We start from the raw sequence: 55,276 nt of genomic DNA, 5'->3' as shown, positions 1-55,276 counted from the left end.
GACGGCAGGTCGTACGCGGTGATCTCCGCCGTCCCGCCGCTCACAGTGATGTGACCGACGCGGCCCGCGCCCCACTCGGTGAACCAGCAGTCCCCGGCCGCGACGGCGGTGATGGCGTGCGGGCGGGCGGTGCGGTCGGGCAGCGGGAACTCCGTGATCTCGCCGTCCACCGAGATCCTGCCGACCTGGCCCGCTCCGATCTCGACGAACCACAGGGCCGTACCGTCACTGGTGATCCCCACGGGCGCGGCGTCCGCGGTGGGCAGCGGGTGGACGGTGACGTCCCCGTCGGTGGTGACGCGCCCGATGGCGTCGGCCTGGTTGAGCGCGAACCACAGGGCGCCGTCCGGGCCCGCCGTGATCGCCGCGGGGAAGGCGCCGGTGACCGGCAGCCCGAACTCGGTCACCTCTCCCCCGGGGGTGGTACGGCCGACCCGGCTGGTGTTCATCTGCGTGAACCACAGGGCGCCGTCCGGACCCGCCGCGATCCCGAAAGGCCCGCTGTCGGGGGTCGGCAAGGGGAACGACTCCTGCTCCCCGTCCGGGGTGAGGCGGCCGATCCGGTGATCCTGGGACCGGGTGAACCACAGCGCCCCGTCCGGCCCGGTGGTGATCACGGTGGGCCGGCACGAGGGCGAGTCCAGCGGGTACTCCGTGACGTCCCCGTCGGGCGTGAGCCGCGCGAGACGGCCGGCGTGCGCGAAGGTGAGCCACAGGGCGCCGTCGGGCCCGGCCGCGATCCCGTAGGGCCCGGCCTCCTTGTCGGCCACGGAGAACTCTTCGACGAGCGGTGCGTCAGTGCGGTGCACGGCAACTCCCTGCGAGTGAGGTGAGGACGGCGGGCGGGACTCGACGCGGCGTCACCGCACCTCGTGGTGTGCGCTCCGGCCGCTCATGAGGTGCTCCCTGCCCCAGGCGCCCAGCGGGCCCAGTGCCTCGTTGAGGGAGACACCGAGCGAGGTGAGGGCGTACGTGACGCGGCGTACCGCCCCCTCGGACGACTCCTCCCGGCAGACGATGCCGTCGGCCTCCAGTTCTCGCAGGTGGGAGGTGAGGACCTTCTCGGTCACGCCGGGAACGCCGCGTCTCAGCTCACCGAACCGGCAGGGCTTCTCCGCCAGCGCCCACAGGATGAGCACCTTCCACTTGCCACCGACCACGTCGATGGCCGCGTCGATGCCGCACACGTACGTGTCCCGCCTGGTCATCCACCCACCTTAAGGTAACTGCCCACAAAAGAGTGCGTACTTGATCATCATCCGGGCGTGGACGAGCCTGATCGGCATGGACCTCCACACCACTTCCAAGACCCCCGTCACGCTTCTCGGCCTCGGCGACATGGGCACCGCGCTGGCCCGCTCCTGGCTGGCCGCGGGACACCCGCTGACCGTCTGGAACCGCACCCCGCGGAAGGCCGCACCGCTGGCGGCCGAGGGCGCCCGGACGGTGGCCACCCCCGCCGAGGCGGTGGCCTCGGCACAGGGCCCCGTCGTCCTGTGCCTGCTGGACGACGCCTCCGTGGGCGAGACCCTGGACGGCGCCGGCCTCAGCGGCAAGGACCTGGTCAACCTGACCACCAGCACCCCCGCCGAGGCCCAGCGGCGTGCCCACTGGGCCGAGGAGCGCGGGGCCCGTTTCCTGGACGGCGGGATCATGGCCGTCCCCCCGATGATCGGCCGGCCGGAGACCGGCGGCTACGTCTTCTACAGCGGTGACCCCGACCTGTTCGCACGCCACCGTGCGGCACTGGAGGTACCCGCCGGGGCGACGTTCGTCGGCGAGGACCCGGGCCATGCGGCGCTGCACGACATCGCCTTGCTCAGCGCGATGACCGGCATGTTCGCGGGCATCACCCATGCCTTCGCCCTGATGAGCCCCGAGAAGGACGTGGACCGGGCCCGGTTCGCCGCCCTGCTGGCGGGATGGCTCGGCGCCATGTCCACAGCCACCCACGGCGTCGCCGCCCAGCTGGAGAGCGGCGACTACACCGAGGGCGTCACCTCCAACCTCGCCATGATGGCGGCGGCCAACGACTCCTTCCTGGCCACGGCCGGGGACCAGGGCGTCGATCCGCGGCTCCTGACGCCCTTCATGGAGCTGATGCGCCGCAGGGTGGCCCAGGGCCACGGCGACGAAGGTCTGGCGGGCCTCGTCGACCTGCTCAGGAGCGCGTGACGGCTCCCGCCCCGGTCAGTCGCCGACGAACCCGATGAAGTCACCCCACGCGGCGGAGGTGACGGCGAACGACGGTCCGTCCGCCGCCTTGGAGTCACGGACCCGCACACCATCGGAGGCGTGCGCTATCTCCACGCAGTCATCCCCCTCGGACCCGCTGTAGCTGCTCTTGAACCAGTTCCGCTCGCTCATGGCGTTCCTCGCATCCGTCGCAGCGACTCGGCCGAGTCCGCCGGGGACAGGGCCTGTGAACGCATCTTCGCATAGCGCATCTGCATGACACTGACCGCTTCTCGGTCGGTGACGAGCTGCCCGGTCTTCTGCCCCTCCGAGTACCCCACCCACAGCCGCTCGGGAGTCTCCAGCAGCCGCATGGGCCCGTCCGTGCCCGCGTGATGGGGCTGCCGCAACGGCATGATCTGCAACTCGACGTTCCACAGCTCCGTACAGTCCAGGAGGTGGTCGATCAGCTCACGGGTGACCTCCTCCCCTCCGATGTGCCGCAGCAGCACCGCCTCCTCGATGATGAAGCTGAACGCGATCGGCGGTGTGCGCCGCAGCAGTTCCTGACGGGCCCGCCGCGCGGCGATCCGCTCCTCCAACTGCTCCTCGCCGGGCGGTGGCGGCACATTGAGCATGACCGCGCGGGTGTACGCCTCCGTCTGCAACAGCCCCGGTACGACCCGGCATTCGTAGGTGCACAGCGTGACCGCGGTCTCCTCCAGCTGGGCCCACTCCCGGAACCAGACCGCCAGCCCCCGCACCCGCCCGATGTGCCGGGCCATGGCCCGCAGCACACCGAACGCGTCCAGCACCTCCTCCACCCGGTCGATGAACACGGGCGACGGCAGCCGCCGCCCCTGCTCGACCGAGGCGACGGTGGCGAGCGAGTACTCGATGATTTCCGCGAGTTGCTCCTGTGTCAGCCGGGCCCGTTCCCGGAACGCCTTCAACGCCGCTCCGAACGCCTTGAGACTGTCGGACGTCTCGACCGCCCCACTGTTCGCCATGACCGCCGACCCCCTTCTCCGCCGTGTGGCACACGTTGTGGCGGGTACAACGGCCGGGCGCCCGAGCGGGATACGCGTGACATGCCGTCGGCGCCCGTACAGCGCGAGGTGTACGGGTTCCCGCCCGTCGCGCGTTCGACCGGGCTCCGGAACATGCCAAGATGCGTACCGGCAGCCGACGCCGCTCACCCCCGGCGACACGCGGCTGCGGCACGCGAGTTCAGGACGGAGCCTGGCATCATGACCTCCCTCGGCAGCGACGGCCCGAGCGACACCCCCGCCCACCGGATCGACACCAGCAGGCCGCACCCGGCGCGGATGTACGACTACTTCCTGGGCGGGAAGAACAACTACGAGGTCGACCAGGAAGCCGCCGAGGAGTTCATGAAGGCAGCGCCGGAGGTGCGGGTGGGCGCCCTCGCCAACCGGCGTTTCATGCTGCGTGCCGTCCGGCACCTGGTCGCCGAGTGCGGCATCCGGCAGATCCTGGACATCGGCACGGGCCTGCCCACCGAGCCCAACGTGCACCAGGTCGCACGGGCCGTCGCGCCGGACACCCGCGTCGTCTACGTCGACAACGACCCCATCGTCAGCACCCACTCCATGGCGCTGCTCGACGAGCCCGACACCTCCGTCGTCCTGGCCGACCTGCGCGACCCCCGGGGCATCCTCGACCACCCTGACGTACGCGGGCTCATCGACTTCGGCCGGCCGGTCGCGCTGCTGCTGGTGGCCGTCGTGCACTTCATCCCCGACACGGAGGACCCGGACGGCGTCCTCGCCACCCTCCGCGACGCCCTCCCGGCCGGCTCCTACCTGGTCCTGTCGCACGCGACCGGTGACGTCCACGAGGACCGGCGCGAGAACGCGGCGGCCGTCTACCGCAAGGCCACCGCGTCCATGAACCTCCGCCCGCACGCCCGCGTCCTGGAGTTCTTCGGCGACTTCGGTCTGCTCGACCCCGGCCTGGTCCGGGTCACCGACTGGCGCCCCGAGGAGCCGCCGGCGGCCGGCGCGCCGCCCATCGGCATCTACGGCGGGGTGGCCCGGAAGGACGGCTGAGCGGTCAGGCCGCCCAGGCCGCCGCCCCCGCGGCGAGCAGCAGAACGGCGTTGAGAGCCACCTGCCGGTCCCCCATCCGCAAGTGGACCGCTGTCGCGCCGGCTTGCAGGAGCACGAACCCGACCGCCGCGGCGGGCGACAGCCAGGGGGCGACGCCGGTCAGCCTGGGGAGGATCAGCCCGGCCGCGCCCAGTACTTCGACGAGTCCGATGACCCGGACGGCCGCCATCGGCATGCTGTCCACCCAGGCCATCATCGGCCGCAGTCGGTCCCGGCTCCGTACCGCCTTCAGCACTCCGCTGTAGAGGTAGAAGGCCGCCAGCAGGCCGGCGACGATCCAGTAGGCGATGTTCACGCGGCCACCGCCCGGGGGAGGTCGCAGGCGGGGTCGGCGAGCCGTGCGCTCGCGCGCTGTGTGTCGGTCATGCCCCGATCCCACCGCCGACGCCCCGCGCCTGTCCAAGACCCGTTCCGCCGGGCCGATACCGCGCGGGTATCGTCGCGGCATGGAGCTACGCACGCTGCGCTACTTCGTGGCGGTCGCCGAGGAACTCCACTTCGGGCGGGCCGCCGCCCGGCTGCACATGAGCCAGCCGCCGCTGAGCCGGGCGATCAAACGGCTGGAGCACGAGACCGGCGCCCCGCTCTTCGACCGGTCGCCCTCCGGCGTCGCGCTCACCCCGGTCGGCACGGTCCTCCTCGACGAGGCGCGCGCTCTGCTGGACCGCGCCGACCAGGCCCGCGTCCGGGTCGCCGCGGCGGCCGGCCACGCCACCCTCACCGTCGGCATCCTGGGCGACGGCGGCGGCCCGGACGCGGCTCGGCTGGCCCGCGCCCACCGCCGGCGCCATCCGCACGTCGAGGTCCGCGTCCGTGACACCGACCTGACCGACCCGACCTGCGGACTGCGCGCCGGGACGGTCGATGTCGCCCTGACCCGGGGGCCGTTCGACGAGACCGGTCTGGCGGTGCGGGAGCTGCGGGCCGATCCGGTGGGGGCGCTGCTGCGCGCCGACGATCCGCTGGCCCGCCGCACCGGGCTGGCCTTGGGCGAACTGGCCGGGCGCGACTGGTTCCGGTTCCCGGAGGGCACCGATCCGCTCTGGCGGTCGTACTGGAGCGGCGGGGTGGAGCGCCGGGGGCCGGTGGTGCGCGCGGTCCAGGAGTGCCGGCAGGCCGTGCTGTGGAACGGCACGGTCGGCGTGACGCTGCTGGGCCACGACCCCGGCGAGGGGCTCGCCGTGGTGCCGCTGACCGACATGCCACCGAGCCGGCTGGTGGTGGCGTGGCGGGCGGGCGACACCGGTCCGCTGGTCCGGTCGTTCGCGCGGGTCGCGGTCGAGGTCCACCGCGAGTGAGGCGGACCCGCTCAACTGCCCACACCGCGTGGTGACTCACGGGTACGGTTTGACCATGGAATCCGGAACGAGTCCCGCCGCCGACGCGACCGTCGGGCCCGAGGCGGCCATCAAGACCACCGCACGCCGGCTCCTGGAGACGCTGGGGGCCGGGCAGTTGTCCCTGGACGCCGTGGCCGAGGCCGGCGGTCTGTCCCGCGCCGACGTGGAAGCCGTCTTCCCGCACCGGGACGACCTGTTGACCGCCCTGATCATCGACGCCTACGACGCGTCCGGCGCCGCGATGGAGCGCGCCGACCAGGAGGCCCGGGAGGCGGGGGCGCCGGCGGGCGCGCGGCTGCTCGCGGCCGCGCGGGCGCTGCGGCGGTGGTCCTTCGCCCACACCGCCGAGTTCACCCTCGTCTACGGTTCGCCCGTGCCGGGCTACCACGCCCCGCAGGAGACCGTCCCGCCCGCCTCGCGCACACCCGCGGTGCTGGCCGGGATCGTCCGGTCCGCGCTGGAGGCCGGCGAACTGACCCCGCCCCGGCGGACGGTACCGGGGCCGCCGCTGCTGCGCCCTGAGGCCGTGGCGCTGTTCGGCGGGACGCCCGAGGGTCCCTACGCGGACCTCGTCGAGCGCGGCATCGTGCTGTGGAGCGGTCTGATCGGGCTGCTGGTGTTCCAGGTCTTCAGCCGCACCCACGACAGCGTCAGCGACGAGACCGCGTTCTTCGACTTCGCCGTCGCCGTGGCGGCCGAGGGCATCGGGCTCGACGTCCCGGCGGCGGAGATCACGGGTGGGGACACCGACGGACCGTGAACACCATCAGAACGCTCTGCTTCGCCGTCGCGGCGCTGTCCTCGTACGCCGCGCTCGTCTACCGGCTGGGCCAGGTGCGCCGCAACTGGCAGGACAGCGCCTACCGCACCCTGGTGGCCACGCTGCTGTTGCAGTGCCTCACCTTCACCATGGGAGCCGTGGCCATGGGCGACGGCTCCTTCCTGGGCGTGGGCAACCTCGCCATCCTGGTGATGCACCTGTCGGCGGTCGCCTTCTGTGTCAGCGCGCAGATCATCCTGCTGCACTGGGCGGCCTCCGAGGCCGAGGCCGCCCGCAGGAGCCGCTACTGGCTGATCACCGGCGTCGCCCTGGACGTGCTGCTGACGGTGCTGTTCCTCGTCGCCGACGGCACCGGCCGGCCGTCCTCCGACTTCGACACCGGCAGCGGCCAGCCCCTGGTCCTGACCTACCTGTTGCTCTTCATCGTCTCCCAGGCGGTCCCCTGCGTCACCATTTTCCGCCAGTGCGGCCCCTACGCCCGGATGACCGACAAGCCGTCGCTGCGGCAGGCCCTGCGGCTGCTGTCCGTCGCGGCGGTGGTCCTGTTCCTGTACTGCACGGCCAGGACGGTCAACATCCTCACCGCCGCGGCGGGCCTGGACATCGGGGCCTGGACGCTCGCCTCCAACCTCTTCAGCGCGGCGGGCATCGCCATCCTCTCGATCAGCCTGACCGTGCCGTCCTGGGGCGCGCAGGCCGTCAGGCTGGTGGAGTGGGCGGACAGTTACCGGTCGTACCGGGCGCTGTACCCGCTCTGGCGGGACCTGTACGAGTCCTCCCCGGACATCGTCCTGGAGCCGCCCGGGACCGGGGCCTCGGTCGCCGACCTGGACTACCGCCTGCACCGGCGGGTGGTGGAGATACGGGACGGCTGGCGGGACCTGCGTCCCTACATCGACCGCAGCGCGGGCGGCCCGGACGGGCCCGGTCCTCAGGCCAGTGAGGAGTCGCGGCAGGCGTTCGCCGAGGCCGCCCAGATCCGGCAGGCCCTGCGGGCCAAGCGGGCGGGCACCATCCCGGCCGACAACAAGGACGCCGCGGACTTCGAAGATCGTGATTCGGACAACTTCGCCGCGGAGACCGCTTGGCTCACCCAAGTCGCCACCGCCTACCGTAAGCTCGGCAAGGCGGGTTGAGAGCTCCCGCCCGGTCCGCTCCCCCGTCGGACCGGGCGGGTCTTTTACTGCTCGGGCCCCGCGACTCGCCCGTCGATGAGGCCGGGCCGAGCGTCTCGCCCGGCCCGGCCGAACCGGCCCGTCCCCCTGAGGACCGGTAGGGCCGACACAACCGGAAACCAACTCGGCCACCCCCGTGGACCGAGTTAGCTGCCAGCTATCGGCGCGCTCCAACGTTGGCGGAGACATGCCTGATTGTCAACTGCCAGCTAATCTGGAAAACTGGCGGATAGCCAAGGGCATAGCCGAGGGGCGCCGGAGGGAGGAACCCGTGTCCGAGCCTGACGACCGACCCCTGCTCGCCAAGCGTCTGGACGACCTCTTCAGGACGGTCCGCCCCAAGGGCAAGCACTGGACCAACGCCGAAGTGGCGGAGGAGCTGAAGCGCGGCAACCCCGATCTCAAGGTCGGGGGCGTGTACCTGTCCCAGCTGCGCACGGGGAAGCGCTCCAACCCCTCGCCGGACCTGCTGGCCGCCCTGGCGCGGTTCTTCGGTGTGTCGGTCGCCTACTTCTTCGACGACGAGGTCGCCGAGTCGGTCCTGGGCGAACTGGCCGCCGTCGAGGCGTTGCGGCAGGCGGGTGTGCGCGCCGTGGCGATGCGGGCGGCCGGCATGAAGCGGGAGAACCTCCAGGCGATCACCGCCATCATGGACCAGTACCGGCAGTTGCAGGGGCTCCCCCCGGTCACCGACGTACCCGAGGCGGAGGGCGGGGGGCCGGCGCGGTGAGAGGGTTCCGCAAGAGCCGGCCGGCCGAGCAGGACCGCCGCAGTCAGCTCAAGAAGCTGCGCAAGGACGGCGCCGAGCTGCTCTCCGGCCTCGGCCTGCCGGACGTGGCCGACGTCGCCGAACTCTGCCGCCACCTGGGGACCGTACGCGACCGGCCGATCACCCTGGTCCCGATGCAGATGCCGGCGACGCACCCGTGCGGCATGTGGGTGGCCGCCCGCGACGAGGACCTGATCTTCTACGACGCCAACACCACCAGCGCGCATCAGGAGCACATCATCTTGCACGAGCTGGGACACATCATCTGCTGCCACCGCGGCGCCGGCTGGCTGGACGAGGCGACCGCCCGCCTCCTCTTCCCCAACCTCGACCCCGACCTCGTGCGTGACATGCTCCTGCGCGCCACCTACGACGACGTCCAGGAACAGGAAGCGGAGATCATCGCCTACCTGCTCTCCCAGCGGGTGGGCACCACCCGGGAGCACAAGGGGTTCAGGGGCGCACCGACGGCGGAGGCATCCGGCCAAGGTGGGGACACGGACGAGAACGCCGTGCTCAGCCGGATCGAACGCACCCTGATCTGAGAGCCCTGATCCCGGATGCGCCACTCACTCCCCGGCGGACGCCACCTCCTCGGCCAGCACCGACACCACGCGCCGGATGTCCTCCGCGCGGTGTTCACTGGTGACGAAGAAGCGCAGCCTCGCCAGCCCCTCCTCCACCGCGGGGTGGAAGATCGGGTCGGCTATGACTCCGCGCGCGTAGAGCCGGTCGGCGACCCTGAGGGTGCGCGCGGAATCCCCGAGCACACAGGGCACGATCGGGGTGTGGGCGCTGACGCCGGTCGCCAGACCCGCCTCGGTGGCCAGCCGGCGGAAGAGGTCCGCGTTGCGGCGCAGGGCCCGTACGCGCTCCGGTTCCGCGACGATCAGCTCGGTGGCGGCCAGCGCCGCCGCCGCGTTGGCGGGGGTCAGACCGACGCTGTACACGAAGCCCGGCAGGGTGTGCCGCAACCACCGCACCATCCTGGCCGAGCCGCCGAGGTAACCGCCGCAGCTGGCGAAGGCCTTGGAGAGGGTGCCCATCCACAGGTCCACGTCGGACCGGTCGACGCCGAAGAACTCCCCGACGCCGCGCCCCTGTTCGCCGACCGTGCCGATGCTGTGCGCCTCGTCGACCATCAGCAGGGCGCCGTACCGCTTCTTCAGCTCGATCACGGCCGGCAGCGCGACGAGGTCGCCGTGCATGCTGTACGCGCCCTCGACGGCGATCAGCACGCGCCGGAACCGGGACCGGTTGACCCGCAGCAGGTGTTCCAGCTGGTCCGTGTCGTTGTGGGCGAAGGGGCGCCGGGTCGCGCCGGACAGCGCGCAGCCCTGGAGGATGCTGTCGTGCGCGAGCGCGTCGTGCAGCACGAGGTCTCCCCGGCCGACGAGGTGCCCGATCGCGGTGACGTTGGTGGCGTGGCCGCTCACCAGGGCGACGCAGTCCTCCGCCCCGAGGAAACCGGCGAGCGCGCGTTCCAGCCGTACGGTCAGTTCGCGTTCGCCGGAGAGCACCCGGCTGGCGGAGACCGAGGTCCCGTACCGGTCCACCGCGCGGTGCGCGGCCTCGTCGACCGCCGGGTGGCCGGAGAGCCCGAGGTAGTTGTAGCTCCCGAAGGACAGGTAGGGCCGGTCGTCGATCACGGTGGTGTCGCGGATGTTGCCCTGGTGGACGCGGAAGTAGGGGTAGGCCGCGCCGCTGTCCCCGATCGCGTGGAAGCGTTCCTCGAACTGCCGCACCTCGGGGAAGTCGTCGACGCGGGAGGTCTCGGCGTCCCACTCGGGCGGCTCGGGGGCGGCGGACCGCCGCGGTCCGGGCGGCCCGCCGGGCAGCGGCGTGCCGCCGCAGTGCGCGGCGGCCAGGGCGATCAGCCGTTCCACGGTCAGTCCGGGCGTGTACATCTCCTCGGTGCGGAAGCCCGGTATCCGCTGGCCTATGCCGACCTCCAGTTCCTCCAGCATCAGCGAGTCGAAGCCCAGGTCGGCGACGAGGGCCATCGGTTCCCGGACGTCGGAGGGCGGGAAGACCCCGACCCGCGCCACCTCGTCGAGTACGACGGCGGAGGCGACGGACGCCGCCCCGCCCGCCGGTTCGGGCACGACGGGCCCGGCCTCGCGCCCCCAGTGGCCGGGCGCGGCCGACGGGCTCGGCGGCGGCACGCGCTCCCCGCTCAGGACCGGCCCGGCGGCCCGCGTCTCACCGGCCGGCGGCACGGGCCGCGGTGTCCGCGCGGACTCCGCGCCCGCCCCGCCCACCGGCCCGGACCCGGCCTGCCCGGAACCGGCCTGCCCGGCCTGCCCGGCCTCGCGGACCGACTCGTCCACCACCCAGTGCCGGCGCGGGGCCAGCGGGCTCGGCGGCAGGGTCAGCGGGGGTACGCGCTCCCCGGCCGGGCGCAGCTCCGCGGCCGTCACCGCGTGCTCCGCGAGCCGGGCCAGCGCGGCGGTACGGGTCTCTCCGGGCAGCGGCTCGGGCCGGGGCACCGGCGCGGCGGTGCCGGACGGTTCCCCGGGCGGCACGGTGCCCGCCCGCTGTCCGGGCGCCAGTTCCCCCGTGCGGCCCGCCGCCACGGCGTCGGCCGCCTCGGTCAGCTTGGCGACGGCGTCGGCGGTGTCCTCCACCACCAGGGCCAGCCGTTCCGTGAGCGGGGTGCGGCGGGCCAGGGTGTCGGCCACCTCGGCCGGCGGCGGCTGGTCGGCGGCGATGACCTGGGCCACCTCCCGGGCGTGCCGGGCCAGTCCGGACCGGTCGCGGGCGCTGAGCAGCAGCAGGTGCGGGGCCTCGTCCGGGTACGGGCGGGCCGGTGGTGCCGGGCACTCCTCCAGCACGAGGTGGACGCCGGTGCCGCCGAACCCGAAGGCGCTCACGCCCGCCCGGCGCGGCTGCGCGGCCTGCGGCCACGGGGTGGTCTCCGTCGGCACGGTCAGGCGCGCGGCGTCGAGCCCGGCGGAACGGGCCAGGCCGAACGCGGGCTGCGGCGGCACCACGCCGCGGTGCACGGCCAGGGCGGCCTTCATCAGCCCGGCCAGGCCGGCGGCGGCGAGCGAGTGCCCGACCACCGCCTTGACCGCGCCCAGGTAGGCGGGCGCCCCGTCCGTCCCGCGCAGCTCGCGCAGGGCCTCGATCTCCACCGGGTCGCCGACCGCGGTGGCGGTGCCGTGCGCCTCCAGGTAGCCCACCGCGTCCGGGGCGAGTCCGGCGTCGCGGTAGGCGCGGCGCAGGGCGCGCAGCTGACCGGCGGCCTGGGGCTGCATCCCGCCCTGCACGGTCCCGTCGTTGGCCGTGCCCACCCCGCGGATCACCGCGTAGACCCGGTCGCCGGCCGCCAGCGCGTCGGTGAGGGGCCGCAGCACCAGGATGCCGGCGCCCTCCCCGAGTACGAAGCCGTCGGCCTCCGCGCCGAACGGCAGGCAGCGCCCGCTGCGCGAGATGGCGCCGATCCGGCACAGCCCCACCAGCAGGTCGGGAGTCAGGACCAGTTGGGCGCCGCCCGCGAGGGCGATACGGCTGCGGCCGGCGCGCAGCGCGTGCACGGCGTTGGCCACGGCGATGAGTCCGCCGGAGCACGCGGCGTCCAGCGCGTAGCTCTCGCCATGCAGGTCGAAAACCGAACTGACCGTGTTCGGGCCCATGTTGAGCAGGAGCCCGGCCACGGAGGTGCCGTTCAGCCGGTCGACCGCGCGGACCATCTCCAGCGCCCCGGCACCGTCCGCCCCCTGCCCGAACTCGCCGCCGGCCAGCTGGCGCATCCGTATCTGGAGCGTGCTGATCTCGCGGTACCCGCTCTCGGTGAGCGAGGTGATCACCGAGGTCTCCTCGCGGTCGAAGCCCTCGGCCTCCCAGCCCGCGTCCTGGATCGCCTCGCGGGCGAGGTCGATCAGCAGCCGGTGCTGGGGGTCCATCGCCCGGGCCCGGCGCGGTGGGATGCCGTAGTGGGCGGCGTCGAAGTGCCCCACGTCCGGGAGGAGCGCCATGGTGTCGGTGTAGGCGGCGGAGGCGTCGCGGAAGGACTCGCCGAGGAAGGCGGCGGTCCGCCACCGCTCGTCGGGGACGCGGGCGAACTGCGGCGTGGGGTCGGTGAGCAGCCGCCAGTACTGGTTCAGGTTCGCCGCGCCCGGCAAGCGGCAGGCCATGCCCACGATCGCGATGTCGTCGTGCCGGGCCCGCGCCCCGGCTGCCGGAGGGTGGGTGGGCTCGGTGCTCACTGGGCCTCCCCCTGTCTCGCGCGCCACCAGTCCACGGTCGTCTTCACCTGTTCGTCGACGGGGGTGGCCCGCACCGTGAACTCGGCCTCGTACGCGCCGGAGTCGACGACGAAGGGCCGGTCGAACTGGTAGCGGACCTCGCGCAGTTCGCGCAGGAGCGGGGAGAAGAGCGAGGCGACGGAGAGGACGGCCGGCGGCAGGGGGCGGACCGCGACCGGTCCGGTGCCGGCCTGGGCGGCGAGGCGGTCCACCATCTGCCGGGTGGACAGCGCGGGCTGGTTCGGCAGGTGCCAGGCCCGGCCCCAGGCCCGTTCCTCGCCCGCGACCTCGACCAGGGCCCGGGCCACGTCCGGGAGGTAGCTCCAGCTGTGCGGGGCGTCCGGGTCGCCGAGCGTGGAGACCGGCTTGCCGCGCAGCAGCCGGGGCATGACGCGGGCGGCCAGGTGTCCACCGTCGGTGACGCCGGGGCCGAAGAAGTCCGAGGCCCGCACCTCGACCGCCTTGATCCGGCCCCGCTCGGCCAGTTCGCGGGTGCGTTCCCAGACGGCGGCGCGCACCCGGCCCTTGGGGCCCGTCGCCGCGAGCGGCAGGTCCTCGGTCAGGGGGCCGTCCACCGGCCCGTATCCGTACAGGTTGCCCAGCATGACCAGGACGGCGCCGGACGCCTCGGCCGCCGCGTGCAGCGACGCGGCCAGCGGCGGCCAGTCCCGCGCCCAGCGGTGGTAGGGCGGTGCGGCACAGCCGTAGACGGCACTCGCGCCGCGGACGGCCTCGGTGAGCGCCGCGGAATCGCAGGCGTCGAGCGCCATGTGCTCGATGCCGGGCTCGGGGTCGCGGCCCGAGCGGGTGATGACACGTACGGGGTGGCCCTGTTCGGCCAGCAGCCGGGCGGTGGCGGCACCGGCGGGCCCTGATCCAATGACGACTTGAAGGTTCACGCGCGCACCCTAGCGTGCGGGCCCCGCATGTCACGAACATGCCACGCTCGCGCCACGGAACGGCTCGTACCGCCCTGACGGCGGCGCCCGGCGCACCGGTCCGTACTCCCCGGGGAGTAGTGCCGGCCGTCCGCCTCCCTGGGGAGTATCCGGCAACTCCCCCTGTCGTGCGACGAATTCACCGACCCGCCCCCGGAGACTGGGAGCCGTCCATTAACATCGATAGCTAACGAATAAATGAGAGCTGAGGAGGCCCCCGCATGGGAGGCGTTGAGCACAGAGGCGGCAAGCGCCGCAAGGCCCTGCCCTGGGCGGTGCTCGGTCTGTGGATCGTCCTGCTGGCCTTCGTCGCGCCCTTCGCGACGAAACTCGGCGACGTACAGGTGAACCGGGCGGTCGACTACCTGCCGACCAGTGCCGACTCCACCCAGGTCGCCAAGATCCAGGACGCGATGCCGGGCGGCGAGGCGACGTCGATCGTCGTGGTCTACCACCGCGACGGCGCCCTCACCGAGGCCGACAGGGCCACGGCCGCCGAGCAGATCACCCGTATCGACGGGCAGTTCGAACTCACCGGCACCCCGCGGGCGGTGACGTCCGAGGACGGCACCACCGTGATGTACCCGGTCAGCACCACCACGCCCGGCCAGGACGACGAGAAACGGGACGCCTTCGTCGCCGACGTGCGGGAGGTGACCCGCGGCGGCGACGGCCTGGACGTCCAGGTCGGCGGCCCCGACGCCATCTCCTCCGACGCGCGCGGGCTCTACGGCTCCGTGGGCGGCCCCGTCCTCTACACCACCGTCGCCGTCGTGGCGATCCTGCTGATCCTCATCTACCGCAGCCCGTTCCTGTGGCTGGTGCCGCTGGTGGTGGCCGGCATCGCCGACTTCATGTCGATGGGCGCCGCCTACGGCCTCAACCAGCTCTTCGACACGACGATCAGCAGCCAGAGCTCCAGCGTCATGACGATCCTCGTGTTCGGCGCGGGCACCGACTACGCCCTGCTCATCGTCGCCCGCTACCGCGAGGAACTACGGCGCGCCGCACAGCCCTACGACGCCATGTGGGCCACCCTGCGCGGCTGCGGCCCGGCCGTGCTCGCCTCCTCCGGCACCGTCGCGGTCGGCCTGCTCTGCCTGCTCTTCGCCGACCTCGGCAGCAGCCGCGGCATGGGCCCGCTCGGCGCGCTGGGCGTGCTGTGCGCGCTGGCCGCCATGATGACGCTGCTGCCGGCCGTCCTGGTCCTGCTCGGCCGCCGGGTGTTCTGGCCGTCGGTGCCCGTCTACGGCTCCCGCCCCAAGACCCGCCGCTCGCTGTTCTCCGCGATGGGCACCTCCGCGGGCCGCCGGCCGCTGACCGTGCTGGCCTCCGGCGCCGTGCTCCTCGGCGCGCTCGCCCTCGGCACGTTCAACCTGCCCGACAGCCTCAAGCAGGAGGACTCCTACACCGAGACGCCCGAGTCGATCGTCGCCACCCAGACCCTCGCCGGGGCGTTCCCCGACCGGGGCACCGAGCCCCTCGTCATCGCCGCGGCCACCGACCGGGCCGACGAGGTCCTGCGGACCGTGGAGGCCACCTCCGGGGTGGAGAGCGCGGAACGCGGGCGCAGCAGCGGCGGCTGGACCGAGATCTCCGTCATCACCGACTCGGTGCCGCAGACCCCGGGCGAGACGGCCACGATCGAGGCGCTGCGCTCCGAACTCGACGGCCAGGAAGCCTATGTGGGCGGACTGAGCGCCGAGCAGCTCGACCTGAAGGAGACCAACGACCGCGACCGCGTCATCGTCGTGCCGATCGTCCTGGCCGCCGTCCTGCTCATCCTGATCGCCCTGCTGCGCAGCCTGGTCGCGCCGCTGATCCTGCTCACCGCGGTCGTCGCCGTGTGGGGGGCCTCGCTGGGCATCGCGGGGCTGGTCTTCGGGCCGCTCTTCGGCTTCGAGGGCACCGACCCGGCGCTGGCCCTGCTGTCCTTCGTGTTCCTCGTCGCCCTCGGCGTCGACTACGGCATCTTCCTGATGCACCGGATGCGCGAGGAGTGCCTGAACGGCGACGAACCCGGCACGGCCGCGCTCACCGCGCTGCGCACCACCGGCGGGGTGATCGCCTCGGCGGGCCTCGTGCTGGCCGGCACCTTCGCGGTGCTGACCGCGATGCCGGTGGTCACCCTGGTCGAGCTGGGCTTCGTGATCGCGGTCGGGGTGCTGCTCGACACCTTCCTGGTGCGGACGTACCTGGTGACCAGCGCGAGCGTGGCGCTGGGCCGCAAGGTGTGGTGGCCGGGGCCGCTGTCCCGGAAACCGGCGCCGGTCCCCGCCGAAGCGGAGCGGAAGCTGTCCCCGACTCCGTGACCCGCCCACGGGCGCCCCTCACCGCGAGGGGCGCCCGTCCACGCAGCCGTAGCACCCAGGGGGAGACGATACGGACGTGAACATGACCCGAGCAGCGCGACGACCGGCCGGGGACGCCTTGGGCAGTCGCCGGGTCCTGCGCGACGACGCCCTGTCGGCGGCGCTGATGACCGTCAGCGCCCTCGTCCTCGTCCGGCTCGGCCAGGACGGCGGGCGGGCGCCCGACACCCTGGGCTGGGCCCTGCTGCTGGGCGCCCATCTGCCGATGGTGTGGCGGCGCCGGGCGCCGCTGCTGTCGTTCCTGGCCCTGGTCGGCTTCCTGGTGCCCTACCACGCCCTCGACTACCACCACGGCGCGCTGATGGTGGTCTCCATGGCGTCCCTGTACACCGTCGCCTCCACCGGTCCGGTGCTGCGCTCCGTGGTGGCCGGCGCGGGCGTGGTGGGGGTGATGCTCGCCGTGAAGTTCTCCCAGGGACTGCCCCAGGGGGCGGACGCGCTGCGGGTGTCGGGGTGGATCGTGGCGTTCCTGACCTTCGGGATCTGCCTGCGCTACCACCGGCAGAACGTCGCCGCCGCCGTCGAACGCGCCGAACGCGCCGAGCGGTCCCGGGAGGAGGAGGTGCGCCGCCGCGTGGTGGAGGAACGGCTGCGCATCGCCCGGGACCTGCACGACCTGCTGGCCCACAGCATCACCCTGGTCGGGGTCCGCACCTCGGTGGCCGCGCACGTGCTCAACGCCGACCCCGACCGGCTCGACCGGGCGGCGGTGGCCCAGGCGCTGGAGGACATCGCGGAGACCTGCCGGGCGACCCGCACCGAGATCCGGGCCACGCTCCAGGTCCTGCGGTCCGGTCCCGACCACGGCCGCGGGCCGCTGCCCGGCCTCAACGCCCTGCCCGACCTGGCCGCCGCCGCCCGTACCGCGGGCGCCACGGTGACCCTGCGGGTCGCGCGGGCGCCGGACACGCCGCCCGCCGTCGGCGCCGCGGCCTACCGCATCGCGCAGGAGGCGCTGACCAACGCGGTTCGGCACGGCGGCGCCCGCCCCGCCGTCGAGGTGGTGGTGCGCGAGGCGGACGGCGCCCTGCACGTCAGGGTCACCAACCGGGCCACCGAGCCGGTGCCGCCCTCGCCGCACCCTCCGGGGTTCGGTCTGGTCGGCATCCGGGAGCAGGCCCGCAGCGTGGGCGGCACACTGGAGGCCGGGCCGCTCCCCGGCGGCCGGTTCGAGGTGCGCGCGGTGCTGCCGCTGACGACGGCCACCGGCCTGTCAGGGCGGCCCGCCACCGCCCCCGGGAGAGCCGGCGGCGGCAGCAAGCTCATCAGCGCCGGGACCGCGGCGGCGCCGGCCTACGCCGGTGCGGCGGCCCGGACCACCGATCCGGACACAGACAGGGCGATCCCATGACCACCCCCATCCGCGTACTGCTCGCCGACGACCAGACCCTGGTCCGGGCCGCCTTCGCCATGCTCGTCGAGTCGGCCCCCGACATGGTGGTGGTGGGTGAGGCGGGCACCGGCAAGGAAGCCGTCGAACTGGCCCGGACCACCCGGGCCGACCTGGTCGTCATGGACGTCCGGATGCCCGAGCTGGACGGGATCGAGGCGACCCGGCTGCTCGCCGCCGAGGAGGACCTGGCCGGCGTGAAGGTCCTGATCCTGACGACGTACGACACCGACGAGCACGTCGTCGAGGCGCTGCGGGCCGGCGCCTCCGGGTTCCTGGTGAAGGACACCCGGCCCGCCGACCTGCTCGACGCCATCCGCACGGTGGCCACCGGCGAGGCCCTGCTCTCCCCCGGCCCCACCGCCCGCCTCATCGCCCAGGTGCTGCGCGCCCCCGCCGTCGGCGGTCCCGCCCGGCCCATGCCCGCCCGGCTCGCCGCGCTCACGCCCCGGGAGCGCGAGGTCCTGGTCCTGGTGGCGCGCGGTCTCAACAACGCCGACGTCGCCGAGGCGCTCGGCCTCAGCCCGCTGACCGCCAAGACCCACGTCAGCCGGATCATGGGCAAGCTGGACGCCCGCGACCGGGCCCAACTGGTCATCGCCGCCTACGAGTCGGGGATCGTGCAGCCCGGCGCCGACTGAGCCGCCGAGGCGGCGGCAGAAGGGGCCGGCCGGCAGCCCCACGGCTGCCGGCCGGCCCCCTGTCGTCCCGGAGACGGCGCTGCTCGGGCCCCGCGGACCCGGCGGGGCTACTGGGGCCCCGCGGCCCCCGGCGAGCCGACCAGCTCGTCCCGGCCCGTCTCGGACGGCCGGCGCGCGGCCGGGCGGCGGCGTCCCGACCGGGCGTCCAGGAACCCCCTGATACGGCGCTCGACCGGGTCCTCGTAGAAGCGGTGGACGAGCCAGCCCACCAGCAGCGAGACGGCGAGGCTCACTCCGGCCCACAGCCAGTGCGCGCCGACCGGCGTCACCGGGTCGAGGAAGAAGTCCACCATCTCCTTGTCCGGGTACACCATCGCGGCCACGGTGAAGATCACCGTGAAGTGGAACAGGTAGACACCCATGGAGATCCTGCCGAGCGAGACCAGCGCGGGCCGGGCCCACAGCGAGGAACGGCCGTCGATCTCGCGCTGGGTGTAGGCGGCGAGCAGACAGGCGTAGAGCGGGGCCATCACGAGGTCCAGCGGGTCGTGCGGCACCTCGCTGCGGACCGAGGAGCCGGCCAGCAGCCACATCAGGCCGAGGGCGACGGCGATGACGGCGGTGACCTGGCCGACCGAGAAGCGGAACCTGAGGCCCCGGCGCATGGCCGCGGCCATCAGCACGCCCACCAGGAACTCGTGGACACGGCCCGGCGGGGAGTAGATGCCGAAGGTCAGTCCGCTCGCGTCGTCCAGGGAGAGCGGCTCGCTGGGCGGATAGGCGATCCACAGCACGATCCGCAGCGCCCAGCCGTAGGCGAGGACCGCGACGGCGATCCAGGCCAGCTGCCTCGGGCTGCGCCGCAGCGCGAACCGGCCGGCCCACAGGAAGACCGCGTAGAAGAAGACGACGCACGACAGCATCCAGGTCACGGGGTTGGTGGTCTCCAGCACCACGCCCGGTATCCACGCCTGCACGAAGAACAGGCTGGCCAGCGCGGCGCCGGTCATGTGCCCCACGTCGGTCCCCGGAGCGGCGAGGGCGAAGCCGAGGGGCAGCGCGACGGCGATCACCAGGGTGGGCCAGATCCGCGCCATGCGGCGGCCCATGAACCAGCCCCACGTGTCGTTGCCGCGGAAGCTCCACGTCAGCGCGAAGCCGGACAGGACGAGGAAGAACGTGCCGCCGGAACCGGCGAGTCCCAGTACGTCGTTCACGTGCGGGACCGGCATCATCACCGCGACGTGCGAGACGAACACGGTGAGGGACATCAGGAACCGCAGCCCCGTGAGGGAACGGATGTTCCGCAGCGGCGGTGGTTCCAGTTCTTCGTTGACGGACTTGGCCATTTTCGCCTCACTGAAGATTCGGGTTCGACCCCCCGACCGTCCCAGCGCGGCGCAAAGCCCCCATCAATCCGCGGCAAACCACCGCGCGCGCCGGTCACCGGCAGCACGGACAGCGCAGCCGCGGCCGGGGCCGCGCGCTGCGCTGCGTGGGGTGCGGTGCCGGTTCAGTCGATACCGCGCACGATGTGCCGCTCGCCCGGGTCGTCCTCCGCACCGGCGAGGACGAGCGGGGGCGCCTGCGTCCGGTCCCGTTCGCGCTGCTGGTCCTCCGGTTCCTCGTACATGTGGCTCCTCCTGAAGGCTGGGTCCGGCGACACCTGCGGGCTACCGCTCGGCCGCTGCGCGCAGGGCGGCGGCGCGGTCCGTCCGCTCCCAGGTGAAGTCCGGCAGCTCCCGGCCGAAGTGCCCGTAGGCGGCGGTCTGCGCGTAGATCGGCCGCAGCAGGTCCAGATCGCGGATGATCGCGGCCGGGCGCAGGTCGAAGACCTCGTTCACCGCCCGCTGGACGGTCTCGACCGGGACGGTGCCGGTGCCGAAGGTCTCCACGAACAGGCCGACCGGCTCGGCCTTGCCGATGGCGTAGGCGACCTGGACCTCGCAGCGCCGCGCGAGTCCGGCCGCGACCACGTTCTTGGCCACCCAGCGCATCGCGTACGCCGCGCTGCGGTCCACCTTGGAGGGGTCCTTGCCGGAGAACGCGCCGCCGCCGTGCCGGGCCATGCCGCCGTAGGTGTCGATGATGATCTTGCGGCCGGTCAGGCCGGCGTCGCCCATCGGGCCGCCGGTCTCGAACCGGCCCGTCGGGTTGACCAGGAGGCGGTAGCCGTCGGTCTCCACCTTGATGCCGTCGCCGGCCAGCCCGTCCAGGACGTGCTCGACGACGTGCTCGCGGACGTCCGGCGTCAGCAGCCCGTCCAGGTCGATGTCGGCGGCGTGCTGGGTGGAGACGACGACCGTGTCCAGGCGCACCGCCCGGTCGCCGTCGTACTCGACGGTGACCTGTGTCTTGCCGTCGGGGCGCAGGTAGGGGATCGTGCCGTCCTTGCGCACCCCGGCCAGACGGCGGGAGAGGCGGTGGGCCAGTTCGATCGGCAGGGGCATCAGGTTCGGCGTCTCGTCGGAGGCGTAGCCGAACATCAGGCCCTGGTCGCCGGCGCCCTGCCGGTCCAGTCCGTCCCCGTTTCCGTGGACCCGGCTCTCGTACGCCGTGTCCACGCCCTGGGCGATGTCCGCCGACTGCGCGCCGATCGACACCGACACTCCGCAGGACGCCCCGTCGAAGCCCTTGGCGGAGGAGTCGTAGCCGATGCCGAGGACGGTCTCGCGCACCAGGGCCGCGATGTCGGCGTACGCCGTGGTGGTGACCTCACCCGCCACGTGCACCTGCCCGGTGGTGATCAGCGTCTCGACCGCGACGCGGGCCGCCGGGTCCTGGCGCAGCAGGGCGTCGAGGATCGTGTCGCTGATCCGGTCGGCGATCTTGTCGGGGTGGCCCTCGGTCACCGACTCCGAGGTGAACAGTCGCTTGTGCATCATCAACTCCGTTGTGAGAGGGGCGGAAGGGCGAGCGGGAGAGCGGGGAGCGGTCAGTCGTCGGCGTAGAAGCGCGCCCACAGCTCGATCTCCTCGGGGGACAGCGAGGCCGCGGCCGGCATCCGCTCCGGGTGCCCGGCCGGCGGGGCGTCGAGGGCCGGGCGGGGCGGCCGCGTGCCGTCGGCGGGGCCGTCGGCGTCGGGCGGGATGTACACCCATACGGCGCCCGCCGCCCGCAGCCCGTCGTAGACGACCCGGCCGAGGTGGCCCGCGCACGTCCAGAGCCCCTTCACCAGGACCACGAGGAGCCCCGGCCGCCGGCCGTCCCCCGCTCCCCGCTGCGCGTCCGACACGGTGTGCCCGCCTTCCGTACTACTCGGGAATGATCACTTCGCGGACGGCGCCGCCGGTGCCCGCCGGGACCGCGGGCCCGGTCGGCGCGAGGTAGCGCATCTCCTCGGGCGCCTCGTCCAGGAGCCAGGCGGACATCGCCTTCAGCTCGGGGATGCCGGGGAACATGAACCGCCGGTTCTTGTCCTCCACGCCGATGCCGCGCAGGATGCCCGGCGACGCCTCGATGGCCTTCATGAGCTTGCGCCCGGCCACGGCGGCGGGCAGCTCGCCCCGGTCCACGGCGTCGCACAGGACCACCATCTCGTCGAACACGGCCTTGTACGCGGGCTGGTCGGGCAGCAGCAGGCCCGGGAACTCGACGTTCTCCATGTCCCGGAAGACCTGGTCGTCGCCGCTCTCGCGGAACCGCTCGATGTACCGGTCGAAGCGGAGGTTGATGGGCACCTCGGCGGCGGCCCACACCCGGTAGACGGCGTTCCACAGCTCGTAGTCGGAGAACGAGATGAACGAGGCGTTGACGAGGGCGTCGTTGTACTTGATGAGCCCCTTCTGGAGCGTGTCGACGTAGCGGAACCGCTCCACGTCGAAGTCGTCCTCGCGCAGCGCGTCCAGCAGGCGCCAGGCGAAGGCGTTGATGAGTTCGGTGGTGTTGGTCAGGCCGCGGGAGTACAGCGGGTCGAGGAAGCCCGCCGCGTGCGACATCAGGCACCAGCGGTGGCCGACGGTCTCCTTGGAGGTGTACTGGAGCCGGCCGGTGGAGACCCACGGCCGGACGGTCACCGCGTCGGCGAACATCCGCTCCACCGCCGGGAACCGCTTCACGAACGCGCGGAACTCCTCCTCCGGGGTGACGCCCTCGGGCTTGGGGTAGAGCCGCTCGTCGAAGGTCAGGCCGACGCTGACCAGGGGGTTCTTGGAGCGCGGTTCGTTGTTGAACGGGATGGACCAGATCCAGCCCCGCTCGAACATGTGGTGCATGGTGCCCTCGACCCACGGGATGGGCGGCAGGTCCTCCGGCTCCATGCGCAGCACCTCGTCGGTCGGCTTCACCCCGATCATGTGCGTGAACATGGACCGCGAGTGGTGCTTGAGGGCGTCGGGGCCCTCGCGCAGCCCGAGCTTGTCGGCGACCGGGGAGCGGAAGCCGCTGCCGTCCACCAGGTAACGGGCGGTGAACCGCTCGCCGTTCGCGTCCTGTACGGCGACCTCGTCCTCGCCGAGGTCGATGTCGGCCACCCGGAAGCCCTGGCGCACGGCGCAGCCGTACTTGATGGCGGTGTGGAAGAGGAAGGCGTCGGTGTCCTGCCGGAAGAGGTGGCCCGTCTGCAACGCCTTGGACGGCGGGCTGAACTGGTTGACCTCCAGCGGGTCGGGCTCCTCGCCCTCCTTGTGCAGCATGAAGCCGAAGTGCTTCTTGACGCCGGAGGTCGGTCCGATGTTCTCCAGCCCCGACTCGTACGAGGTGAGGTACTCCAGCTCCGGGATGCCGTACCGCTCGGCGAGCTGCCGGTAGCCCTTGAGGGTGTACAGGGTGGTGGACTCCCCCACCGCGAACTTCGGGTGCACCGCCGCGTCGATGAGCAGCACCCGTACGTCGTGCCGGGCGAGGATGGCGCCGAGGACCGTGCCGGCGCTGCCCGCGCCCAGGATGATGACGTCGTAGTCCTGCGGGGCCGTACCGGATTCACTCATGTCACATGCTCCTTGTCGCAGTCACTTGGCGTGGGCGGTGGTGGCGGCCGGTGGGGAGATCTGCGCGACGACCTCGCCGGTGTCGAAGACGTTGCGGTCCCGCACGACCTTGCCGTCCCGGATCTCCCAGATGACGATCCCGGAGACCTTGATCCAGCGGCCGGACGCCGGGACGCCGCAGTAGGTGCCGGTGTGCCGGGCGGTGGTGGTGTAGTGGGTCACGACGTGCGTGCCGTCCGTGACGATCACGTCGAGGCCGACGCCGATGTCGGAGAACGCGCTGTGCACGGCGCGTACGCTGCGCCGCGGGCCGTCCGGGCCGACCGTCCGGCCGTTGAGTTCGAAGTCCGGCGCGAACACCTCGTCGGCGATGCTCACGTCACCGCCGGCCCAGGCTTTGGCGAACCAGTGCTCGGCGAGCCGCGCGTGTTCCTCGACGAAGGTCCGGGCCGTCACTTCTTGGTCCCGGTGACGACGACGAAGGTGCCGAACATCAGGAAGGTGCCCTCGGCGTCCCGGCGCAGCAGTTCCTCGCCCCAGGTACGGGCGGCGGCCTCGTCGACGACGCCCTGGGCGCCGGCCACGGCGGCGGCCTTGCCGATCCAGGTCAGGGAGTCGGCGGCGGCCAGGCTGGTGAGCACGACCGGCTGCAGCTTGACGGTGACGTCCACGGCGCCGGCCCGGGTGAACAGTCCGCGCAGCCGGCGGGCGACCCACGGGTTGGGGACGTGGTCGCTCCACCAGTTCATGATGGTGCGGGTGACGTCCAGGTCGCTCAGGTCGGGCGCCCACAGACCGTGGTCGGGGTCGGTGACCAGCACCTGTCCGCCGGGCTTGACGACCCGCAGCATCTCCGCGACGGCCGCCGCGGGGTCGGGCACGTGCTCGATGACCCGCTCGGCGCGGGCGGCGTCGAAGGTGGCGTCGGCGAAGGGCAGCGCGCCGGCCTGTCCGTGCAGGAACTCGACCTCGGCGGCGCCGGGGGCGGCGGGCCGGGCCCGGGCGATCAGCTCCTCGCTGGAGTCCAGGCCGACGACACGGCCGGCCGGGCCCACCCGTTCGGCGAGGGCCCGTACGTCGTCGCCGGTGCCGCAGCCGACGTCCAGCACGTGGCTGCCGGTGGTCACCCGCAGCAGCTCGTCGAGTTCCCGCTTGACCGAGGCCAGTTCGATGGCCGCCTGGTCGAGGAACTTCTTCGCGTCGTCCGCCTTCCGCCACACGTCGGCGGGCTTGACCTGGCCAGTGACACTCGTCATCGATCGGCTCTCCAAGGGATGAGTCAGGGGTCCACCCGCCCGAGCGGCGGTGCTCCTCGACGGTAGGGAGGGCCGATTAAGCGGGGCCAAAGCACGGTGGCGGCCGGACGTGAACCGGCGGACGCGAACCGGCCCGCGGACGGTCGGCGGAGGGCCGGCGGAGGGTCACGGGGAGATCTGGGCGAGCGGTGCGGCGAGCGTTTCGAGGACGGTGCCGGCCACGCCGTGGACCTGGTGGTCGAGGTAGAAGTGGCCGCCGTCGAAGACCCGTACGGCACCGGCCGCGGTGGTGTGGCGGGCCCAGGCGGCGGCGTCGTCCGGGGAGACGATCGGGTCCTCGGTGCCGACCAGCGCGGTCACCGGGACCCCGATACGGGCGGCGGGGTCCGCCCGGTACCGTGCCACGGCCCGGTAGTCGGCGCGGATCGCGGGCAGCGGCAGGGCGCGGATCTCGGCCGCCGACAGCGCGCCCCGGTCGGCGGCGCCGAGCGCGGAGAGTTCGGCGCGCAGGGTCGCGTCGTCCGCCAGGTGGGCGGTGGGCCGCCGCAGCACCGACGGCGCGCAGCCGGCCGAGGCGAACAGCCACCGGGGACGCTCCCCGCCGGCCGCCTCGAACCGCCGGGCCACCTCGAAGGCGACCAGGGCGCCGAGGCTGTGCCCGAAGAAGGCGAACGGGCCGGACAGCGTGGCGCGCAGGGCGCCGAACGCCTCGTCCGCCAACTGCTCGACGCTTTCCAGCGGGGCCTCGGCGCGCCGCTCCTGCCGCCCCGGGTACTGCACGGCGACGGCCTCCACGCGGGGCGAGAGCGCGATCGCGAGCGGCCGGAAGTAGCTGGCGGAGCCGCCGGCGTGCGGGAAGCACACCAGCCGGGGGGCGCCGTCGGGCGTGGCGACGAGCCGTCGTGTCCAGGGGGTTCGGGAGTGGGTGTGCGTCGGCATGGGCCGGCCTCCGGTCCGTGGGACAGGTCGTGGGAAGGGGGCTGCGCCGGGAAAGCGTAGGCAGCGCGCCGCTTCCGGGAAACACGGAAATGCCCCGCTTGAGGCGGACTCCACGGCCCGCTTTATCGGCGCTTAATCGCCGCGGGTCAAGATCGGCTGGACTCCGGTTCCGCGCCCGCGCGCGGGAGCCGGGGTTGCGCATGGGTACGACAAGACGATTTGATAGCTCACGAACTGTTGGGCACATGCGCCTTTGTCCCACGACGCCGTTGAGGTAGACCCATGTCGTTACGCAAGTCCCTGATCTCCCTGCGGGTTTCCGCGATCCTCCAGTCCCTGCTGATGCTCGCCCAGGCCGCTCTGGCGGGCGGCTTCCTCGGCGGCCATTTCGACATGTTGCGGATGCACGGCCTGCTCGGCCGCGCCATCGTGGTCGTCGCCGTGCTGATGGCCGTGGCCGCGTTCCTCGTCCGCCGCGCCGGCGGTCCCAGGTCGGTGCTCCCGGCCTCCGTCGTGGTCCTGCTCGCGCTCATCGGCCAGATGATGCTCGGCCTGAACCGCAGCGTGGCCGCGCACGTCCTGCTCGGCGTCATCCTGGTCTCGGCCGTCGCCGTGCTCTCGCAGCGGGCGATGACCACGCCCCTGCCGCCGGCCGGCGCCGCCCGGCCCGTGCGCGAGAGCGCCGTCGAGACGGAGCTGGTCCCGTGAAGCGGCGTGCCTTCCTGGGCGCGGGCGGCGCGGTCCTGGGCGTCGGCGCCCTCACGGCGGCGGGCTGGCCACTGCTGAGCGACTACGTCACCGAGGGCCGCCCCGGCAGACTGCTGACCAGCGACGCCGAACTGCCGAAGCCCTATCAGGTGCCGCTCCCGGTACCCGCGGTGCTGAAGCCGGTGTCGACGAGCGGCTCCACCGACACCTACGAGATCACCCAGCGCACCGCCGAGCTGGAGATCCTGCCCGGCCTGCGGACCAAGGCGTGGACCTACGACGGGACTTTCCCGGGGCCCACCCTCGTCTCGCGCTCCGGACGGCGCACCGTCGTGCGGCACCGCAACGAACTGGACCGGCCCGCCGTGGTCCATCTGCACGGCGGTCACACCCCGGCGGCCAGCGACGGCTATCCGACGTCACTGATCCTGCCGGCGGACGGCTCCTACGACGCCCACACCGCCGCGATGGACATGTCGGGCGGCGAGCACGGCATGGCCATGGACCACGGGGCGATGGACCTGGCCGAGGGCTCCCGCAGCTACACGTACCCGTTCGACCAGCGGGCGGCCACGCTCTGGTACCACGACCACCGCATGGGATACACGGGCGCCGCCGTGTGGATGGGCCTCGCCGGGTTCCACCTGGTCCACGACGACGAGGAGGAGCGGCTGCCGCTGCCCCGGGGCGAGCGGGACATCCCGCTGATGATCGCCGACCGGTCCTTCGGCGCGGACGGGCAGTTCGCGTACCCGTGGATCGACCCGGAACTGCATGTGCCGGGTGTCACCGACGCCTACATGAACGGTGTGCTCGGTGACGTGATCCTGGTCAACGGGGCGCCCTGGCCGGTGCTGGAGACGGAGCGCCTGCGCTACCGGCTGCGGCTGCTGAACGCCTCCAACGCCCGCCTGTACAAGCTGGAGCTGGACCCGCAGCCCGCGGGCGGCGGCGCGTTCGTGCAGATCGGCAGCGACGGCGGCCTCCTGGACCGGCCGCGCCGCCACGACTCGCTGGAGCTGGCACCGGCGGAACGCTTCGACGTCGTCGTGGACTTCGCCCGCTACCGGCCCGGCACCAAGGTGCGGCTGCTGAACCGGTTCGGGGACGGCTCCACCGCCGAGGTCATGCGTTTCGACGTCGGCTCCGGCTCGCCCGCCGACGACACGAGGGTGCCGGAGAAGCTGAGCGAGGTGGCCCGGCTCGACGCGGACCGCGCCGTGGTGACCCGCGACTTCCACTTCCGGGGGTCCAGCGCGGGCTGGACGATCAACGGCAAGGAGTACCAGCCGGGCCGCGCCCTGGCCCGGCCGAAGCTGGGACAGACCGAGGTGTGGCGCTTCACCACCAACTTCCACCACCCGGTCCACCTCCACCTGGACCACTTCCAGGTGGTCTCCCGCAACAACCGGGCCCCGGGCGCCTACGACCACGGCTGGAAGGACACGGTGGACCTGCGGCCGGCCGAGGCCGTCGAGGTGGTCACGCGGTTCACGGACTACACCGGCGCGTTCATGATCCACTGCCACAACCTGGAGCACGAGGACATGGCGATGATGGGCGACTTCATCACCGAGTGACCCCGGTGGCGGCGGTGCGGAGGTCCCCGCCGCCACCGGGAACCAGGCGTCAGGGCGTGTCGCGCGTCCTGGCGGGGGACGGCCGTCGGCGTTCTCGCACACTCCGATGGGGACCGAAGGGGCGTCCGCCGGCGAGCCGGTGGACGCCCCCCCTTTTTCGGCCGCCTTATGGCCGCTTCACCACCGTCGGCTGAGATGCGGGAAGCACGCGCGCAAGCGCGACCGGACGCGTCGCCGAGGCGAGGAACCCCCCATGCCGACACCGCCGCCCAGGGCCACCGCTCAGTCGGGCCTGACGTTGGAGCGGATCTTCTCCAGCAGTTCGCTGAGCTGCGCCACGTCGGAGTCGCTGAGCCCGCGCAGCATCCGCTCCTGGCTGCGCAGCGCGACGGACTCGATCTCCTCGTACCGGGACCGGCCCTCGTCGGTCAGGGCGACCACGGCCGTCCTGCGGTCGGCGCCGTCCCGGGTGCGGACCACCAGCCCGCGGCGCTCCATCGTCTCCAGATGCCGGGAGAGCGTGGGCCCCTCGATGCTGAGGTACTGGGCGAGCGTGCGCTGGATCATGGACCCTTCCAGCTTCAGGGTCGCGAGGATCGTCCACGTCGCGAAGGTCACCCCGGACTTGCCGAGTTCGTCCTCGAAGAACCCGCGCGACTCCTTGGCGGCCAGCCGCAGTTTGGGAGCGATGCTCTTCCGTAGCCAGGTCGGCCCTACGTCGTCCGTGGCCCGTGCCTGGTGAGCCTCTTGCCTGGGCACCCGCACCTCCGCTCGCTGCCTGGTCACCACAGTATCTCCTGCCGCCGAACCGGTGAGCAAAAGCCGGTTGACCATGATGGAAATCGTTCGTTAGGGTACTAACTATTTGCTCGTCCGGCAACCTGCGGGAGCCCCTCGTGAGTGAACTCAGTACCGGCACCGCGGCCCCGACGGCCCCCACCGACCCTCCGCCGCCGTCGCGACGCGCCTGGCTCGGACTGGCCGTCATCCTCCTGGCCGCCTTCATGGAACTGCTCGACGTCACCGTCGTGACCGTCGCCTCCCCCGAGATCCAGACCTCGTTCCACACGAGCTACGCCCAGGTGCAGTGGATCCTGGCCGGGTATCAGCTGACCTTCGCCGCGGGGCTGGTGGCCGGCGGCCGGCTCGGTGACATCTTCGGCTGCCGCCGGGTCTTCGTCTGGGGCGTGCTCGCCTTCACCGCCGCCTCCCTGCTGTGCGGCACCGCGACCAGCGGCACCCAGATCGTGCTGTTCCGGCTCCTCCAGGGCCTCGCGGCGGCCCTGATGTTCCCGCAGGTCCAGGCGCTCATCCACGTCACCTTCACCGGCCGGCACCGCGCCGCGGCGTTCGGCGCGCTCGGCGGCGTCACCGGGCTGGCCGGCATCGCGGGGCCGCTGGTCGGCGGCGCGCTGGTGGACCTGGACCTGTTCGGCTCCGGCTGGCGGATGATCTTCCTGATCAACGTGCCGATCGGGCTGATCGCCGCGGTCGGGGCGACCCTGCTGGTGACGGAGCGGCGCTCCGCGCGACGTCCCGGCCTCGACCTGGTGGGCACGGTGCTCGGCACCGCCGTGGTGGCCCTGGTGACCTTCCCGCTGATCCAGGGCAGGGACGCGGGCTGGCCCTGGTGGATCTGGACCATGCTGGCCCTCGCGCCGCCGGCCCTGGGCCTGTTCCTCTGGCACCAGCGCGCGCTGGAGAAGCGGGGCGGCCAGCCGGTCGTCGACCTCGCCCTGTTCCGCGGCGGCTCCTTCGGCACCGGCCTGGTCGTCCAGTTCGTGAGCTTCGCGGGCATCTCCGCGTTCTTCCTGGTCCTGGCGGTCGAGTTGCAGGCCGGCTACGAGTGGTCCGCGCTCCGCACCGGCCTGGCCTTCCTGCCCATCGCGTTCGGCACCGGGCTGGCCTCCGGCATCGCCATCCCGCTGATGCCGCGGCTCGGCAAGCGCCTCGTCCAGGCCGGCGCCGCCGTGATGGCGCTCGGCATGGTCGCGCTGATGGTGACACTGGACGCCTACCCGACCGGCCTGTCCTTCTGGAAGCTGGCGCCCGCCGGTCTCGTCGTCGGCCTGGGTCTCGGCCTGATCGTCACCACGGTCAACGACGTCGTGCTCGCCGAGGCGGTCGGCCCGAGCGCCGGTTCGGCCGCCGGCGTCAAGGCCACGGTGGGCCAGTCCGGCAACGCGGTCGGCGTCGCGGTACTCGGGGCGATCTTCTTCGGCCTGCTGAGCGGCAACGCGAGCGCCGCCGCACAGCATGAAGTACCCCGCTTGCACTCCGAGTTGAGGCGCCTGCCGGTCTCCGCCGGCCAGGCACGGGCCCTGGAGCGCTCCCTGGTCGACTGCTTCACCGCCCAGGCGCGGACCGACGACCGGGCCGGCTCCGTACCCGAGTGCGCCACGCTCCAGGAGCGGGCCCGCCGGGCCGGTGACCCCGCCGTGCCGCGCCTGGTGCACACCTCCCTGGAGCGGGCGCGCCAGCAGCACTTCTCGGACTCGTTGAAGACCGGCCTGCGCTACGAGGTGGTCGTCTACTGCCTGGTCTTCCTGCTCGTCTTCCTGCTCCCGCTCCGCCGTCTGAAGGCCGGATCGGGACGCTGACCCAGCCCACACCCACAGAACAGAGAGGCACTCGCGATGGACGACACCGCTCAGTACCAGCCCTTCGCCGGAAAGTCCGCCCTGGTCACCGGAGGCAGCAGCGGCATCGGTGCCGCCACCGCGCGCCTGCTCGCCCGGCAGGGCGCGGCCGTCGTGGTCAACTACCGGTCCGGCGAAGCCGCCGCCCGCCAGGTGGTCGAGGAGATCGAGGCCGCCGGCGGCACCGCGGTGGCCCTGCGGGCCGACGTCACCCGCGCCGACGAGGTCGACCGACTGGCCGCCCTGGCCCAGGAGAAGGTCGGGCCGGTCGACATCCTGATCGCCAACGCGGCGGGCGTGGACGGACGGACCGCCCGGCCGGGTCCGCTCCTCAAGGCACCCCGGTCCCAGGCCCTCCAGGTGGTGCAGGCCCAGCTGGCCGCCTTCCTCAACCCCGTGCACGCCCTGGTGCCGGGGATGATCGACCGCGGTGACGGCGGCGCGGTGGTGGCCGTCGGCGCCACCCTGGCCCGGCGCTCCCCCGAGGGTTTCGGCGCGCTGTCCATGTCGAAGTCGGCGCTGGAGGCGGCGGCCAGGACGCTCGCCCGCGAGGTGGGCCCGGCCGGCGTGCGGGTCAACCTGGTGGCGCCGGGGCTCATCCTCAGCTCGCTCGCGTCGGACGTGCCGGAGCACGTCCGCAAGGCCAACGCCGACCGGACGGCCGTCAAGCGCAACGGGACCCCCGAGGACGTGGCGGAGGCCATCGTGTTCCTCGCCTCGGACCGGTCGTCGTACCTGACCGGCAGCCACCTCCTGGTGGACGGCGGTACGGCGATGCTCTGAGCTCGCGCGGAATACGGATGCGGCCCGGGGCGCGAACGCGTCCCGGGCCGCATCCGTATTCCCCGGAACCCGCTCCAAAGAGGCGGACGCGGTTCGTCCGAGGGGTTGATGCGACCCCTGTCGGGCTCTGGTAGCTTCAAGCCATCGAAGAGAAAATACCGAGTTCCTGTGGTCAGCGCGCACATCGAGGGGCCCATTCCCTTTCCGTCCCCTCGGACAATCACACGCCTCTCGACATGAAACAGGAAGAGAAGCACCGATGGCACAGCAAGCCACCGCGGCGGAAGCAGCAGCACTCATCGATCAGCGACAGCTACGCGCGATATTCGGGCGTTTCGCGACCGGCGTGACGGTCATCACGGCAAATTACTCCGGAGAGCTTTTCGGAGTGACCGTGAACTCCTTCACCTCCCTCTCGCTCGATCCCCCTCTGGTCCTGTTCTGCCTGCACGACAGATCCTCGTTCCGCGCCGCTCTCGACGTCGGTTCGTCGTTCACCGTGAACATCCTGTCCGAGGAGCAGCGCGGCATCGCCGGCCTCTTCGCCTCCGGGGTCGACCGGTTCCTCAAGGTCAACTCCCTGCCGGGCCTGGGCGGCAGCCCTGTCCTCACCAACTCCCTGGCCTACGTCACCTGCGAGGTGGATCAGCAGATCCCGGGCGGCGATCACGTGATCATCGTGGGCCGGGTCATCGACACCGGCCTCCTGAGGCGCCAAGGGCGGCCCCTCGGATTCTTCGCCGGAGCCATGCACAAGCTGACACCGTATCAGTAGCAGCTCATTCGCAACGGGGGAATCACAAACGTGCGTTTCAAGCTTCTGGGACAATTGCAGGTGCACGACGGGGATCGCATTCTCACCCCGCAGGCGCACAAGCTCCGTGCGCTCCTCGCCGCCCTTCTGGTCAATCACCACCGGGTACTCTCCATCGAGTCCCTCATCGACGAACTGTGGCCGCAGGGACCGCCCCGTACGGCACTCCAGGCGCTGCGCGTATACATTTCGCAGCTCCGGAAAATGCTGCACAGCAGCAGCGCCGGCAGCGATCTTTTCCTCATCGGGGAACCGCCGGGGTACTATCTTTCCATCGGCGACGGAATGCTCGACATCGTCGAATTCGACCGGCATCGCGAACTCGCCATGGCGGCCCTGGAGAACCACGACGCGGAAACCGCGCTCCAGCATTTCTCGAAAGCGTCGAAACTCTGGCGCGGGGCGCCCCTGGTGGGACTGCGCGAGGGCATGCTGGTGCAGAGCGCCGCCTCCCGGCTGGAGGAGTCGTGGATCGGGGTCGAGGAGGGCCGTATCTCCCTGGAGGTGCGCCTGGGCCGGCGGCGCGGTGAGGCCATCGCCCGGCTGCGGGAGCTGGTCGCCGCCAACCCCTACAACGAGCGGCTGCACGCGCTGCTGATGATCGCCCTCTTCCTGTCGGGCCGCAGTGGCGAAGCCCTGCAGGTGTACCGCACCACGAGGAAGTGCCTCGTGGACGAACTCGGCATCGAGCCGGGTGACGATCTCCGCCTGATTCACCGGATCGTTCTGGACTCCGATCGGGCGGCTCTGGAAAACGTCGGCATGTGGACGGCCTGACCGTGAATCGAAAGGAAACTTCCATGACCACCTCGGAAAAGACCATGTCGGCGGCTCCCGGCGCCCCTCTGGACGACGCGTTCGACATCATGCTGATCGGCTGGTCGTTCATGCGCAGCAAGCTGCTCATGACGGCGATGGAGATGGGCCTGTTCGAGGCGCTCAGCAAGGAGTCCGGCACGGCGGGGCAGATAGCGGACCGCATGGGTCTGCACGAACGCGGGGTGCCCGACTTCCTCGACTCGCTGACCGCGCTGGGCCTGCTGACCCGCGACGCGGACGGCGTCTACGCCAACGGCCCGGCCGCCGCCCGCAACCTGATCCCCGGTCAGCAGGGTTACGTCGGCGGCTTCCTGCGGATGACGACGGAGTTCATGGGCGCCGGCTGGGAGACGCTGGCGGACATGCTGCGCACCGGCGACGCCCACGGACAGGACAAGAGCAAGGTCCCGTTCGCGCAGATCTTCCGCGACCCGCAGCGGCTGCGCCAGTTCCTCAGCGCCATGGACAGCCTCAACAGCGCCATCGGCCCCGAGCTGGCGCGGCAGTACGACTGGTCGCGGCACACCTCCTTCGTGGACATCGGCGGCGCCCGCGGCAACCTGGCCGGCACCCTGCTCCAGGCCCACCCGCACCTGCGCGGCGGGGTCTTCGACCGCCCGGTCATGAAGCCGTTCCTGGAGGAACTGGCCGGCCAGCGCGGCGTGCTGGACCGCACCACGTTCCACGGCGGCGACTTCTACGTCGACGAGATCCCCGGCGCGGACGTGGTGATCTTCGGCAACGTGCTGCACGACACCCCGGTGGCCACCCGCAAGGGACTGATCGCGCAGGCCGCCGCGCGGGTCCCGGCCGGCGGCGCCGTCATCGTCTACGACCCGATGATCGACGACGACCGCCGGGACGCCGACACCCTCCTGATGAGCCTCACCATGATGATGCAGTCCCCGGCCGGCAACGAGTACACCGCGTCGGAGTGCCGCGCCTGGATGGAGGAGGCCGGCCTGGAGGTCGAGCAGGTGCTGCGGCTGCCCGCGCACGCGACGGCCGTGGTGGGACGCAAGCGCGCCTGACCCCGTTCGCGTTCCGCAGATCCCCGATGGGCGGCCGGCCTCCCCTTCCCGGCCGCCCATCGGCGTGCCGGGACGTGCGACGAGGCGACGACGCGCGGAGGGCACAGCAGGACGACGAGAACGACGAGAAACGGAGAGCAAGGATGGCCAAGCACACCAAGAGCCACGTGGACCTCACCATCATGCTGGTCAGCCACGACGCCTTCCGCCGGGACCTCAGGCGCCTGGAGAAGGCCGCGGCCGGCCGCGGACACGGCGACGACCCGCTGGCCCGCAAACGGGTGGCGACCGGCTGGCAGATCTTCAAGTCGCAGCTGCACATCCACCACGAGGGCGAGGACCGGGACCTGTGGCCCCGGATGGTGAAGGGCCTCGCCCACCGCCCCGGCACCCTCGCCACGCTCCGGGAGCTGGAGGCCGAGCACGAACGGCTGGACCCGCTGCTGGCCCGGGTGGACGCCGTGCTCGCCGACCCGCTGACCCCGGCGGACCGGGTCGAGGAGGCGGTGGCCGACCTCGCCACCTGTCTGGAGTCGCACCTGGAGCACGAGGAGGCGGACGGCCTCCCCTACATCCAGGAGGCGCTCACCGCGCAGGAGTGGAAGGCCTTCACCGCCGTACAGCGCGAGAGCCTCGGTCCGACCGGGGCCGCCGAGCTCTTCCCCTGGCTCCTGGACGAGGCGTCCGAGGAGAACCTCCGGCGCGTGCGCTCCTTCATGCCGGCGCCGATGCGGATGGCCATGAAGACCCTCTGGGGCCCCGCCTACCAGGCCCGCGGCACCTGGACCGGCTGACTCACGGCGGCCCTTTCCGGCACTGCCCCGCTCTTACGGCGCCTTAATCGCCCTCTGCCACGGTGAACGTGCCCCCTCCGTGCTCCCCCGGGTCCCGGAGGGGCACGTCGAGCTTCCGAGCTACCCGGAGAGGGTTCCATGGCACACGCGATGTCCGCCGAGGGCGGATTCAAGCTGGGGCTGTTCGCGCCCAACGCATCATCCGGCCTGGCCATCACCACCGTCCCCGAACGCTGGTCGGGGAGCTGGGACGACAACCTCCGGCTCGCGCGTCTGGCGGACCGGACGGGGATCGACTTCCTGCTCCCGGTGGGCCGCTGGATCGGCTGGCCGGGCACCACCTTCCACGACAGCGTGCTGGAGACGATCACCTGGGCCGCCGGTCTGCTCGCGGCCACCGAGCGCGTCTCGGTCTTCGCCACCGTGCACAGCGCGCTGCTGCCGCCGGTGGTCGCCGCCAAGCAGCTGGCCACCCTCGACCGGATCGGCGGCGGCCGGGCCGGGCTCAACATCGTCGCCGGGTGGTACCAGGCGGAGTACGAGGCGTTCGGCCTCGACCTGCCGGGCAGCCCCGACCAGCGCTACGCCCACGCCCAGGAGTGGTGGGACGTGGTGAGCCGGCTCTGGAGCAGCGAGGAACCCTTCGACCACGACGGCGAGTTCTTCCCCGGCCTGCGCGGGCTGCGGACCGCTCCCCGCCCGGCCGCCGGGCGGCTGCCGGTCATCAACGCGGCCGTGTCACCGGCCGGCCGCGGCTTCGCCGCCCGCAACGCGGACTTCCTGCTGACCGCCACCTTCGACCCGAAGCGGGGCACGGCCCTGGTCGACAGCGTCCAGGAGGCCGCGGCCCGCGACGGCGGCCGCCGGGTCGGCGTGCTCTCCAACGCCTATGTGGTGTGCCGGCCCACGCACGCCGAGGCCGAGGAGTACCTGCGCTACTACGCCGAGGAGAACGCCGACTGGGCGGGCGTCGACACCGTCATGAGCGGCCAGGGCATCAACCCCCAGTCGTTTAGCCAAGCGCAAATCGACATGTTCCGACCGCGCTTTGCGGCCGGACACGGCGGCTTTCCGCTGGTGGGGACGCCGGACGAGATAGCTGACAGCATCGTCACCTTCGCCGAAGCAGGCGTTTCCGGCCTCGCGCTGTCGTTTGTCGACTATCTTGGCGAACTTGAGTACTTCGCGAGCGAGGTCGTGCCGAGGCTGGAGAAGGCGGGTGTCCGACGGACGGTGAGGAGGTAGCGCGCCCGCGTCCCGCGTCGAGCCGGCGCAACCGTCGATGATCAGGGGGAGTCATTGATATCCGTGCGCGTCATGGGAAATGACGATGTCAGACGCCGCACTCTTCAGGAGCGTTTCACCCGCCTCGGTGAGTTCGAGGTGCTCCCGTGCGGGCGGGAACCCGCACCGCGGGTGGACCTCGTGGTGGCCGCCGTCGACCGGGACAGCATGATGCTGTCCCACCGCTTCACGTCCCACCCGTCCGCTCCGCACGCGCCGGCGCTGTTCGTCGCGGACGAGCCGTTCAAGGAGCTGTCCGGCGCCATGTGGTTCGGCGCCCGCGGCATCGTCCTGAGCACGGCCCCGGACCGTGAACTGGCCGACGCGGCCCTCCTGGTGGCGCAGGGCTGCACCGTCATGGCGGAGGAGGTGCTGCACTGCGATCAGCTCAGCTCGGGACACCTCGCCTTCGAGTGGACGGTGAACCGCGACGCGCGGGCCACGCTCGGTGTGATGTCGGAGCGGGAACGCGAGGTGCTCGCGCTGATCGGCTCCGGCCGGGACAACGCCGAGATCGCGGACCTGCTGTGGGTGAGCGTCAACACCGTGCGCTCGCACGTCCAGCGGCTGATGCGGAAGCTGGGTCTGCGCAACCGGCTGTGCCTGGTCATCTTCGCGCTGGAGCTAGGGCTGGTGGACCTGGACGACACCGTTGTCAGCGGCGCGCGCGCCTCGGCCGCGCCGCTGGCCCGGCAGAAGTAGGCCGCAGAGGAGAGCGGGCCCCGGCACCTGGTGTGCCGGGGCCCGCTCTCCTGTGGTGCGAAGGTCATACGCGGTACATGCGCCGCACCACCGCCTGGAGGAGCGGCCGCGGTGTGGCGCCCAGGAAGTAGGGCTGCATCCGGTTCATGGCACCGGGCGTGACGAACGCCCGGCCCTTGGCGACGGCCTTCAGGGACGGCTCCACCACCTGACCGGGTGTCAGCCAGGCCATCTTGGGCAGGCCGGCGGTGTCCAGCCCCGCGGCCTCGTGGAACTCGGTGCGGACCAGCCCCGTGCGCACGGTGGTGACATGCACCCCGCTGCTGCGCGCCTCCATGTACAGGCTCTCCCCGAACGATCCGAGGAACGCCTTGGAGGCGCCGTACACGGCCGACTTCGGCATCGGCAGTCCGGAGACGATGGAGGAGACGTTGAGGACGCCGCCGTGCCGGCGCTCGGTCATCTGCCCGAGGGCGGCGTGCGTGAGGGCCACCGGGGCCAGCAGGTTGACCCGGATCTGGTGGGCCTCGCGCTCCAGGGACAGGTCGCGGAAGTAGCCGGCCGAGCCGTAGCCGGCGCAGTTGACGAGCAGGTCGACGGCGCGCTCGCCCGGCTCGCGCAGCCGCGCGCACGCCGTCTCCAGGCCGGTGTCGTCGCCGAGGTCGAGGGCGAGGACGTCGACCCGCACGCCGTGGGTGTCGCCCAGGTCGGCCGCCAGTTGCTTGAGCCGGTCCTCCCGGCGGGCGACCAGTGTCAGGGCGACGCCGAGGCGGGCCAGCCGCGCGGCGAACTCCGCGCCGATGCCGCTCGACGCTCCGGTCACGAAGGCACTTCTGTAGGGATAGGGCATCTCGGTCTCCATGGGGCCTCGGGAGAAGCGGGCCGTCACTTGGCGCGGGGCAGGGCCGCCTCGGGCAGGGGCAGGTCGGCGGCGCCGCGCGCGTAGGACTTGCGGGGGACGAGCGGGCCGGCCAGGGCGGTGGTCACCAGTGCCATCAGCACCATCATCGTGAACATCCGCTCGTCCAGGACGCCCATGCTCACCCCGGCGTTCAGGATGATCAGTTCGGTGAGTCCCCTGGTGTTCATCAGTACGCCGATGACCGAGGACTCCTTCCAGGTCAGGCCGGCGGCGCGGGCCGCCCCGGTGGCGCCGGCCAGTTTGCCGAAGCAGGCGACGAGCACGATCGCGGTCAGCTCCAGGAGGCCGGCGCCGCCGAGGCGGGTGACGTCGACCGCTAGTCCGGTGGTGATGAAGAAGATCGGCATCAGCAGCGTGGTGATGTGTTCGAACGGAAGGCTGACCGAGGACTTCAGGAGCTTCACCGAGGAGCGCGGCATGATCAGCCCGAAGGTGAACGCGCCGAAGATCGCGTCGAGTCCGATCCAGTGCGTGACGAACGCGCAGCCGAGGGCGCCGGCCGCGATCAGCGGCAGCAGCCGCGGCGAGACGACGTCGTTCCGCGTCATCGCCTTGATCACCTTGTGCAGCGCCGGGCGCACGACCGCCATGAGGGCGGCGGCGTACAGCAGAGTTCCGCCGATCACCGTGTAGACGTGGCCGGAACTGGTGGAGACCGCGATCACCGAGACGAACGCGAGCATGCACCAGGCGAGGGCGTCGCCGACGGCGGCGCTGGCCAGGGCAAGGATGCCCACGCGGGTGTGCTGGAGCCGGTGTTCGAGGATGATCCTGGCCAGCACGGGGAACGCGGTGATGGCCATCGCGGTGCCGACGAACAGCACGAAGGGTGTCTGTCCGACGTGGTGCCCGCCGACGCTGTCGTGGTTGCCGTACAGCCAGGCCGCGAGGGCCACCCCGGTGCCGAAGGGTACGGCGATCGCCGAGAGGGAGATCCCGAGCACCGCGTTCTTGTGGGTCCGGATCTGCCGCAGATCGATCTCCCACCCGATCAGGAACATGAACAGGAGGATGCCGATCTGGGCGATGGCGGACAGGCCGGCCCGGGTCTCGGGTGGGAACAGCAGGTCCGGCAGATCTCCCGGGAGCAGGCCCAGGAGGCTCGGGCCGAGCGCGATGCCGGCGAGGATCTCGGCGATCACGGGCGGCTGTCGCAGGCGCCGCAGCAGCGGGACCAGTACCGATCCCACCGCCAGGACGACACAGACGCCCGCGACCGTCTCGGCGAGAATCGTGGCCGAGTCCTGGGCCATCCGCTAACCCCTTCCGGCGGGCGGCCCGGAACGCTCCGGACCACCGGGTCCCCCGTGCGCGCCGCGCCCGCCGGGACCACCCTGACCACCCGGACCGCCGGCACCACCCGGGCGCCCGGGCCCGCCCGGCCCCCCGGCCCCCGCCGCCAGCGGCCCCCGCTGGGGCCGGAAGCCGACGATGCGGTGCTTGGTCGCCAGGGCCTGCATCTTCTCCCAGTCCGGCGGCCCCTGGCCGTCGATCAGCGCGCCCAGCTCCTCGAACCAGTCCTCCACCCCGCCGGGCGTGGCGATGCACAGCATCTTGCTCGGCCGGTTCCAGGTGTTGACGAAGGCGTGTCCCACCCCGCGCGGCCCGTACACCAGGCTGCCCGGCGTGGCCTTGTGCTTCTCGCCGTCCAGTTCGATCTCGTACTCGCCCTCGATCACGTAGAAGGACTCGTCGACGTCCTCGTGAATGTGCAGCGGCGGGCCGCCGCCGGGCGGGGAGGTCACCTCGAAGAACGAGTAGAGACCGCCGGTGTCCTCACCGCGGAGCAGCCAGCGCCCCGTCTCGCCCGCCCACTTGATGGGCTTGACGCCGTCCAGTTGGACGACGCGTCCACGCGTAGCCGTCACAGTCCGTCCCTTTCTCGGGGGCCGTTGGGATGCGACGAGTATCGGGAGCGCCGTTGCGGGTTCCGGTAAAGCGCCGGATAAGCAGCGGGCGCCCCGGTCGGCTTTGCGTTCACCTCACAGGGACTTTTTTCCCCCGCAGCAGACTCCGACGAGTACCGGCCGACCGTGGCCGGACGCGTGAGCAGGTCAGCTGGAGGGAGCGTGAGTGGCGTGTCGGAAGTGGAACGGCATGGCACCGCCGTCAAAGAGGTGCGACCGGCCCGGGAGAGCGCCCCGCGGGAGCTGCCGGCCGAGGGCCTGGCCGACCGGACGGCGGAACTCGCCGTCATCCGGCAGCGGGTGGTGGAGGGACTCGACGCGGAGTCCGCCCTGCGCCAGCACCGGCTCGGCAAGTCGACCGCGCGCGAACGCATCGCGCGGCTGCTGGACGAGGGGTCCTTCAACGAGCTGGAGATGTTGCGCAGGCACCGCGCGACCGACTTCGGCATGGACGCCAAGCGCCCCTACACCGACGGCGTGGTCACCGGCTGGGGCACCGTCGAGGGACGCCGGGTCTTCGTCTACGCCCATGACTTCGGGATCTTCGGCGGCTCCCTCGGTGAGGCCCACGCCGCCAAGATCCACAAGGTGATGGACCTCGCGGAGAGCGCCGGCGCTCCCCTGATCGGGCTCAACGACGGGGCCGGCGCCCGTATCCAGGAGGGCGTCATGGCCCTCGCGGGCTACGGCGGCATCTTCCGCCGCAACGTCCAGGCGTCCGGGGTGATCCCGCAGATCAGCGTGATGCTCGGGCCCTGCGCGGGCGGCGCCGCCTACTCCCCCGCGCTCACCGACTTCGTCCTGATGGTGCGCGGGACGGCGAGCATGTACGTGACCGGCCCGGACGTGATCAAGGCCGTCACCGGCGAGGAGATCGACTTCGAGGGGCTGGGCGGCGCCGAGGTGCACGCCCGGTCGGGGCAGGCGACGTCCGTCCACGACGACGAGGACGACGCGTTCGAACAGCTGCGGTGGCTGCTGTCGTTCCTGCCGCAGAACAACCGGGAGTTCCCGCCGGAAGAGCCCTGCGACGATCCCGTCGACCGGTCCTGCGACGGCCTCCTGGACATCGTGCCCAGCTCCCCCAACCAGCCCTACGACGTGCGCCGGGTGATCGAGGAGATCGTCGACCACGGTGAGTTCCTGGAGCTGCAGGAGGCCTGGGCGGGCAACATCGTCATCGGTCTCGCCCGGATCGGCGGGCAGGTCGTCGGCCTGGTCGCCAACCAGCCGCTGGTGCTGGCCGGCGTGCTGGACATCGACGCCTCGCAGAAAGCGGCCCGGTTCATCCGGTTCTGCGACTCGTTCAACATCCCGCTGGTGTCCCTGGTGGACGTGCCCGGCTTCCTGCCCGGCGTCGACCAGGAGCACAACGCCATCATCCGCAACGGCGCCAAGCTCCTGTACGCGTACTGCGAGGCGACGGTGCCCCGCATCCAGGTGCTGATGCGCAAGGCGTACGGCGGCGCGTACATCGTCATGGACTCGCGCTCCATCGGCACCGACCTCTCCTTCGCCTGGCCCTCCAACGAGGTGGCGGTCATGGGCGCGGAGGCCGCGACCAACGTCATCCACCGCCGGGCCATCCTGGCGGCCGAGGACCAGCAGGAGACCAGGCGGCAGCTGGTGGAGGAGTACCAGCGCACGCTGATGCACCCCTACTACGGCGCCGAGCGCGGCCTGGTCGACGACGTCATCGATCCGCGCGAGACCCGGTCGGCGCTCCACGAGGGGCTGCGGATGCTCCGCTCCAAACGCGTCGACCTGCCCAAGCGCAAGCACGGCAACTCACCGCTGTGACCGGACCCCGACACCCACAGGAGACACCTTCCATGAGGCACGAGATCACCGGAGAGCCGCGTACCGCGCCCCGCAAGGTCGCGTTCGACGAGGTCCCGGTCAACCGGCACCGCGGCGGCGCCCTGCGCACCCTGCTGGGCCCCGGCAACACCGGCGCCACCAGCGGGTTCATGGGCCACGCCCGGCTGGAGCCCGGCGAGTACATCAGCGAGCACTACCACCCGTACTCGGAGGAGTTCGTGTACGTGCTCTCCGGGACGATCGTCCTGCGCCTGGACGGCGAGGAGACCGAGGTGTCCGCGCGGGAGGGCTTCCTGGTGCCGATCAAGGCCCGCCACCGGCTGGAGAACCGCGGCACGGAGCCGGCCGAGCTGATGTACCACCTGGGCCCGCTGGCGCCCCGCCCCGACCTCGGTCACGTCGACACCGAGGACCTGCCCTTCCCCGACCTGGCCCCCGCGGGAGAGCCTCGATGAGCCCCACGGACCGCTGGGGAGCCCTCGTCACCGGCATCGGCGTGGTCGCGCCCGGCGCCGTCGGCCGGGACGCCTACTGGGACCTGCTGACCGCGGGCCGCACCGCCACCCGGGACATCACCCTGTTCGACGCCACCGGGTTCCAGTCCCGTATCGCCGCGGAGGTCGACTTCGACCCCCTGGCGTCGGGACTCACCCCGGACGAGGTGGAACGCATGGACCGGGCCGCCCAGTTCGCGGTGGTCGCCGCCCGCGAGGCGCTCGCGGACGCCGGGCTGGCGGCCGGCGGGGCGGACCCGGAGCGCACCGGGGTCAGCATCGGCAGCGCGGTCGGCTGCACCACCCGGCTGGAGGACGAGTACGTGGTGGTCAGCGAGCGCGGCACGAAGTGGGAGGTGTCGCCCGAACTGGCCACCGAGCACCTCTACCGCGCGCTGATCCCGAGCACCCTGGCCGTGGAGGTGGCCTGGGCGGCGGACGCGGAGGGCCCCTCCACGGTGGTGTCCACCGGCTGCACCTCGGGGCTGGACGCGGTCGCCCACGGCGTCCAGCTGATCTCGGAGGGCTCGGCGGACGTGGTGATCGCCGGCGCGACCGACGCGCCGATCTCCCCGATCACCGTCGCCTGCTTCGACGCGATCGGCGCCACCTCGCGCAACAACGGCGACGCCGCGCACGCCTCCCGCCCCTTCCACAAGGACCGCGACGGGTTCGTGCTCGGCGAGGGCTCGGCCGTCCTGGTCCTGGAGAGCCGGGAGCACGCGGCCCGCCGCGGCGCGCACGCCTACGCCGACATCATCGGGTTCGCGCAGCGCAGCAACGCCTTCCACATGACCGGGCTCAAGCCCGACGGGCTGGACATGGCGGAGGCGATCGAGGTCGCCATGCGGCGGGCCGGCATCACCCCCGACATGATCAGTTACGTGAACGCGCACGGCTCGGGGACGGCGCAGAACGACCGGCACGAGACGGCCGCGCTGAAGAAGTCGATGGGCAAGGCGGCGTACGGCGTCCCGGTCAGCTCGATCAAGTCGATGATCGGGCACTCGCTGGGCGCCATCGGTGCCCTGGAGGCCGCCGCCTGCGCCCTGGCGATCGAGCACGACGTGGTGCCGCCCACCGCCAATCTGCGTGAGCAGGACCCGGCACTGGACCTGGACTACGTGCCGCTGTCCGCGCGGAAGAACGTCAACGACATCGTGCTGAGCGTGGGCAGCGGATTCGGCGGCTTCCAGTCGGCGATGCTGCTGGCCAGGCCCACGCCGGGAACCAGGAAGTGACGGAATGACCATGAACCGTCGCACCGTGTTCAGTGGTGTGTCAGTCATCGCCCCCAACGGCTCCACCACCAAGGAGTTCTGGGACGCGACACTCAACGGCGTCAGCGGCATCGGGCCGGTCCGCTCCTTCGACGTCTCCGGCTACCCGGTCCATGTGGCGGGCGAGGTCGCCGACTTCGCGCCCCGGGACGCGATCGACGGACGGCTGATGGTCCAGACGGACCGGTGGACGCAGTTCGGCCTGGTCGCGGCCGAACGCGCGCTGGAGGACGCGGGCATCGACCCGGGGCGGCTCGACGCGTACGAGATGTCCGTGATCACCGCGACCTCCTCGGGCGGCAACGAGTTCGGCCAGCGCGAGATCCAGAAGCTGTGGGACAAGGGCTCCCGGTTCGTGGGCCCCTACCAGTCCATCGCCTGGTTCTACGCGGCGACCACCGGCCAGATCTCCATCCGGCACGGCATGAAGGGTGCCTGCGGGGTCCTGGTCGGCGAGCAGGCCGGCGGTCTGGACGCGCTGGGGCAGGCCCGCCGCGCGCTGCGGGACGACGCCTCGATGGTGGTGACCGGGGGCACCGACGCGCCGCTCGGCCCGTACGCCCTGGCCTGCCACACCTCGGCCCACCTGATGACCGGCAGCCGGGACGCGGAGCACGCCTACCGTCCCTTCGACGCCGGGGCGGACGGGTACGTGGCCGGGGAGGGCGGGGCGATCTTCATCGTCGAGGCCGAGGACACGCTGCGCGCCCGGGACGCCGAGCGGGGGTACGGGGTGCTCGCCGGGTACGCGGCCACCTTCGACCCGCGTCCCGGTTCCGGGCGGGAGCCCGGGCTGCGGCGGGCCATCGTGCGGGCCCTGGCCGACGCCCGGGTCGACCCGGCCGACGTCGACGTGGTCTTCGCCGACGGGCTCGGTGTCCCCGAGGCCGACCGCGCGGAGGCCGAGGCGATCAACGCCGTGTTCGGGGCCGGGCGGGTGCCGGTGACGGTGCCCAAGTGCCTGGTGGGCCGGCTGCACGCGGGCGGGGCGCCGCTGGACGTGGCGATGGCGCTGCTGTCCATCCGCGACTCCGTCGTCCCGGGGACGCCCGGCGTCACCGAACTCGCCCCCGGCCTCGGCCTGGACCTGGTCCGCGAGACCCGTCAGGCCCCCGTGCGCACCGCCCTCGTCCTGGCCCGCGGCTTCGAGGGCTTCAACGCCGCGGTCGTCGTCAAAGCCCGTTGAACCGTACGGGCCCGCTGAACCGTACGGGCCCGCCGCACCGTACGGACTTCGCTCCACCGCTGAGACAGAAAGGTATTGCCGTGACCACCTCCGTGATCACCCTGGACGAATACGCCGAGCTGATCAACCGCGCCTCCGGTGCGGGGATCACCGCCGCCGACCTCCTCGACCCCGCCGTCACCTTCGAGTCGCTCGGCGTCGACTCGCTCGGCGGTCTCGGTGTCGTCTCCGAACTGGAGCTGCGCCTCGGTCTGGAGCCGGACAGCGGCGCCGACGGCACCCGCACCCCCTTCGAGCTGCTGCTCGGCATCAACCGCCGGCTGGTGGACGAAGGGCTCCTGGACGAGGGCCACACCGAGCAGAGCATCGTCATCGACGCCCCGTTCGACGAGGTGTGGCGGCAGACCAACGACGTCGCCGCCTGGCCCGACCTGTTCAGCGAGTACGCCGCCGCCGAGATCCTGGAGAGCTCCGGGAACACGGTCCGGTTCCGGCTCAGCATGCACCCCGACGAGAACGGCACCGTGTGGAGCTGGGTCTCGGAGCGGACGCTGGACCGCGCGGCCGGGACCGTGCGGGCGCGCCGGGTGGAGACCGGGCCGTTCGAGTTCATGGACATCGTCTGGACCTACCGCGAGGTCGAGGGCGGGGTCGAGATGCGCTGGACGCAGGACTTCCGGATGAAGCCACAGGCCCCGGTGGACACCGCGGCGATGACCGCCCGGATCACCACCAACTCCGCGCTCCAGATGGCGCTGATCCGCGGACGGGTGCGGGAGCGGGCCGGCCTGACCGCCGTGTGACGCCCGCGTGAACGCCGGAAGCGGCCTCCCGCCCGGGAGGCCGCTTCTCGCGTGGTCGTCAGCCGATGCTCTGGGCGAAGCGGAACAGCCCGTGCGGGTCGTACTTCCGCTTCACCGCGACCAGCCGCTCGTAGTTCTCGGCGTAGTAGGCCCGGCGCCAGTTCTCCAGCCGGGGGTCGATGAAGTTCTGGTAGGTCTCGCCGTTGGAGTACGGGTCCAGGACCGCGAAGCCGGCGTCGGTCCACTCGCGCGCGGCGGCCCGGTCGGACGCGTCGCCGCCGCTCACGGCGACGACCCCGAGGAAGCTCGCGCTGAACAGGGCGTCGCGGTGGACGTAGGCGGTGTCGGTGCGGGCCAGGTCGCCGACGGCGCCGCCGAGGGCGCCCACCTGGAGCAGGTGCCGCTGTCCGGGGACCCGCACGGCGTCGAAGCGGGCGACCGCCTGCTCCCACATGGCGCGGGCCGGCGGGCGGTCGAAGAGCCGGCTGCGTTCACTGGCGAACGCGGCCCGCGGCAGCGCGGCGTCCGGGGCGGACCCGGCCCGGTGGCACTGCTGGACGGTGTAGTCCCCGCAGCCGTAGAGGTTCATCATCGCGGTGCGGTACGCGGCGGTCGACAGCTGCCGGGTGGCGGGAGCCGTGCCGACCGCCGCGGCCAGCCGGTCCGCCTGTGCCGCCAGCACCTCCTCGCCGGCCGTGCAGCTCAGCAGCACGGACACCACCGGGACGTTGCCCGCCGCCGCGTCGGGCAGGGCGACGACCGCGGAGGAGCCGAGGGCGCGCGGCGCGTCGGGGATCCAGCGCGCCCAGGCGTCCAGGACGTCGACGGCCGTGTCGTACCGCCAGGTCAGGTCGGCGGTCGACAGGGTGTCGACGCGGGTGGGGGTGACCTCGTAGGAGGTGACGATGCCGAAGTTGCCGCCGCCGCCCCCGCGCAGCGCCCAGAACAGGTCGGGGTGCCGGTCGCGGCAGGCCCGTACGGTGCGGCCGTCGGCGAGCACCACGCGGGCGGCCGTCACCGTGTCGCTGGAGACGCCGACGGAACGGGTGAGCAGACCGGTGCCGCCGCCCTGGAGGAAGCCGCCGAGGGCCACCGTGGGGCAGAAGCCGCCGGAGAGGGCGAGGCCGTGCGGGGCGAGGCCGCCCGTGGCGTCCACCAGCTGCGTGCCGGCGCCGAGGGTCGCCGACGTCTCCGACACGGTCACCGAGGCGAGCCGGGAGACGTCGATGACCAGGCCGGTGGTGGTGGAGTACCCGGCGGCGCTGTGGCCGCCGCTGCGCGCGGCGAGCGGGAGGCCCGCGTCCTGCGCGAAGGCCAGGCACAGCGCCACGTCGGCGGCGTCCGCGCAGTAGGCGATGCCGGTCGGGTCCACGGCGTCGAACTCGGCCGTGCTGAGCTGCTTGGCCGCCGGATAGGCGACGTCCCCGGGGAGCACGAGCCGTCCCCGCAGATGTCTGCGGAGCCGTTCCCACCGCGCGTCGCGGCGCGGTCCCGCCGCGGCCCCGTGGGTGAGGGCGCCGAGGGAGAGCGCCAGCGCGCCGGCCCCCGCACCGCCGATGACAGAGCGTCGACTGATCATTCCGTTGCCTTCCGGAGGGCAGACAGGAGGGGGCTGCCGCCGACGGGGGATTACAGCGGCAGCCCCGCAGGCAGCTTAGCCGAAAACGTTAGTCAGCAACCTAATTAATCCAGGTCCGGTCGTTTGCGCCGCCCTCATAGCCGCTTTATCCGCCCCGAGAAGGATGTGGCGCAGACACGGAGAGGAGCGCTCATGCAGTACACGCTGATCGTCGCCCGCATGGCCCCCGAGGACAGCGAGCGGGTCGCCGGCATCTGGGCCGAGTCCGACGCCACCGACCTGCCGCACCTCGTCGGGGTGAAGCACCGCAGGCTCTTCCGGTACCAGGGCCTGTACTTCCAGTTGATCGGCTCCGAGGAGCGCATCGGCGGCCGCATCGAGGACGTGCGCGGCCACCCCCTCTTCCAGGACGTCAACGAGAAACTCAAACCGCACATCGGCGCCTACGACCCGCTCACCTGGCGCGGTCCCGCCGACGCGATGGCCGAGGAGTTCTACTCGTGGAACGCGTGACCGGCACCGCGACGGTGCGCGTCCTGCGGGGCACGCCCGACGCCCACGAGACGGCCGCGCTCCTGGTGCTGCTCGCCCGGCTCGGCGGCGCGCCCGAGGAGCGGCCGCACGGCCCGGTGGCCGCCCCCACCTGGGAGCCGTTCACCGGGCACGGCGAGGCCGGCTGGAGGCACCCGTGATCCGCACCGTTCTGGACATGCGGGTACGGCCGGGCCGCGCCGAGGAGTTCGAGCGCACCTGGCGCGAGGCCGCGGCGGTGGCCGCGCGCTACCCCGGCTCCCTCGGCCAGACCCTGCTGCGCGCCCCCGGCGACCCGCTGCGGTACACCGTCACGGCGGACTGGTCCTCCCGCGAGGAACTGGCCCGCTACCAGACCAGCGAGGACCGCGAGGCGCTCTCCGCCGCGCTGGACCCGCTGCGGGAGTCGGCGGCCAAGGCCCTCTACGAGGTGGTCGCGCACATCGCTCCCGGCTCCCGCGTCCCCGCTCCCCCGGCCCCCGTACCGCAGAGAGGCACGGCATGACCATCCGCGTCATCATGACCGCGACCATCAAGCCCGAGGACTTCGACGCCTTCGAGAAGGCCTACATCGACGTCACCAGGAAGGTCCGTGGCACCCCCGGCCACATCCGGGACGCGCTGCTGCGTGACACCGCGGACCCGACGAAGTACTCGCTGCTCGCCGAGTGGGAGGACGAGGAGCGCTTCCGCGCCTGGGCCGACGACCCGGAGCACATGCGGCAGTCGGCCGCCATGTTCCCGTTCTGGGCCGACACCTTCCATCGGTCCGTGCACGAGGTCCGGGCCACCCTGGAGTCGTACGAGACGCCGCGCGTTCCGCCCGCGGCCGGTTGAGGGGAGAACCATGCCCGTCCAGAAGGCTGTGGTGATCGGCGCCGGCATCGGCGGGCTCACCACCGCGATCGGCCTGCGGCAGGCCGGCGTCGACGTCAAGGTGTTCGAGCGCCGCACCGAGCCGAGCCGGCTGCTGACCGGCGGCGGCTTCATGCTGTGGCACAACGCCTTCGTCGCCCTGCGCAAGCTGGGCCTCGACGACCGCGTGAGCAAGGTCAGTTCGGAAATCGACTTCCATGAGTTCCGGTCCGCGGGCGGCCGTACGCTGGCCCGCTGGGAGATCGCCCCGGAGGCGGCCCGCATCGGCGCGCCCGCCGTGGCGCTGCGCCGCTCCGACCTGAACGCGCTGCTGCTCGAAGAAGCCGGTGACACGGTGATGATGGGCGCCCAGTGCGTCGGTTTCGAGCAGGACGCGGACGGGGTGACGGCACGGTTCGCGGACGGCTCCGTGGAGCGGGCCGACGTGCTGATCGGCGCCGACGGCATGCGCTCCGCGGTCCGTTCCACGCTGCGGCACGGCCACGACCTGCCGCCCCGCTACGCCGGGTACACCGCCTGGCAGGCCATCGCCGAGCTGCCCGGCGAGGACGTCGTGCCCAGCGGGACCTTCTTCAACCTGTGGGGCAAGGGCGGTCTGCGCTTCCTGTACTGCCGGCTCAACGACCGCGAGGTCTACTGGGACGCCATCACCTCGGACGAGGCCAGCACCCCGTTCGACATGTTCCGCAAGGACAAGCGCCAGGTGATGCGGGAGACGTACGCCACCTGGCAGGACCCCATCCCCCGCATCCTGGCGGCCACCCGCGAGGACGCCATCCTGCCCATCGACATCGCGGACCGCCCGCCCTCGCGGGACCGGGCGTGGAGCCACGGCCGGGTCGTGCTGGTCGGCGACGCCGCGCACGCGATGACCCTCAACCTCAGCCAGGGCGCCGGGCAGGCCATCGAGGACGGGGCCGTCCTCTCCGGTCTGCTGGCGCGCGAGCCGGACCTGCCCACCGCGCTCGCGCGGTACGAGAAGCTGCGCAGGCAGCGGGTGGAGTCGATGGTGCGCGGCGCGTACCGCATCGGCGAACTCGGCAAGTGGAAGGGCTCGCTGGCCTGCGGGGCGCGTGATCTGTTCATGCGCGCGTTCTTCGGCACCTTCGCGAAGAAGGGCACGTACCGCCTGATGATGAACTTCGACTACTGACGTCCTGGGAGGCGGTTTCAGTCGTGTACGTCGACCTCCTGGCGGCCCTGCTCGTCCTGCTCAGCGGCGCGCTGGCCGGGGTGCTGGTGGCCGTCGAGATCGCGGTGGTCCCCATGCTGGCGGATCTGCCGGGCCGGCGCTACGTGCAGGTCCACCGGTTGCTGGACCCCCGGTTCGACCCGTTGATGCCCACCGTCGACAAGATCGCGCTGGGTGTCGGTCTGCTGCTGATCGTGCTGGCGCCCGGCTGGGCGGCGAAGGGCGCGTTCGCCGTGGCGGAGGCGGGCCTGATCGGCGTGGCGCTGGTCTCGGAGCTGTCCAACGTGCGGATCAACCGGTCCATCGACACCTGGGAGACGGACCGGCTCCCGCAGGGGTGGGCCGAGACCCGCGCCCGCTGGGCCCGCGCCAACCGCAGTCGCACCTGGATCGCTCTGGTGGGCTTCGTCGCGGCGATCGCCGGCACGTGTCTCGTGTGAGACGGCGCCGCGGACCCGGCCCCGCCGGTCACGGAGTGGTACGGGGACTCCGTGGCCGCCGGGGCGGGCCCGTTTCCACCGGGCATCCGCACACCCGGGCCGGCCGCCCCGCGGCGGACGCCCCCGTCCAGAACAGGGAACGGATCAGATGAAGAAGGTACTGATAGCCAATCGGGGCGAGATCGCGGTGCGCGTCGTGCGGGCCTGCCGGGACGCGGGACTGCGGTCCGTCGCCGTCTACGCGGACCAGGACCGGGACGCGCCGCACGCCCGGCTCGCCGACGAGGCGTTCGCGCTGCGCGGCAGCACGGCCGCGGACACCTATCTCGACGCCGGCAAACTGCTGGCCCTGGCCGCCGAGTCGGGAGCGGACGCCGTCCATCCCGGCTACGGCTTCCTGTCCGAGGACGCTCAGTTCGCGCGGGCCGTGCTGGCGGCGGGGCTGACCTGGATCGGGCCGCCGCCCGAGGCCATCGAGCAGCTCGGTGACAAGGTGGCCGCCCGGGAGATCGCCCGCCGGGTGGGCGCCCCGCTGGCGCCCGGCACCGAACGGCCGGTCAGCGGTCCCGAGGAGGTGCTGGACTTCGCCCGGCAGCACGGTCTGCCGCTGGCCATCAAGGCGGCCAACGGCGGCGGCGGGCGCGGTCTGAAGGTGGCGCGCACCCTGGAGGAGATCCCCGGGCTGCTGGAGTCGGCCTCCCGTGAGGCGGCCGCGGCCTTCGGGCGGGGCGACTGCTTCGTGGAGAAGTACCTCGACCGGGCGCGGCACGTGGAGACACAGTGCCTGGCGGACCGGCACGGCACCGTGGTGGTGGTCTCCACCCGGGACTGCTCCGTGCAGCGCCGCCATCAGAAGCTCGTCGAGGAGGCTCCGGCGCCCTTCCTCTCCGCCGAGCAGGAGGAGACGCTGCGGTCGGCGTCCCGGGCTATCCTCGCCGGGGCGGGCTATGTCGGCGCGGGCACCTGCGAGTTCCTGCTCGGCGAGGACGGCACGCTGTCGTTCCTGGAGGTCAACACCCGTCTCCAGGTGGAGCATCCGGTCACCGAGGAGATCACGGGGATCGATCTGGTCCTGGAGCAGTTCCGGATCGCCGACGGCGAGGCCCTGGGGTACACGGACCCGGTGGCACGGCGCGGCCACTCCATCGAGTTCCGGGTCAACGGCGAGGACGTGGGCCGCGGTTTCCTGCCCACGCCGGGTACGGTGACGCGCTGGAGCCCGCCGGCGGGGCCCGGTATCCGGGTCGACACCGGCATGGTGGAGGGGACCGTGGTCGACGGTGCCTTCGACTCGATGCTCGCCAAGCTGATCGTCACCGGCGCGGACCGCCGGCAGGCCCTGGCGCGGGCCCGGCGCGCCCTGGAGGAGTTCACGGTCGAGGGCGTGCCCACCACGCTCGCGCTGGCCCGGGAGCTGCTGGACGTCCCGGCGTTCACGGCGGAGGACCCTCAGGCCGGGTTCGCCGTGCACACGCGGTGGCTGGAGTCCGACGACTGCACCGTACGGATCGAGCCGTGGGAGGGCGGGGAGACCTCCGCCGAGGGCACGGGCGGCTCCGACCGCCTGTCGTACACCGTCGAGGTGGGCGGCCGTCGCCTGGAGGTGGCGCTGCCCGGGTCCCTGGCGGTGCCGGGACCGGCGGCGGTCCGGTCCGGTGGCGGCGGGGCACCGCGCCGCAGGCCGCGCTCCTCGGCGTCGTCCGCGGCGGCCGGCGGGGACGCGCTGAGCAGCCCGATGGTCGGCACCGTCGTCAAGGTCACCGCCGTGGAGGGCACCGAGGTGGCCGAGGGCGACGTGCTGTTCGTCATCGAGGCGATGAAGATGGAGCAGCAGATCAAGGCCCACCGCTCCGGAGTGGTGCACGGGGTCGGCGTCACCGTGGGGGCGAGTGTGTCCCGGGGCGCCGCGCTGTGCGAGATCCGTACAGCGGGGTGACGGCCCTCCCCTCCCGGACGCACGAGACCCGGGCCCGCACCGGCGGGCCCGGGTCTCGTGGTCACACGGGGACGACGCGGAAGACCGGGATGCCGGGCGCCGCCCGCTCGAAGCTCTCGGGCGACTTGTCGGCGACCACGCCGTTCTTCACGAAGATGCCGGCGCCCATCGGGACCTGGGTCGGGAACTCCCGGGCGATCGGCGCCCGTTCGGCGGCCGGCACCTCGACCAGCTTGACCGCCACCGCCTTCCGGCCGCGCACCAGGGTCCCCTCACCAGCCGCGCGCACGTTCTTCACCCAGTCGGACTGGGGGAACGCCTGGAGGATGTACATGGTGCCGTCGATCTTCACGGGAGCCACCGGGTTGGTGAACTCCCGCCCCGACCGCCGGCCCCTGACCCGCAGCAGGTGCATGGGGCCGACCGGCATGCCCATGCCGTGGAACACCTCCATCATCTTGTTCCCGAACTTCTGGAACGCGGACACCTTGGGACGAGTGGATGTGGACATGATCTCGCTCATCTCTGTTGCTTCGGGCTGGGATCGGACTCAGGCCACGCTGCCGGTGGTGCGGGAGGCACGGGGACGTGCGGGGGCCATGGAGCCACCCGGTCGCACCAGGCCGGTCCGGTAGGCCATGGTGATCACGTCGATACGGCTGTTCAGGTCCAGCTTGCCCATGAGGCTGTGCACATGGCTCTTGACCGTGGCCCTGCTCAGCTCCAGCGCCGCCGCGATCTCGTCGTTGCTCCAGCCCCGCAGCATGAGCTGGACGACCTCCGTCTCCCGGGCGGTGAGCTGGTCGAAACGGCGCTGGACGTCGGACCGCCGCTGCGGCGGCACGCCCTGCGCGGACTCCGGGCTCCCGGCGGCCACCTGGTATCCGGACCTGACCAGCCGGATCGCCGGGATCAGGCTCGCGCGGTCGACGCGGTTGACGTACACGTCCGCGGCGCTCTCCTCCGCGGTCCCCGCTCCCGCACGCCTCCGGGACGCCGAGACCACCAGGATCCGCGGCCGGGGCGTACTGCCGGCCAGCGCCTGGACGACGGAGCGGGTGTCGCCGTCGTCGAGGACGACCACGACATGGGGGCGGTGCTCGGCGACGGCCCGGTGCACCTGGGCCGGATCGGCCGTGCACCCCACCGCGCGCAGGCCCTCCTCCCCGGACACCACCGCGACCGTCTCGATCCTGCTGAAGAGACTGCCGCCCAGCACGGCGACCCGCGTGAGCCGGCCGGCCCCCTCGTCCTGCACGTCAGGTGATTCTCGGCGCACTCTCTCCTCCAGTGATCGGCGCTCGGCCGCCCGGCGGGTTCGCCATGCCTCGACGTCGAAGAACGGCAAATTCATTACGTAGCGAACTATTTAATAGTCGCATGGGGGCCCACCTCTGTCAACGCGGATCCGTCCCCCCTCCCCGCCTCTCCCCGTCCCCCGTGGAAGCCGCCCGCCAGAGCGGATCAGTGACTCGGTCGACATCGTGTCACCGGCCCTCGGCCGAGGGCCGTCCGTGGCCGGAAGTCGCTCCTGTCACTGACCGGATGCCGGTGTCCCGGACGGCGCACAGCAGAATCTCCCGCCGCCGGGAGGGGCGACGGGAGACCGGCCGGGCCGCGAGGGCGGCTCGGCAGCGCCGTCAGTAGCGGTAGTGGTCCGGCTTGTACGGACCCTCGACCCGCACACCGATGTACTCGGCCTGCTCCGGACGGAGCGTGGTCAGCTTGACGCCGAGGGCGTCGAGGTGGAGCCGGGCGACCTTCTCGTCGAGGTGCTTGGGCAGCACGTACACGTCGGTCGGGTACGCGTCGGGCTTGGTGAACAGCTCGATCTGCGCCAGCGTCTGGTCCGCGAACGAGTTGGACATCACGAACGACGGGTGACCGGTCGCGTTGCCCAGGTTCAGCAGGCGGCCCTCGGACAGCACGATCAGAACCTTGCCGTCGGGGAACGTCCAGGTGTGCACCTGCGGCTTGACCTCGTCCTTCACGATGCCCGGGATCTTCGCCAGGCCGGCCATGTCGATCTCGTTGTCGAAGTGGCCGATGTTCCCCACGATCGCCTGGTGCTTCATCCTGGCCATGTCCGAGGCCATGATGATGTCCTTGTTGCCGGTCGTGGTGACGAAGATGTCGGCCTTGTCGACCACCTCGTCCAGCGTGGTCACCTGGTAGCCGTCCATCGCCGCCTGGAGCGCGCAGATCGGGTCGATCTCGGTGATGATCACCCGGGCGCCCTGCCCGCGCAGGGACTCCGCACACCCCTTGCCCACATCGCCGTACCCGCAGACGACCGCGGTCTTGCCGCCGATCAGCGTGTCGGTGGCCCGGTTGATGCCGTCGATCAGGGAATGACGGCAGCCGTACTTGTTGTCGAACTTCGACTTGGTGACCGCGTCGTTGACGTTGATCGCCGGGAACAGGAGGGTCCCCTCACGCTGCATCTCGTACAGCCGGTGCACACCCGTCGTCGTCTCCTCCGTGACACCGCGGATCTCCGACGCCAGGCCGACCCAGTCCAGGGTGCTGCGCTCCAACAAGTCGCGCACGACGGCCAGTTCCTCGTTGTCCGCGGCGGGCAGCGCACCCGTCTTGCGGTACTCGACGCCCTGGTGGACGAGGAGGGTGGCGTCGCCGCCGTCGTCCAGGATCATGTTCGGGCCGCCGGTTGGGCTGTCCGGCCAGGTCAGCGCCTGCTCCGTGCACCACCAGTACTCCTGGAGGGTCTCCCCCTTCCAGGCGAAGACCGGGATGCCTGCGGCGGCTATCGCGGCGGCGGCGTGGTCCTGGGTGGAGAAGATGTTGCACGACACCCAGCGGACCTCGGCGCCCAGCGCCACCAGGGTCTCGATGAGCACGGCGGTCTGTACGGTCATGTGCAGGGAGCCGGTGATCCGGGCCCCGGCGAGGGGCCGCGCCCCGGCGTACTCCTCGCGGATGGCCATGAGACCGGGCATCTCGTGCTCGGCCAGGGTGATCTCCTTGCGGCCGAACTCGGCCAGGGAGAGGTCGGCGACCTTGAAGTCGGTGAAGTCAGCGGGCACGGAGACTCCTTGCGGTGGTCACGTTGCGGTGGATGTCGAGGGCTGCGGTGGAACGGTTCAGGGTGATGTAGTGCAGACCGGGAGCCCCCTCGGAGAGCAGTCGTTCGGCCATGGCGGTGGCGTACTCGACACCGATGCGGTGGCCGTCGGCGGGACGGTCGCGGGCCGCTTCGAGGCGGTGGGCGAGGTCCTCGGGGAACGCGGCGTGGGACAGTTCGGCGAAGCGGCGGATCTGACGCACGTCGGTGGCCGGCATGATCTCCGGGATGACCGGCGTGTCACAGCCCGCCGCGGCCACCCGGTCGCGCAGCCGCAGATAGTCCTCGACGTGGAAGAACATCTGTGTGATGGCGTAGTCGGCGCCCGCGCGGCACTTGGCGACGAAGTGCCGGATGTCCGACTCCCAGTCGGGCGAGCGCGGGTGCAGCTCGGGGAAGGCGGCCACGCCGACAGTGAACTCCCCCAGTTCCCGCAGGAGTTCTATCAGCTCGACGGCGTGGGTGAACCCCTCCGGATGCGGCACCCACGGGCCGTTCGGATCTCCCGGCGGGTCACCGCGCAACGCCAGCACGTCGCGGATGCCCGCGTCCGCGTACCGGCCGATGATGTGGCGCAGTTCGGCCACCGAGTGCCCGACCGCGGTGAGGTGCGCGACCGGGCGCAGGGTGGTCTCCGCGGCGATGCGGCGCGTCACGTCGACGGTCCGCTCCCGGGAGGAGCCGCCGGCGCCGTAGGTGACGGAGACGAAGGCGGGCGCGAGCGCCTCGACGCGGCGGACCGTGTCCCACAGGACGCGTTCGCCGGTGTCCGTCTTCGGCGGGAAGAACTCGAAGGAGAACGACGGCTCCGTGCCGGGGAGCGGGCCGCGCGCGGGACTCATGCCCGGCCTCCCGCGTGGAAGTACCCGGCTTCGGGGTGGTGGGCGACGAGGGCGTCGGTGGACTGTTCGGGGTGGAGCTGGAACTCCTCCGACAGGTGGACGCCGATCCGCTCCGGCTCCAGCAGGGCGGCGATCTTCGCCCGGT

The 55,276-nt window shown here is 72.3% G+C and carries 55 protein-coding genes (1 of these 55 cut by a window edge); 32 read left to right on the top strand and 23 right to left on the bottom strand.

The features are described from left to right. Both ACZ3IG_RS34440 and ACZ3IG_RS34435 read right to left on the bottom strand, forming a co-directional pair. Positions 1-809, bottom strand: partial view of a Vgb family protein gene (locus ACZ3IG_RS34440; protein WP_467437077.1) — the 5' portion only. 94 nt of this gene lie to the left of the window's left edge; 809 of the gene's 903 nt are visible here — the first part of the coding sequence; its start codon is at positions 807-809; the stop codon falls past the left edge of the window. Between the two features lie 51 nt (positions 810-860). Continuing rightward, positions 861-1,208: a winged helix-turn-helix transcriptional regulator gene (locus ACZ3IG_RS34435; RefSeq protein WP_467437076.1), complete on the bottom strand. Its 348-nt coding sequence runs from the start codon at positions 1,206-1,208 to the stop codon at positions 861-863. A 76-nt stretch (positions 1,209-1,284) separates the two neighbouring features. Here ACZ3IG_RS34435 and ACZ3IG_RS34430 point away from each other — a divergent pair, with 76 nt between their 5' ends. Further along, on the top strand, positions 1,285-2,175 hold the full coding sequence (locus ACZ3IG_RS34430) for an NAD(P)-dependent oxidoreductase (protein ID WP_467437108.1): 891 nt from the start codon (positions 1,285-1,287) through the stop codon (positions 2,173-2,175). Between the two features lie 15 nt (positions 2,176-2,190). Here ACZ3IG_RS34430 and ACZ3IG_RS34425 read toward each other — a convergent pair whose 3' ends face one another. Beyond that, positions 2,191-2,367, bottom strand: coding sequence for a DUF397 domain-containing protein (locus ACZ3IG_RS34425; protein WP_467437075.1), 177 nt, complete (start codon positions 2,365-2,367; stop codon positions 2,191-2,193). After that, positions 2,364-3,185: a helix-turn-helix domain-containing protein gene (locus ACZ3IG_RS34420; RefSeq protein WP_467437074.1), complete on the bottom strand. Its 822-nt coding sequence runs from the start codon at positions 3,183-3,185 to the stop codon at positions 2,364-2,366. Before ACZ3IG_RS34420 ends, ACZ3IG_RS34425 begins: the two co-directional genes overlap by 4 nt. 240 nt (positions 3,186-3,425) lie before the next feature. On the opposite strand from ACZ3IG_RS34420, the gene ACZ3IG_RS34415 reads away from it, so the two are divergent. After that, positions 3,426-4,247, top strand: coding sequence for an SAM-dependent methyltransferase (locus ACZ3IG_RS34415; protein WP_467437073.1), 822 nt, complete (start codon positions 3,426-3,428; stop codon positions 4,245-4,247). Positions 4,248-4,251: 4 nt separating this feature from the next. Here the strand turns inward: ACZ3IG_RS34415 and ACZ3IG_RS34410 are convergent, their stop codons facing one another. Further along, complete coding sequence (locus ACZ3IG_RS34410) at positions 4,252-4,602, bottom strand: DoxX family protein (protein WP_467437071.1); 351 nt, start codon at positions 4,600-4,602, stop codon at positions 4,252-4,254. 151 nt (positions 4,603-4,753) lie between these two features. On the opposite strand from ACZ3IG_RS34410, the gene ACZ3IG_RS34405 reads away from it, so the two are divergent. The 5 genes from ACZ3IG_RS34405 (at position 4,754) to ACZ3IG_RS34385 (ending at position 8,917) form a co-directional block, all read left to right on the top strand. Beyond that, positions 4,754-5,605, top strand: a complete 852-nt coding sequence (locus ACZ3IG_RS34405; RefSeq protein ID WP_467437070.1) for a LysR family transcriptional regulator — start codon at positions 4,754-4,756, stop codon at positions 5,603-5,605. 55 nt (positions 5,606-5,660) lie between these two features. After that, a complete protein-coding gene (locus ACZ3IG_RS34400; protein ID WP_467437068.1) occupies positions 5,661-6,407 on the top strand; it encodes a TetR/AcrR family transcriptional regulator in 747 nt (248 codons plus the stop codon). Next, positions 6,404-7,564 carry an MAB_1171c family putative transporter gene (locus tag ACZ3IG_RS34395; RefSeq protein ID WP_467437067.1) on the top strand — a complete coding sequence of 387 codons (1,161 nt, stop codon included), beginning with the start codon at positions 6,404-6,406 and terminating at the stop codon, positions 7,562-7,564. The genes ACZ3IG_RS34400 and ACZ3IG_RS34395 overlap by 4 nt, the downstream gene beginning before the upstream one ends. Before the next feature lie 310 nt (positions 7,565-7,874). After that, positions 7,875-8,333 (top strand): helix-turn-helix domain-containing protein, encoded by a 459-nt coding sequence (locus tag ACZ3IG_RS34390; RefSeq protein ID WP_467437065.1) that lies wholly within the window; start codon positions 7,875-7,877, stop codon positions 8,331-8,333. Next, the gene (locus tag ACZ3IG_RS34385; protein ID WP_467437064.1) at positions 8,330-8,917 is read left to right on the top strand and encodes a toxin; all 588 of its coding nucleotides are present in this window, start codon (positions 8,330-8,332) and stop codon (positions 8,915-8,917) included. The genes ACZ3IG_RS34390 and ACZ3IG_RS34385 overlap by 4 nt, the downstream gene beginning before the upstream one ends. Positions 8,918-8,941: 24 nt before the next feature. On the opposite strand, the gene ACZ3IG_RS34380 is transcribed toward ACZ3IG_RS34385, so the two are convergent. Beyond that, positions 8,942-12,583 (bottom strand): aminotransferase class I/II-fold pyridoxal phosphate-dependent enzyme, encoded by a 3,642-nt coding sequence (locus tag ACZ3IG_RS34380; RefSeq protein WP_467437063.1) that lies wholly within the window; start codon positions 12,581-12,583, stop codon positions 8,942-8,944. Beyond that, the gene (locus ACZ3IG_RS34375; protein WP_467437061.1) at positions 12,580-13,521 is read right to left on the bottom strand and encodes an NAD-dependent epimerase/dehydratase family protein; all 942 of its coding nucleotides are present in this window, start codon (positions 13,519-13,521) and stop codon (positions 12,580-12,582) included. Before ACZ3IG_RS34375 ends, ACZ3IG_RS34380 begins: the two co-directional genes overlap by 4 nt. 260 nt (positions 13,522-13,781) lie before the next feature. On the opposite strand from ACZ3IG_RS34375, the gene ACZ3IG_RS34370 reads away from it, so the two are divergent. The 3 genes from ACZ3IG_RS34370 to ACZ3IG_RS34360 all read left to right on the top strand — a co-directional run bounded on the left by ACZ3IG_RS34370 (position 13,782) and on the right by ACZ3IG_RS34360 (position 17,963). Next, entirely contained in the window at positions 13,782-15,872 is a 2,091-nt protein-coding gene (locus tag ACZ3IG_RS34370; protein WP_467437060.1) for an MMPL family transporter, read from the top strand. Between the two features lie 82 nt (positions 15,873-15,954). Next, positions 15,955-17,283 (top strand): sensor histidine kinase, encoded by a 1,329-nt coding sequence (locus tag ACZ3IG_RS34365; RefSeq protein WP_467437058.1) that lies wholly within the window; start codon positions 15,955-15,957, stop codon positions 17,281-17,283. Beyond that, entirely contained in the window at positions 17,280-17,963 is a 684-nt protein-coding gene (locus tag ACZ3IG_RS34360; protein WP_467437057.1) for a response regulator, read from the top strand. The genes ACZ3IG_RS34365 and ACZ3IG_RS34360 overlap by 4 nt, the downstream gene beginning before the upstream one ends. A gap of 107 nt (positions 17,964-18,070) precedes the next feature. Here ACZ3IG_RS34360 and ACZ3IG_RS34355 read toward each other — a convergent pair whose 3' ends face one another. From ACZ3IG_RS34355 to ACZ3IG_RS34325, 7 genes are all read right to left on the bottom strand, one after another. After that, positions 18,071-19,312, bottom strand: a complete 1,242-nt coding sequence (locus tag ACZ3IG_RS34355; RefSeq protein ID WP_467437056.1) for an acyltransferase family protein — start codon at positions 19,310-19,312, stop codon at positions 18,071-18,073. A 324-nt stretch (positions 19,313-19,636) separates the two neighbouring features. Beyond that, on the bottom strand, positions 19,637-20,845 hold the full coding sequence (gene metK / locus ACZ3IG_RS34350; protein ID WP_467437107.1) for a methionine adenosyltransferase: 1,209 nt from the start codon (positions 20,843-20,845) through the stop codon (positions 19,637-19,639). Positions 20,846-20,898: 53 nt separating this feature from the next. After that, on the bottom strand, positions 20,899-21,198 hold the full coding sequence (locus ACZ3IG_RS34345) for a DUF6059 family protein (RefSeq protein WP_467437054.1): 300 nt from the start codon (positions 21,196-21,198) through the stop codon (positions 20,899-20,901). Between the two features lie 19 nt (positions 21,199-21,217). Next, complete coding sequence (locus ACZ3IG_RS34340; RefSeq protein ID WP_467437053.1) at positions 21,218-22,891, bottom strand: NAD(P)/FAD-dependent oxidoreductase; 1,674 nt, start codon at positions 22,889-22,891, stop codon at positions 21,218-21,220. A gap of 21 nt (positions 22,892-22,912) precedes the next feature. Beyond that, on the bottom strand, positions 22,913-23,347 hold the full coding sequence (locus tag ACZ3IG_RS34335; protein WP_467437052.1) for an ester cyclase: 435 nt from the start codon (positions 23,345-23,347) through the stop codon (positions 22,913-22,915). After that, positions 23,344-24,147, bottom strand: coding sequence for a methyltransferase domain-containing protein (locus ACZ3IG_RS34330; RefSeq protein WP_467437050.1), 804 nt, complete (start codon positions 24,145-24,147; stop codon positions 23,344-23,346). Before ACZ3IG_RS34330 ends, ACZ3IG_RS34335 begins: the two co-directional genes overlap by 4 nt. Before the next feature lie 165 nt (positions 24,148-24,312). Next, positions 24,313-25,086, bottom strand: coding sequence for a thioesterase II family protein (locus tag ACZ3IG_RS34325; RefSeq protein ID WP_467437049.1), 774 nt, complete (start codon positions 25,084-25,086; stop codon positions 24,313-24,315). Positions 25,087-25,368: 282 nt separating this feature from the next. Here ACZ3IG_RS34325 and ACZ3IG_RS34320 point away from each other — a divergent pair, with 282 nt between their 5' ends. Both ACZ3IG_RS34320 and ACZ3IG_RS34315 read left to right on the top strand, forming a co-directional pair. After that, positions 25,369-25,794, top strand: coding sequence for a hypothetical protein (locus ACZ3IG_RS34320; protein ID WP_467437048.1), 426 nt, complete (start codon positions 25,369-25,371; stop codon positions 25,792-25,794). Then, the gene (locus ACZ3IG_RS34315) at positions 25,791-27,374 is read left to right on the top strand and encodes a multicopper oxidase family protein (protein ID WP_467437046.1); all 1,584 of its coding nucleotides are present in this window, start codon (positions 25,791-25,793) and stop codon (positions 27,372-27,374) included. The genes ACZ3IG_RS34320 and ACZ3IG_RS34315 overlap by 4 nt, the downstream gene beginning before the upstream one ends. A gap of 282 nt (positions 27,375-27,656) precedes the next feature. On the opposite strand, the gene ACZ3IG_RS34310 is transcribed toward ACZ3IG_RS34315, so the two are convergent. Beyond that, positions 27,657-28,160 carry a MarR family winged helix-turn-helix transcriptional regulator gene (locus ACZ3IG_RS34310; RefSeq protein ID WP_467437045.1) on the bottom strand — a complete coding sequence of 168 codons (504 nt, stop codon included), beginning with the start codon at positions 28,158-28,160 and terminating at the stop codon, positions 27,657-27,659. Between the two features lie 110 nt (positions 28,161-28,270). Between ACZ3IG_RS34310 and ACZ3IG_RS34305 the strand changes: the two genes are divergently transcribed. From ACZ3IG_RS34305 to ACZ3IG_RS34270, 8 genes are all read left to right on the top strand, one after another. Beyond that, the gene (locus tag ACZ3IG_RS34305; protein ID WP_467437043.1) at positions 28,271-29,974 is read left to right on the top strand and encodes an MFS transporter; all 1,704 of its coding nucleotides are present in this window, start codon (positions 28,271-28,273) and stop codon (positions 29,972-29,974) included. A 36-nt stretch (positions 29,975-30,010) separates the two neighbouring features. Beyond that, positions 30,011-30,796, top strand: coding sequence for an SDR family NAD(P)-dependent oxidoreductase (locus tag ACZ3IG_RS34300; protein WP_467437042.1), 786 nt, complete (start codon positions 30,011-30,013; stop codon positions 30,794-30,796). Between the two features lie 259 nt (positions 30,797-31,055). Then, positions 31,056-31,571, top strand: coding sequence for a flavin reductase family protein (locus tag ACZ3IG_RS34295; RefSeq protein ID WP_467437040.1), 516 nt, complete (start codon positions 31,056-31,058; stop codon positions 31,569-31,571). Positions 31,572-31,601: 30 nt separating this feature from the next. Beyond that, the gene (locus tag ACZ3IG_RS34290; protein ID WP_437083172.1) at positions 31,602-32,387 is read left to right on the top strand and encodes an AfsR/SARP family transcriptional regulator; all 786 of its coding nucleotides are present in this window, start codon (positions 31,602-31,604) and stop codon (positions 32,385-32,387) included. 23 nt (positions 32,388-32,410) lie between these two features. Further along, on the top strand, positions 32,411-33,460 hold the full coding sequence (locus tag ACZ3IG_RS34285) for a methyltransferase (RefSeq protein ID WP_467437039.1): 1,050 nt from the start codon (positions 32,411-32,413) through the stop codon (positions 33,458-33,460). Positions 33,461-33,603: 143 nt separating this feature from the next. After that, entirely contained in the window at positions 33,604-34,254 is a 651-nt protein-coding gene (locus tag ACZ3IG_RS34280) for a hemerythrin domain-containing protein (protein ID WP_467437038.1), read from the top strand. 138 nt (positions 34,255-34,392) lie between these two features. Beyond that, entirely contained in the window at positions 34,393-35,499 is a 1,107-nt protein-coding gene (locus tag ACZ3IG_RS34275) for an LLM class flavin-dependent oxidoreductase (RefSeq protein ID WP_467437036.1), read from the top strand. A 72-nt stretch (positions 35,500-35,571) separates the two neighbouring features. Continuing rightward, positions 35,572-36,240, top strand: coding sequence for a helix-turn-helix transcriptional regulator (locus tag ACZ3IG_RS34270; protein WP_467437035.1), 669 nt, complete (start codon positions 35,572-35,574; stop codon positions 36,238-36,240). A 64-nt stretch (positions 36,241-36,304) separates the two neighbouring features. Here the strand turns inward: ACZ3IG_RS34270 and ACZ3IG_RS34265 are convergent, their stop codons facing one another. The 3 genes from ACZ3IG_RS34265 to ACZ3IG_RS34255 form a co-directional block, all read right to left on the bottom strand. Further along, complete coding sequence (locus ACZ3IG_RS34265) at positions 36,305-37,063, bottom strand: SDR family NAD(P)-dependent oxidoreductase (protein WP_467437033.1); 759 nt, start codon at positions 37,061-37,063, stop codon at positions 36,305-36,307. Between the two features lie 62 nt (positions 37,064-37,125). After that, on the bottom strand, positions 37,126-38,415 hold the full coding sequence (locus tag ACZ3IG_RS34260) for a cation:proton antiporter domain-containing protein (protein WP_467437032.1): 1,290 nt from the start codon (positions 38,413-38,415) through the stop codon (positions 37,126-37,128). 3 nt (positions 38,416-38,418) lie between these two features. Further along, complete coding sequence (locus ACZ3IG_RS34255; protein ID WP_467437030.1) at positions 38,419-39,030, bottom strand: cupin domain-containing protein; 612 nt, start codon at positions 39,028-39,030, stop codon at positions 38,419-38,421. A gap of 249 nt (positions 39,031-39,279) precedes the next feature. Between ACZ3IG_RS34255 and ACZ3IG_RS34250 the strand changes: the two genes are divergently transcribed. The 5 genes from ACZ3IG_RS34250 (at position 39,280) to ACZ3IG_RS34230 (ending at position 44,653) form a co-directional block, all read left to right on the top strand. Next, positions 39,280-40,869, top strand: a complete 1,590-nt coding sequence (locus ACZ3IG_RS34250; RefSeq protein WP_467437106.1) for an acyl-CoA carboxylase subunit beta — start codon at positions 39,280-39,282, stop codon at positions 40,867-40,869. Positions 40,870-40,901: 32 nt separating this feature from the next. Beyond that, complete coding sequence (locus ACZ3IG_RS34245) at positions 40,902-41,345, top strand: cupin domain-containing protein (RefSeq protein WP_467437029.1); 444 nt, start codon at positions 40,902-40,904, stop codon at positions 41,343-41,345. Further along, positions 41,342-42,625, top strand: a complete 1,284-nt coding sequence (locus tag ACZ3IG_RS34240; RefSeq protein ID WP_467437027.1) for a beta-ketoacyl-[acyl-carrier-protein] synthase family protein — start codon at positions 41,342-41,344, stop codon at positions 42,623-42,625. Before ACZ3IG_RS34245 ends, ACZ3IG_RS34240 begins: the two co-directional genes overlap by 4 nt. Positions 42,626-42,635: 10 nt before the next feature. Next, entirely contained in the window at positions 42,636-43,850 is a 1,215-nt protein-coding gene (locus ACZ3IG_RS34235) for a ketosynthase chain-length factor (RefSeq protein ID WP_467437104.1), read from the top strand. A 338-nt stretch (positions 43,851-44,188) separates the two neighbouring features. Beyond that, positions 44,189-44,653 carry an SRPBCC family protein gene (locus ACZ3IG_RS34230; protein WP_467437103.1) on the top strand — a complete coding sequence of 155 codons (465 nt, stop codon included), beginning with the start codon at positions 44,189-44,191 and terminating at the stop codon, positions 44,651-44,653. A 58-nt stretch (positions 44,654-44,711) separates the two neighbouring features. On the opposite strand, the gene ACZ3IG_RS34225 is transcribed toward ACZ3IG_RS34230, so the two are convergent. Further along, on the bottom strand, positions 44,712-46,232 hold the full coding sequence (locus ACZ3IG_RS34225) for an FAD-binding oxidoreductase (RefSeq protein WP_467437026.1): 1,521 nt from the start codon (positions 46,230-46,232) through the stop codon (positions 44,712-44,714). 192 nt (positions 46,233-46,424) lie between these two features. Between ACZ3IG_RS34225 and ACZ3IG_RS34220 the strand changes: the two genes are divergently transcribed. From ACZ3IG_RS34220 to ACZ3IG_RS34190, 7 genes are all read left to right on the top strand, one after another. Next, positions 46,425-46,745 (top strand): TcmI family type II polyketide cyclase, encoded by a 321-nt coding sequence (locus ACZ3IG_RS34220; protein ID WP_467437024.1) that lies wholly within the window; start codon positions 46,425-46,427, stop codon positions 46,743-46,745. Further along, the gene (locus ACZ3IG_RS34215) at positions 46,733-46,924 is read left to right on the top strand and encodes an acyl-CoA carboxylase epsilon subunit (protein ID WP_467437023.1); all 192 of its coding nucleotides are present in this window, start codon (positions 46,733-46,735) and stop codon (positions 46,922-46,924) included. Before ACZ3IG_RS34220 ends, ACZ3IG_RS34215 begins: the two co-directional genes overlap by 13 nt. Further along, on the top strand, positions 46,921-47,268 hold the full coding sequence (locus ACZ3IG_RS34210) for an antibiotic biosynthesis monooxygenase family protein (protein ID WP_467437021.1): 348 nt from the start codon (positions 46,921-46,923) through the stop codon (positions 47,266-47,268). The genes ACZ3IG_RS34215 and ACZ3IG_RS34210 overlap by 4 nt, the downstream gene beginning before the upstream one ends. Beyond that, a complete protein-coding gene (locus tag ACZ3IG_RS34205) occupies positions 47,265-47,600 on the top strand; it encodes an antibiotic biosynthesis monooxygenase family protein (RefSeq protein WP_467437020.1) in 336 nt (111 codons plus the stop codon). Before ACZ3IG_RS34210 ends, ACZ3IG_RS34205 begins: the two co-directional genes overlap by 4 nt. A gap of 10 nt (positions 47,601-47,610) precedes the next feature. Beyond that, positions 47,611-48,792, top strand: a complete 1,182-nt coding sequence (locus ACZ3IG_RS34200; RefSeq protein ID WP_467437019.1) for an FAD-dependent monooxygenase — start codon at positions 47,611-47,613, stop codon at positions 48,790-48,792. 23 nt (positions 48,793-48,815) lie between these two features. After that, the gene (locus tag ACZ3IG_RS34195; protein WP_467437017.1) at positions 48,816-49,271 is read left to right on the top strand and encodes a hypothetical protein; all 456 of its coding nucleotides are present in this window, start codon (positions 48,816-48,818) and stop codon (positions 49,269-49,271) included. Positions 49,272-49,419: 148 nt separating this feature from the next. After that, on the top strand, positions 49,420-51,207 hold the full coding sequence (locus tag ACZ3IG_RS34190; protein ID WP_467437016.1) for an acetyl/propionyl/methylcrotonyl-CoA carboxylase subunit alpha: 1,788 nt from the start codon (positions 49,420-49,422) through the stop codon (positions 51,205-51,207). 61 nt (positions 51,208-51,268) lie between these two features. On the opposite strand, the gene ACZ3IG_RS34185 is transcribed toward ACZ3IG_RS34190, so the two are convergent. The 4 genes from ACZ3IG_RS34185 to metF all read right to left on the bottom strand — a co-directional run bounded on the left by ACZ3IG_RS34185 (position 51,269) and on the right by metF (position 55,131). Beyond that, positions 51,269-51,718: a nitroreductase/quinone reductase family protein gene (locus tag ACZ3IG_RS34185; protein ID WP_467437014.1), complete on the bottom strand. Its 450-nt coding sequence runs from the start codon at positions 51,716-51,718 to the stop codon at positions 51,269-51,271. 39 nt (positions 51,719-51,757) lie between these two features. Beyond that, positions 51,758-52,465, bottom strand: coding sequence for a helix-turn-helix transcriptional regulator (locus ACZ3IG_RS34180; RefSeq protein ID WP_467437013.1), 708 nt, complete (start codon positions 52,463-52,465; stop codon positions 51,758-51,760). Positions 52,466-52,847: 382 nt separating this feature from the next. Beyond that, positions 52,848-54,251: an adenosylhomocysteinase gene (gene ahcY, locus ACZ3IG_RS34175; protein ID WP_467437011.1), complete on the bottom strand. Its 1,404-nt coding sequence runs from the start codon at positions 54,249-54,251 to the stop codon at positions 52,848-52,850. Next, positions 54,241-55,131 carry a methylenetetrahydrofolate reductase [NAD(P)H] gene (metF, locus tag ACZ3IG_RS34170; RefSeq protein WP_467437010.1) on the bottom strand — a complete coding sequence of 297 codons (891 nt, stop codon included), beginning with the start codon at positions 55,129-55,131 and terminating at the stop codon, positions 54,241-54,243. Before metF ends, ahcY begins: the two co-directional genes overlap by 11 nt. Between the last annotated feature and the right edge of the window lie 145 nt (positions 55,132-55,276).

This window comes from Streptomyces sp. NPDC016677 (genome assembly GCF_055562815.1).
This window is presented reverse-complemented; position numbering and strand designations above follow the sequence as displayed.

Excerpts from the sequence above, each read along its gene's own strand:
- ACZ3IG_RS34320 (WP_467437048.1), top strand. The coding sequence starts at position 25,369 with ATGTCGTTACGCAAGTCCCTGATCTCCCTGCGGGTTTCCGCGATCCTC.
- ACZ3IG_RS34205 (WP_467437020.1), top strand. The coding sequence starts at position 47,265 with ATGACCATCCGCGTCATCATGACCGCGACCATCAAGCCCGAGGACTTC.
- ACZ3IG_RS34225 (WP_467437026.1), bottom strand. The coding sequence starts at position 46,232 with ATGATCAGTCGACGCTCTGTCATCGGCGGTGCGGGGGCCGGCGCGCTG.
- ACZ3IG_RS34325 (WP_467437049.1), bottom strand. The coding sequence starts at position 25,086 with ATGCCGACGCACACCCACTCCCGAACCCCCTGGACACGACGGCTCGTC.
- ACZ3IG_RS34415 (WP_467437073.1), top strand. The coding sequence starts at position 3,426 with ATGACCTCCCTCGGCAGCGACGGCCCGAGCGACACCCCCGCCCACCGG.
- ACZ3IG_RS34340 (WP_467437053.1), bottom strand. The coding sequence starts at position 22,891 with ATGAGTGAATCCGGTACGGCCCCGCAGGACTACGACGTCATCATCCTG.
- ACZ3IG_RS34280 (WP_467437038.1), top strand. The coding sequence starts at position 33,604 with ATGGCCAAGCACACCAAGAGCCACGTGGACCTCACCATCATGCTGGTC.
- ACZ3IG_RS34400 (WP_467437068.1), top strand. The coding sequence starts at position 5,661 with ATGGAATCCGGAACGAGTCCCGCCGCCGACGCGACCGTCGGGCCCGAG.
- ACZ3IG_RS34190 (WP_467437016.1), top strand. The coding sequence starts at position 49,420 with ATGAAGAAGGTACTGATAGCCAATCGGGGCGAGATCGCGGTGCGCGTC.
- ACZ3IG_RS34200 (WP_467437019.1), top strand. The coding sequence starts at position 47,611 with ATGCCCGTCCAGAAGGCTGTGGTGATCGGCGCCGGCATCGGCGGGCTC.
- ACZ3IG_RS34185 (WP_467437014.1), bottom strand. The coding sequence starts at position 51,718 with ATGTCCACATCCACTCGTCCCAAGGTGTCCGCGTTCCAGAAGTTCGGG.
- ACZ3IG_RS34420 (WP_467437074.1), bottom strand. The coding sequence starts at position 3,185 with ATGGCGAACAGTGGGGCGGTCGAGACGTCCGACAGTCTCAAGGCGTTC.
- ACZ3IG_RS34355 (WP_467437056.1), bottom strand. The coding sequence starts at position 19,312 with ATGGCCAAGTCCGTCAACGAAGAACTGGAACCACCGCCGCTGCGGAAC.
- ACZ3IG_RS34295 (WP_467437040.1), top strand. The coding sequence starts at position 31,056 with ATGGCACAGCAAGCCACCGCGGCGGAAGCAGCAGCACTCATCGATCAG.
- ACZ3IG_RS34240 (WP_467437027.1), top strand. The coding sequence starts at position 41,342 with ATGAGCCCCACGGACCGCTGGGGAGCCCTCGTCACCGGCATCGGCGTG.
- ACZ3IG_RS34430 (WP_467437108.1), top strand. The coding sequence starts at position 1,285 with ATGGACCTCCACACCACTTCCAAGACCCCCGTCACGCTTCTCGGCCTC.
- ACZ3IG_RS34425 (WP_467437075.1), bottom strand. The coding sequence starts at position 2,367 with ATGAGCGAGCGGAACTGGTTCAAGAGCAGCTACAGCGGGTCCGAGGGG.
- ACZ3IG_RS34235 (WP_467437104.1), top strand. The coding sequence starts at position 42,636 with ATGAACCGTCGCACCGTGTTCAGTGGTGTGTCAGTCATCGCCCCCAAC.
- ACZ3IG_RS34245 (WP_467437029.1), top strand. The coding sequence starts at position 40,902 with ATGAGGCACGAGATCACCGGAGAGCCGCGTACCGCGCCCCGCAAGGTC.
- ACZ3IG_RS34360 (WP_467437057.1), top strand. The coding sequence starts at position 17,280 with ATGACCACCCCCATCCGCGTACTGCTCGCCGACGACCAGACCCTGGTC.
- ACZ3IG_RS34300 (WP_467437042.1), top strand. The coding sequence starts at position 30,011 with ATGGACGACACCGCTCAGTACCAGCCCTTCGCCGGAAAGTCCGCCCTG.
- ACZ3IG_RS34405 (WP_467437070.1), top strand. The coding sequence starts at position 4,754 with ATGGAGCTACGCACGCTGCGCTACTTCGTGGCGGTCGCCGAGGAACTC.
- ACZ3IG_RS34330 (WP_467437050.1), bottom strand. The coding sequence starts at position 24,147 with ATGACGAGTGTCACTGGCCAGGTCAAGCCCGCCGACGTGTGGCGGAAG.
- ACZ3IG_RS34435 (WP_467437076.1), bottom strand. The coding sequence starts at position 1,208 with ATGACCAGGCGGGACACGTACGTGTGCGGCATCGACGCGGCCATCGAC.
- ACZ3IG_RS34220 (WP_467437024.1), top strand. The coding sequence starts at position 46,425 with ATGCAGTACACGCTGATCGTCGCCCGCATGGCCCCCGAGGACAGCGAG.
- metF (WP_467437010.1), bottom strand. The coding sequence starts at position 55,131 with ATGAGTCCCGCGCGCGGCCCGCTCCCCGGCACGGAGCCGTCGTTCTCC.
- ACZ3IG_RS34275 (WP_467437036.1), top strand. The coding sequence starts at position 34,393 with ATGGCACACGCGATGTCCGCCGAGGGCGGATTCAAGCTGGGGCTGTTC.
- ACZ3IG_RS34285 (WP_467437039.1), top strand. The coding sequence starts at position 32,411 with ATGACCACCTCGGAAAAGACCATGTCGGCGGCTCCCGGCGCCCCTCTG.
- metK (WP_467437107.1), bottom strand. The coding sequence starts at position 20,845 with ATGCACAAGCGACTGTTCACCTCGGAGTCGGTGACCGAGGGCCACCCC.
- ACZ3IG_RS34260 (WP_467437032.1), bottom strand. The coding sequence starts at position 38,415 with ATGGCCCAGGACTCGGCCACGATTCTCGCCGAGACGGTCGCGGGCGTC.
- ACZ3IG_RS34365 (WP_467437058.1), top strand. The coding sequence starts at position 15,955 with ATGACCCGAGCAGCGCGACGACCGGCCGGGGACGCCTTGGGCAGTCGC.
- ACZ3IG_RS34270 (WP_467437035.1), top strand. The coding sequence starts at position 35,572 with ATGGGAAATGACGATGTCAGACGCCGCACTCTTCAGGAGCGTTTCACC.
- ACZ3IG_RS34370 (WP_467437060.1), top strand. The coding sequence starts at position 13,782 with ATGGGAGGCGTTGAGCACAGAGGCGGCAAGCGCCGCAAGGCCCTGCCC.